General features: G+C 43.9%; 53 protein-coding genes (1 of these 53 only partly in view). 25 read left to right on the top strand and 28 right to left on the bottom strand.

The window, feature by feature from the left end; all coding sequences use genetic code 11:
* The 7 genes from murG to QQL36_RS01495 form a co-directional block, all read left to right on the top strand.
* Positions 1-192 carry the final stretch of an undecaprenyldiphospho-muramoylpentapeptide beta-N-acetylglucosaminyltransferase gene (gene murG, locus QQL36_RS01465; protein ID WP_321568663.1) on the top strand. The gene continues 903 nt to the left of window position 1, outside the view, so only the last 192 of its 1,095 coding nucleotides appear in the window; its start codon lies beyond the left edge, outside the window; its stop codon occupies positions 190-192.
* A 14-nt stretch (positions 193-206) separates the two neighbouring features.
* Positions 207-1,574: a UDP-N-acetylmuramate--L-alanine ligase gene (murC, locus tag QQL36_RS01470; protein ID WP_083725657.1), complete on the top strand. Its 1,368-nt coding sequence runs from the start codon at positions 207-209 to the stop codon at positions 1,572-1,574.
* Positions 1,575-1,595: 21 nt separating this feature from the next.
* Complete coding sequence (locus QQL36_RS01475) at positions 1,596-2,618, top strand: cell division protein FtsQ/DivIB (RefSeq protein ID WP_083725659.1); 1,023 nt, start codon at positions 1,596-1,598, stop codon at positions 2,616-2,618.
* A gap of 28 nt (positions 2,619-2,646) precedes the next feature.
* Positions 2,647-4,050 carry a cell division protein FtsA gene (gene ftsA, locus QQL36_RS01480; RefSeq protein ID WP_083725661.1) on the top strand — a complete coding sequence of 468 codons (1,404 nt, stop codon included), beginning with the start codon at positions 2,647-2,649 and terminating at the stop codon, positions 4,048-4,050.
* Between the two features lie 172 nt (positions 4,051-4,222).
* Entirely contained in the window at positions 4,223-5,917 is a 1,695-nt protein-coding gene (gene ftsZ, locus QQL36_RS01485) for a cell division protein FtsZ (RefSeq protein ID WP_083725663.1), read from the top strand.
* Between the two features lie 665 nt (positions 5,918-6,582).
* Complete coding sequence (locus tag QQL36_RS01490; protein ID WP_321568664.1) at positions 6,583-7,014, top strand: helix-turn-helix transcriptional regulator; 432 nt, start codon at positions 6,583-6,585, stop codon at positions 7,012-7,014.
* A 17-nt stretch (positions 7,015-7,031) separates the two neighbouring features.
* Positions 7,032-8,588: a hypothetical protein gene (locus QQL36_RS01495; protein ID WP_321568665.1), complete on the top strand. Its 1,557-nt coding sequence runs from the start codon at positions 7,032-7,034 to the stop codon at positions 8,586-8,588.
* Between the two features lie 14 nt (positions 8,589-8,602).
* Here the strand turns inward: QQL36_RS01495 and QQL36_RS01500 are convergent, their stop codons facing one another.
* Positions 8,603-9,538 carry an IS3 family transposase gene (locus QQL36_RS01500; protein WP_321567809.1) on the bottom strand — a complete coding sequence of 312 codons (936 nt, stop codon included), beginning with the start codon at positions 9,536-9,538 and terminating at the stop codon, positions 8,603-8,605.
* On the bottom strand, positions 9,522-9,848 hold the full coding sequence (locus tag QQL36_RS01505) for a transposase (RefSeq protein WP_083730076.1): 327 nt from the start codon (positions 9,846-9,848) through the stop codon (positions 9,522-9,524). Before QQL36_RS01505 ends, QQL36_RS01500 begins: the two co-directional genes overlap by 17 nt.
* 378 nt (positions 9,849-10,226) lie before the next feature.
* On the opposite strand from QQL36_RS01505, the gene QQL36_RS01510 reads away from it, so the two are divergent.
* From QQL36_RS01510 to QQL36_RS01525, 5 genes are all read left to right on the top strand, one after another.
* Positions 10,227-11,072 carry a transposase gene (locus tag QQL36_RS01510; protein ID WP_220388919.1) on the top strand — a complete coding sequence of 282 codons (846 nt, stop codon included), beginning with the start codon at positions 10,227-10,229 and terminating at the stop codon, positions 11,070-11,072.
* Between the two features lie 23 nt (positions 11,073-11,095).
* On the top strand, positions 11,096-11,494 hold the full coding sequence (locus QQL36_RS35535) for a MauE/DoxX family redox-associated membrane protein (RefSeq protein WP_415751062.1): 399 nt from the start codon (positions 11,096-11,098) through the stop codon (positions 11,492-11,494).
* A gap of 174 nt (positions 11,495-11,668) precedes the next feature.
* A complete protein-coding gene (locus QQL36_RS01515; RefSeq protein ID WP_321568666.1) occupies positions 11,669-11,878 on the top strand; it encodes a hypothetical protein in 210 nt (69 codons plus the stop codon).
* 50 nt (positions 11,879-11,928) lie between these two features.
* Complete coding sequence (locus QQL36_RS01520) at positions 11,929-12,993, top strand: hypothetical protein (RefSeq protein WP_321568667.1); 1,065 nt, start codon at positions 11,929-11,931, stop codon at positions 12,991-12,993.
* Between the two features lie 68 nt (positions 12,994-13,061).
* Positions 13,062-13,919 (top strand): pirin family protein, encoded by an 858-nt coding sequence (locus QQL36_RS01525; RefSeq protein WP_321568668.1) that lies wholly within the window; start codon positions 13,062-13,064, stop codon positions 13,917-13,919.
* Positions 13,920-13,978: 59 nt separating this feature from the next.
* Here the strand turns inward: QQL36_RS01525 and QQL36_RS01530 are convergent, their stop codons facing one another.
* Both QQL36_RS01530 and QQL36_RS01535 read right to left on the bottom strand, forming a co-directional pair.
* Positions 13,979-15,931 (bottom strand): KUP/HAK/KT family potassium transporter, encoded by a 1,953-nt coding sequence (locus QQL36_RS01530; protein ID WP_321568669.1) that lies wholly within the window; start codon positions 15,929-15,931, stop codon positions 13,979-13,981.
* A 347-nt stretch (positions 15,932-16,278) separates the two neighbouring features.
* Entirely contained in the window at positions 16,279-17,832 is a 1,554-nt protein-coding gene (locus tag QQL36_RS01535; RefSeq protein WP_321568670.1) for an OmpA family protein, read from the bottom strand.
* 314 nt (positions 17,833-18,146) lie between these two features.
* On the opposite strand from QQL36_RS01535, the gene QQL36_RS01540 reads away from it, so the two are divergent.
* Positions 18,147-19,112, top strand: a complete 966-nt coding sequence (locus tag QQL36_RS01540; RefSeq protein ID WP_083725669.1) for a polyprenyl synthetase family protein — start codon at positions 18,147-18,149, stop codon at positions 19,110-19,112.
* Positions 19,113-19,236: 124 nt separating this feature from the next.
* Positions 19,237-20,940 (top strand): single-stranded-DNA-specific exonuclease RecJ, encoded by a 1,704-nt coding sequence (gene recJ, locus QQL36_RS01545; RefSeq protein ID WP_321568671.1) that lies wholly within the window; start codon positions 19,237-19,239, stop codon positions 20,938-20,940.
* Between the two features lie 296 nt (positions 20,941-21,236).
* On the opposite strand, the gene htpG is transcribed toward recJ, so the two are convergent.
* Positions 21,237-23,066: a molecular chaperone HtpG gene (htpG, locus tag QQL36_RS01550; protein WP_083725693.1), complete on the bottom strand. Its 1,830-nt coding sequence runs from the start codon at positions 23,064-23,066 to the stop codon at positions 21,237-21,239.
* Between the two features lie 311 nt (positions 23,067-23,377).
* On the opposite strand from htpG, the gene QQL36_RS01555 reads away from it, so the two are divergent.
* The 5 genes from QQL36_RS01555 to QQL36_RS01575 all read left to right on the top strand — a co-directional run bounded on the left by QQL36_RS01555 (position 23,378) and on the right by QQL36_RS01575 (position 28,763).
* Entirely contained in the window at positions 23,378-26,644 is a 3,267-nt protein-coding gene (locus QQL36_RS01555) for an Ig-like domain-containing protein (RefSeq protein WP_321568672.1), read from the top strand.
* A gap of 161 nt (positions 26,645-26,805) precedes the next feature.
* Entirely contained in the window at positions 26,806-27,156 is a 351-nt protein-coding gene (gene rpsF / locus QQL36_RS01560; RefSeq protein ID WP_235643923.1) for a 30S ribosomal protein S6, read from the top strand.
* A gap of 4 nt (positions 27,157-27,160) precedes the next feature.
* On the top strand, positions 27,161-27,427 hold the full coding sequence (rpsR, locus tag QQL36_RS01565) for a 30S ribosomal protein S18 (RefSeq protein WP_083725677.1): 267 nt from the start codon (positions 27,161-27,163) through the stop codon (positions 27,425-27,427).
* Between the two features lie 48 nt (positions 27,428-27,475).
* Positions 27,476-27,922 (top strand): 50S ribosomal protein L9, encoded by a 447-nt coding sequence (gene rplI, locus QQL36_RS01570; protein ID WP_083725679.1) that lies wholly within the window; start codon positions 27,476-27,478, stop codon positions 27,920-27,922.
* Positions 27,923-28,028: 106 nt separating this feature from the next.
* Positions 28,029-28,763, top strand: a complete 735-nt coding sequence (locus QQL36_RS01575; protein WP_321568673.1) for a hypothetical protein — start codon at positions 28,029-28,031, stop codon at positions 28,761-28,763.
* Between the two features lie 172 nt (positions 28,764-28,935).
* Here QQL36_RS01575 and QQL36_RS01580 read toward each other — a convergent pair whose 3' ends face one another.
* Positions 28,936-29,844, bottom strand: coding sequence for an alpha/beta hydrolase (locus QQL36_RS01580; RefSeq protein WP_321568674.1), 909 nt, complete (start codon positions 29,842-29,844; stop codon positions 28,936-28,938).
* A 45-nt stretch (positions 29,845-29,889) separates the two neighbouring features.
* On the opposite strand from QQL36_RS01580, the gene QQL36_RS01585 reads away from it, so the two are divergent.
* Positions 29,890-30,261, top strand: a complete 372-nt coding sequence (locus tag QQL36_RS01585) for a hypothetical protein (protein ID WP_083725685.1) — start codon at positions 29,890-29,892, stop codon at positions 30,259-30,261.
* Positions 30,262-30,322: 61 nt separating this feature from the next.
* On the opposite strand, the gene QQL36_RS01590 is transcribed toward QQL36_RS01585, so the two are convergent.
* The 5 genes from QQL36_RS01590 to QQL36_RS01610 all read right to left on the bottom strand — a co-directional run bounded on the left by QQL36_RS01590 (position 30,323) and on the right by QQL36_RS01610 (position 35,693).
* Complete coding sequence (locus tag QQL36_RS01590; RefSeq protein WP_321568675.1) at positions 30,323-31,396, bottom strand: dipeptidase; 1,074 nt, start codon at positions 31,394-31,396, stop codon at positions 30,323-30,325.
* Between the two features lie 19 nt (positions 31,397-31,415).
* Positions 31,416-32,519, bottom strand: a complete 1,104-nt coding sequence (locus tag QQL36_RS01595) for a D-TA family PLP-dependent enzyme (RefSeq protein WP_321568676.1) — start codon at positions 32,517-32,519, stop codon at positions 31,416-31,418.
* 2 nt (positions 32,520-32,521) lie between these two features.
* Positions 32,522-32,983, bottom strand: coding sequence for a RidA family protein (locus QQL36_RS01600; protein ID WP_320577759.1), 462 nt, complete (start codon positions 32,981-32,983; stop codon positions 32,522-32,524).
* A gap of 87 nt (positions 32,984-33,070) precedes the next feature.
* Positions 33,071-34,381, bottom strand: coding sequence for a gluconate:H+ symporter (locus tag QQL36_RS01605; protein WP_083720333.1), 1,311 nt, complete (start codon positions 34,379-34,381; stop codon positions 33,071-33,073).
* Between the two features lie 37 nt (positions 34,382-34,418).
* Complete coding sequence (locus QQL36_RS01610) at positions 34,419-35,693, bottom strand: ABC transporter permease (RefSeq protein WP_083720332.1); 1,275 nt, start codon at positions 35,691-35,693, stop codon at positions 34,419-34,421.
* 47 nt (positions 35,694-35,740) lie between these two features.
* Here QQL36_RS01610 and QQL36_RS01615 point away from each other — a divergent pair, with 47 nt between their 5' ends.
* Positions 35,741-36,742 carry a LacI family DNA-binding transcriptional regulator gene (locus QQL36_RS01615; protein ID WP_321568677.1) on the top strand — a complete coding sequence of 334 codons (1,002 nt, stop codon included), beginning with the start codon at positions 35,741-35,743 and terminating at the stop codon, positions 36,740-36,742.
* A 47-nt stretch (positions 36,743-36,789) separates the two neighbouring features.
* Positions 36,790-37,971, top strand: coding sequence for an aminoglycoside phosphotransferase family protein (locus QQL36_RS01620; RefSeq protein ID WP_321568678.1), 1,182 nt, complete (start codon positions 36,790-36,792; stop codon positions 37,969-37,971).
* A 69-nt stretch (positions 37,972-38,040) separates the two neighbouring features.
* Here QQL36_RS01620 and QQL36_RS01625 read toward each other — a convergent pair whose 3' ends face one another.
* From QQL36_RS01625 to QQL36_RS01705, 17 genes are all read right to left on the bottom strand, one after another.
* Entirely contained in the window at positions 38,041-39,411 is a 1,371-nt protein-coding gene (locus QQL36_RS01625; protein ID WP_083720329.1) for an NADH-quinone oxidoreductase subunit N, read from the bottom strand.
* Positions 39,412-39,438: 27 nt separating this feature from the next.
* Complete coding sequence (locus QQL36_RS01630; RefSeq protein ID WP_083720328.1) at positions 39,439-40,875, bottom strand: complex I subunit 4 family protein; 1,437 nt, start codon at positions 40,873-40,875, stop codon at positions 39,439-39,441.
* 45 nt (positions 40,876-40,920) lie between these two features.
* Positions 40,921-42,822 carry an NADH-quinone oxidoreductase subunit L gene (nuoL, locus tag QQL36_RS01635; protein WP_321568679.1) on the bottom strand — a complete coding sequence of 634 codons (1,902 nt, stop codon included), beginning with the start codon at positions 42,820-42,822 and terminating at the stop codon, positions 40,921-40,923.
* A 46-nt stretch (positions 42,823-42,868) separates the two neighbouring features.
* A complete protein-coding gene (gene nuoK / locus QQL36_RS01640; RefSeq protein ID WP_083720326.1) occupies positions 42,869-43,186 on the bottom strand; it encodes an NADH-quinone oxidoreductase subunit NuoK in 318 nt (105 codons plus the stop codon).
* Between the two features lie 22 nt (positions 43,187-43,208).
* The gene (locus QQL36_RS01645; RefSeq protein WP_083720348.1) at positions 43,209-43,706 is read right to left on the bottom strand and encodes an NADH-quinone oxidoreductase subunit J; all 498 of its coding nucleotides are present in this window, start codon (positions 43,704-43,706) and stop codon (positions 43,209-43,211) included.
* A gap of 36 nt (positions 43,707-43,742) precedes the next feature.
* Positions 43,743-44,252, bottom strand: coding sequence for an NADH-quinone oxidoreductase subunit NuoI (gene nuoI / locus QQL36_RS01650; RefSeq protein ID WP_083720325.1), 510 nt, complete (start codon positions 44,250-44,252; stop codon positions 43,743-43,745).
* Positions 44,253-44,292: 40 nt separating this feature from the next.
* Positions 44,293-45,330, bottom strand: a complete 1,038-nt coding sequence (gene nuoH, locus QQL36_RS01655; RefSeq protein ID WP_179090958.1) for an NADH-quinone oxidoreductase subunit NuoH — start codon at positions 45,328-45,330, stop codon at positions 44,293-44,295.
* Between the two features lie 23 nt (positions 45,331-45,353).
* On the bottom strand, positions 45,354-46,442 hold the full coding sequence (locus tag QQL36_RS01660; RefSeq protein ID WP_321568680.1) for a 2Fe-2S iron-sulfur cluster-binding protein: 1,089 nt from the start codon (positions 46,440-46,442) through the stop codon (positions 45,354-45,356).
* Positions 46,443-46,503: 61 nt separating this feature from the next.
* Positions 46,504-47,868, bottom strand: coding sequence for an NADH-quinone oxidoreductase subunit NuoF (gene nuoF / locus QQL36_RS01665; RefSeq protein WP_083720323.1), 1,365 nt, complete (start codon positions 47,866-47,868; stop codon positions 46,504-46,506).
* Between the two features lie 28 nt (positions 47,869-47,896).
* Positions 47,897-48,382 (bottom strand): NADH-quinone oxidoreductase subunit NuoE, encoded by a 486-nt coding sequence (nuoE, locus tag QQL36_RS01670; RefSeq protein WP_083720322.1) that lies wholly within the window; start codon positions 48,380-48,382, stop codon positions 47,897-47,899.
* A gap of 39 nt (positions 48,383-48,421) precedes the next feature.
* Positions 48,422-49,639 carry an NADH-quinone oxidoreductase subunit D gene (locus QQL36_RS01675; RefSeq protein WP_083720321.1) on the bottom strand — a complete coding sequence of 406 codons (1,218 nt, stop codon included), beginning with the start codon at positions 49,637-49,639 and terminating at the stop codon, positions 48,422-48,424.
* Between the two features lie 17 nt (positions 49,640-49,656).
* Positions 49,657-50,178 (bottom strand): NADH-quinone oxidoreductase subunit C, encoded by a 522-nt coding sequence (locus QQL36_RS01680; RefSeq protein ID WP_083720320.1) that lies wholly within the window; start codon positions 50,176-50,178, stop codon positions 49,657-49,659.
* A 51-nt stretch (positions 50,179-50,229) separates the two neighbouring features.
* Positions 50,230-50,793, bottom strand: a complete 564-nt coding sequence (locus tag QQL36_RS01685; protein WP_083720319.1) for an NADH-quinone oxidoreductase subunit B — start codon at positions 50,791-50,793, stop codon at positions 50,230-50,232.
* Positions 50,794-50,876: 83 nt separating this feature from the next.
* Positions 50,877-51,269, bottom strand: coding sequence for an NADH-quinone oxidoreductase subunit A (locus QQL36_RS01690; RefSeq protein ID WP_320577781.1), 393 nt, complete (start codon positions 51,267-51,269; stop codon positions 50,877-50,879).
* Positions 51,270-51,426: 157 nt separating this feature from the next.
* A complete protein-coding gene (locus QQL36_RS01695) occupies positions 51,427-53,142 on the bottom strand; it encodes a tetratricopeptide repeat protein (protein ID WP_321568681.1) in 1,716 nt (571 codons plus the stop codon).
* Positions 53,143-53,179: 37 nt separating this feature from the next.
* Positions 53,180-54,103, bottom strand: a complete 924-nt coding sequence (locus tag QQL36_RS01700; protein WP_179090957.1) for a substrate-binding domain-containing protein — start codon at positions 54,101-54,103, stop codon at positions 53,180-53,182.
* 19 nt (positions 54,104-54,122) lie between these two features.
* Positions 54,123-54,362: a hypothetical protein gene (locus tag QQL36_RS01705; RefSeq protein ID WP_143708678.1), complete on the bottom strand. Its 240-nt coding sequence runs from the start codon at positions 54,360-54,362 to the stop codon at positions 54,123-54,125.
* Between the two features lie 437 nt (positions 54,363-54,799).
* Between QQL36_RS01705 and QQL36_RS01710 the strand changes: the two genes are divergently transcribed.
* From QQL36_RS01710 to QQL36_RS01720, 3 genes are all read left to right on the top strand, one after another.
* The gene (locus QQL36_RS01710; RefSeq protein WP_321568682.1) at positions 54,800-55,240 is read left to right on the top strand and encodes a low molecular weight protein-tyrosine-phosphatase; all 441 of its coding nucleotides are present in this window, start codon (positions 54,800-54,802) and stop codon (positions 55,238-55,240) included.
* 11 nt (positions 55,241-55,251) lie between these two features.
* Complete coding sequence (gene hisS, locus QQL36_RS01715) at positions 55,252-56,604, top strand: histidine--tRNA ligase (RefSeq protein WP_321568683.1); 1,353 nt, start codon at positions 55,252-55,254, stop codon at positions 56,602-56,604.
* A 92-nt stretch (positions 56,605-56,696) separates the two neighbouring features.
* Positions 56,697-57,587, top strand: a complete 891-nt coding sequence (locus QQL36_RS01720; RefSeq protein WP_321568684.1) for a cation diffusion facilitator family transporter — start codon at positions 56,697-56,699, stop codon at positions 57,585-57,587.
* Positions 57,588-57,671 lie beyond the last annotated feature (84 nt).

Genomic DNA, 57,671 nt, shown 5'->3' on the forward strand with positions numbered 1-57,671 from the left:
AAAAGTCTGGTAGATAAAAAGGCCGCCATCCTCATTAAAAATGATGATGCAGCCGCTCAATTAGGAAATACTTTATTCAGTCTGTTACAAAACAATGCGTTGTTGCAACAACTGGAAGAGAATATAGCAAAACTGGGAAATTCAAATGCTGATATGGTCATTGCTAAACAGGTTTTAGCACTGATTAAATAAAAGGATAAGTAAAAATGGATCTGAACAACATACAACGCGTTTACTTCATTGGAATCGGAGGCATCGGTATGAGCGCCATCGCCCGCTTTTTTAATGAAAAAGGTGTGCATGTGAGTGGTTACGACCGTACCGAAACACCGCTGACCCGTCAGCTGGCTGAAGAAGGTATGCAGATTCATTACTCGGATGATGTGAACCTGCTGGACAAAGATGTACAGCTGGTTGTATACACTCCCGCTATCCCAGGTACCCATTCAGAATTGATCTGGTACCGTAAGAACGAATACGAAGTAGTAAAACGAAGCGACGTATTGCAGGAGATCACGAAAGAGTTGTTCGCCATCACCGTAGGTGGTACACATGGCAAAACAACCATCTCTACCCTTACCGCTCACATACTGCGTCATAGTGGCTATGGTTGCAACGCCTTTCTCGGTGGTATCAGCGCCAACTACGACCGTAACTTCTGGAGCAGTGATAAACAGGTAGCCGTGATCGAAGCAGATGAGTATGACCGTTCATTCCTGAAACTTCACCCGGATATCGCGATCCTCACCGCTATGGATGCAGATCACCTGGATATCTACGGTACAGAAGCAGACATGCAGGATGCCTTCGTACAGTATACTGCGAACATCAAACCCAATGGTACGCTGATCGCAAAACTGGGATTACCCCGTGCAACAGAACTAAAGGGTGATAATAAACGTTGGTATCACCTGAAAGATACACAGGCAAATATTTATGCGACCAATATCAGAACAGTTGACGGTGGTTACCTGTTTGATGTAGTAGAGCAGGACTGGCACATTCACGATGTACAACTGCCTATCGGTGGCACGCACAATATTGAAAATACAGTGGCAGCCATCACAGTGGCGCACCTATTAGGCATAGATGCCGCAAAGATCAAAGCAGCGATTGCTGATTTCAAGGGCATCAAACGTCGCTTTGAATACCTGGTGAAGAACGATTACCAGGTATACATAGACGATTACGCACATCATCCGGAAGAATTGCGCGCCCTCATTAGCAGTGCCCGCAGCTTATTCCCCGACAAGCGCTGTACAGTCATCTTCCAGCCACACTTGTATACCCGTACACGTGACCTGGCCGAAGGATTTGCTGAGAGCCTGTCCCTGGCAGATGAAGTGCTGCTGTTACCCATCTATCCAGCCAGAGAGTTACCCATCGAAGGGGTGCACAGTGAGATCCTGGCGGAAAAGATGACAGTACCAGTACAGGTGATACAGAAAGAAGATGTATTGGCCTGGGTAAAATCGAATAGTGTACCATTGCTCATCACAGCTGGTGCCGGTGACATTGACCAATTCAGAGATCCGATAAGAGAAATATTGAACGGAGAGAAAGTGAAAGAGTAGACAAAAAAAATTTAAACCCAAATGCAAACCAAGACCCGCCGGGCATTAAAACGAATAGGTAGTGTACTGCTCTGGACAGCGGTATTGACTGGATTCGTGATCCTGCTTGTTGCGGCAGTGCAGGACAAAGAAGAGGGTAAATGCAGGGGGATCGTTGTAAAACTGGTGGGTGACGAGAACAACTTTTTTATAGAAGAGAAAGATATAAAAGTGTTGGTAGCTGGCGACAGGAATTTAAATCCAGTAGGCAAGCCCATAAAAGAGATAAACATCGCAGCATTGGAGAAGATAGTAGCCCGTGATCCCTGGGTAAAAACTGCGAACATCTTTGTGGACAACCAACGAAAGCTCAACGTCAAAGTCGCTCAGCGAGAGCCCGTAGCAAGGATATTTACCTTAGCAGGAAATACTTACTACCTCGACAAAGATGGAGAAAGAATACCGGTATCGGCCCGCTATACAGCAAGAGTACCGGTGTTCACAGATTATCCGTCAGACGCTGCAAAAGTGCAAAAGGCAGACAGCGCATTGACCGCAGGCATCATGGAGATAGGCAGCTTCATACAAAGCGACCCTTTCTGGACTGCACAGGTAGAACAGGTAGTGATCACTCCCCAGCGTGAGTTTGAAATCATACCAACACTGGGCGATCACGTGATACTGTTTGGAGACGGAACCGATGTAACAAAAAAATTTAACAAACTGCTGGCGTTCTATAAAGAGGGGTTAAGTAAAGTAGGATGGAACAATTACGCAAAAATCAATGTTGCATATGAAAACGAAGTAGTTTGCACACGGAGAAGCGGGGAGGAATTATCGAAAAAGCTGGCCGCTGAAGACAGCGCGAAATTAGCCAGCACCGGCGATACACTGGCGAGGATAATGGTGCACGGAAATGATTCAGTGCAACCAGAAGCGGCAAAGCTTGAAGCTTCAATCAGAGTGGTACCAGCCAGAACGACGGCGTCAAAACCAAGAAATTCAAAAGACAAGTCGTCTGGAAAAAAGGAACCAAAGGCAGTGTATAAGCCGGGTAGAAATTAGTAACACAACAAAAAACTATAGAAACGCCATGAATCAGGAAGCTCCTATCATTGTAGGTCTTGATATTGGAACTACAAAGATTGCTGCCATTGCAGGTCGAAAAAACGAATTCGGGAAACTGGAAATCCTGGGGTTCGGTAAAGCCCCGTCTTTTGGTGTTCAGCACGGAATGGTGCTGAATATTGATCAGACGATAAAGGCGATACGTCAGGCCCTGGAGAACTGCTATGCTTCTAATCCAAACCTGGAGATCAATGAAGTGTATGTTGGCATTGCAGGTCATCACATCAAGAGCCTGCAGACCCGTGGCGATATCGTGCGTAGCGATACCGAAGCGGAAATATCCCAGAAAGATATTGATCAACTGATAAATGACCAGTATAAAACGGTGATCCCCGCCAGTGACCAGATCATTGACGTGATCCCACAACAATATATTGTTGATAGCCTCCAGAACATTACTTACCCGATCGGGATGAGCGGTGTGAAGGTGGGTGCGAACTTCCATATCATCACTGGTGATAAGAATGCGATTCGCAATATCAACCGTAGTGTGGAGAAATCCGGACTGAAGATCCACGACCTCGTGCTTCAGCCCCTGGCTTCTGCTGCTGCCGTCATGTGTGATATGGACTTCGAAGCAGGCGTAGCCATCGTAGATATCGGTGGTGGTACTACAGACCTGGCAGTGTTCTACGAAGGTATCCTGAAGCACACAGCCGTAATTCCTTACGGTGGTGAGAATATCACCAACGATATCAAGAACGGTCTCGGTGTACTGAAAACGCAGGCAGAACAAATGAAAGTGCAATTCGGTTACGCACTGGCTGATGAAGCAAAAAGCAATGCTTACATCACCATCCCCGGACTGCGCGGACAAAGCCCTAAAGAGATTTCAGTGAAGAACCTGGCGCACATCATACAGGCACGTATGAGTGAAATCATGGACTTCGTCATTTATCATCTCAAGCAGATTGGTATGGACAACAAGATGCTCAATGGTGGTATCATCCTCACAGGTGGTGGCTCCCAGCTGAAACATCTGATCCAGCTCACAGAATATACTACCGGTGTAAGCGCACGAATCGGGTATCCGAACGAGCACCTGGCTTCCGGTCATACCGACGAGCTGACCAAACCAATGTATGCAACATGCATAGGTCTTATTCTCAAAGGTTATAACGATTACGAGAATGACCGCAGAGCGATGGAAGAAAATTACGTTAAGATCAATACCAGCTATGTCGCAAAGGAGCAGGCCTCAAAAGCCGCTACAGAAACGGATAGCAGCTGGGAAGATGATGCACCGTCAGTTGAAGAGATTCAGGCAAGAAAAGCGAGAGAAAGAAATGCCTCGCTGAAAACATTCCTCGACAGAATGAAAACGAAGATCATCGACATGTTCACCGAAGAAGAGGATGCAAAACTTTAACAGGGTATTTTTCCGAGAATGGCGTAATTGTTGCAGCCATAAACGATTTGAAATCAGATAATTAATATTCGGATAATGGTAGTGGGTTCTACCACTACCAATAATTACTAACTATAGAAGAATTTGTGGGCATTATTAATTATACTAACTAACCCATAAAAGAGATAGAGTCATGATACATTTTGATCTTCCCAAAGAAAAGTCTTCCATCATCAAAGTGATAGGCATTGGTGGTGGCGGAAGCAACGCGGTGAACCACATGTTCAACCAGCGCATTGAGGGTGTGAATTTTATCATCTGTAATACAGATGCGCAGGCTATCTCCAATAGTCCTGTACCTAATAAAATTCAGTTAGGTCCGCACCTGACACAGGGTCTGGGTGCTGGTGCCAACCCCCGCATCGGTGAACAGGCCACTGAAGAATCCTTTGAAGAAATCAAAAAGATCTTAGAGGTGAATACCAAAATGGCATTCATCACGGCGGGTATGGGTGGTGGTACCGGGACAGGTGGCGCTCCGATCATCGCAAAGATCTGTAAAGAACTGGGTATCCTCACTGTGGGCATCGTTACTACTCCCTTCTCTTACGAAGGAAAGAAAAGGATGCAACAGGCAGATGATGGTGTAAACCGTCTGAAAGAATACGTCGATACACTGCTGATAATTTCTAATGATAAACTGCGCCAGAAGTTCGGCGACCTGAAGTTCAAAGCTGCTTTCGAAAAAGCAGATAACGTACTGGCTACCGCTGCTAAATGTATCACTGATGTGATCAACAGCACAGGTCAGATCAACGTGGACTTTGCGGACGTTTGTACCGTAATGCGCAATGGTGGTGTGGCTATACTCGGTGCTGCAACTGCAGAAGGTGAAAACCGCGCGCAGAAAGCAATCGAAGAAGCACTGACTTCACCGCTGCTGAATGATAACGACATCCGTGGTGCAAAATGGATTCTGCTCAACATCTCTTCTGCAGAAGGTGAATTTGAACACACACTGGATGAAATGGATACTATCCAGGCTTATGTACAAAGCCAGGCAGGTGAGGATTGCGATGTGATCCTCGGTGTTGGTTACGACCAGGATCTGGATCGTAAACTGGGTGTAACTGTTATCGCTACAGGTTTTGAACAAAAACCGATTCAGCAGGTAAAACAGGCCCCACAGGATCCATCTCATAATCAACCTAGAATCGTAATGGAACTGGGTCGTGAAGGTGATGAAAAAAAGATGAACACTCCCGTTAGCTCCAGCAACAATTCTATGTTCATTGAACCAACCGACCATATGGCGCCACGGTTGGTAGAGCCTGTGGTGACGCAGCCGGCTACAACGTTTGTAACTCCAGAACCTCCGGCAGAAAGTAGAAGCAGTTTTGCACTCAACATTGAGCCAGTAGGAACAACTGCTCCTACACCAGGCTACAACAATGTAAACGTAATACAGCCCAATAATCAGGCGGCTGGCGGATATCCTGCCAGACACATTTTTATTGAGCCGACTCCAACTCCACCTCCGGCAGAAACGCCAGAGATGAAGATCGTATTCCGTGAAGAAGAGCCAGGCACAGAGATGACAAATGATATGCAACAGCTGCATGCATTTGAAGAGCAATTAGAAGAGCAAAAGCGTAAACAGGCAGAGCGCGTAGCAAAACTGCGTAGCCTCAGCTTTAACGTGAAAGGCATCGATAATAATTCAGAAATTGAAAACGTTCCTGCATACATTCGTCGAAATATCAATCTCGATAATGGTGCTGGTTCTGCCGAGAATTTCTATTCTAACTATACAATTTCTGATAGTCCGAATAATCAGGCAGAAATCAATACGATCAATACTTTTTTAGATGGGAAAAAACCCGATTGATTATATTCGAACGTTTGATTGTTTTTTTAGTTGTGTTAAAGAAAGTCCTCTGGTTCTCCGGGGGACTTTTTTATTGGCCATCCCTGCTAATCATATGTTAATCATACTAATCCGTAAAATAATAATTTGATATTATTAACATAGTGTTAACTAATTCCTTGAAAAGATTAACGAACTTACTTGAGTGAACACACAAAATTCTAAACCTCAAAATTCTCCCTCAAAATGGATACAACACAGTCTATATCAAATTCATCCTGAAAAAAATTCCGCTTTTTTTTGATGAGCAAACTAACAGGTCTTATTTTGATATTAACACGTTCATAACAGCATTCTCATTCTCTTACCTATGGTTGTGAAAGATTGTCCGTGAACAGATGAAACACGCTACCAACCAAATCCTAACTGAATTCAGCGCTTACTCTTTTCTTCATATAAGAATGCAAAAAATTTCCTGACTTGAGGGATCAAGTCAACCCCTTCTATATTATTTTGAACCTGTGGCGATCAATCAAAACCACGGGTTATCACAGTTAGTTTTCCCTGCATTGTTGCTACAAAAAAAAGGTTGATATTCATCTCGACAACGCGAAAAGACGCATTAGTACTCTGATTATCAGCAGTAAAGGGCAATTATTTTGCTTAAAAATCCACCTTTTGTAACTATGAAAAACTTGACCAGGAACAGCACTCCTATTTCGCTGAAAGTATCTGTACATGCATGGCGAAAGATTGAAGACGTTAAAAAGTCAATCGACACATTAAATCTGAACAATGACTTTCAGTTAACATTAGGACAGATCGCCCAGAAGCATTACATGAGTAAAAGCATGATCAGCAAAACGTTTCGTCTTCGTTTTAATATCTCTATACACCAATATATTATTCAATTAAGAATGGAGCGGGCTAAGTCTCTGCTCGCGGGAAACAGCTCTCTGTCGATCTGTAAGGTAGCAGAAACGCTAGGTTATTCTATCTGCTCTAACTTTTCGAGAGATTTCAAAAAATACACAGGTATGCTCCCGCTTGAGCTGTCTAAGAAGGCAAATATGGCAGAGAACGGAGTTGAGGAAATAAATAGTAACCCAATTGTTTAATCCTAACTCAAATAATCATGGGAACCCAAAGCGTAGTACGTCCCAAAATTCTGTTAACTATTCTCCTTGTTTCATTAACATTAACAATTAAAGCACAAACGGAACAGGCATTTTTCTTTGCAGATAAAAAAGTTTGCTTGCCAGGAGATACAATCTGGTTAAGGATTTTTCTTCGCGATACTCTCCATACAACAAGTACTAATTTTTATGTGGAGCTTTATGATAATAAAAATTCTGACACCATAAGTTCACCTATCAGAAAATATATTTTTCCAGTAAAAGATGGAATTAGTATGGGGCAGGTAGATACACCTGATTCTGCTGGAATATATTGGCTGCGAGGTTATACACTGAATTCTCAAAATGAGCTAATCTATCCTTTTACAATTATCAATAATCCCAAGTATGTCGAAATAAAAGAATTGCAAGATAGTTCCCAACAAAAAAGTATGAAAACCAATAAGGTGAGCTATAATAAAGATCAGGACGGTATTTATATTCACCTTGATGAATCTGAATTTTCCAATTACTCTATTGCGATAACAAATGCAGAAAACCCCGATGTTTCAGTTCCTTACAGCAGACCTGTAAATAGAGGGAATCTACCAGTTTCAATGGATTCAACATATTTGAGCTATTCAATATCCGCAAGTAATACCAAGTTCGCAAACCAGGATCTCGTTATCATGCTTCAGAAAGATACGATGATGTCCACCCCACAATTGGTATCTCTAGACAATAATGCTACAGTATTATTTGATAATCTTTACTTTTTTGACTCGGCTCTTATCTATTACAAGCTCAATAAAAATAAGCGAGGAAAAGAATCATTAACATTAAATGTAAATCCCTCAAAATACCCAGAATTTAAACTTCCGGTTACTTCATTATACAAGAGTGAAAATATCGGGCTGTTCAGTGGAAATGATTCAATATCCTATATCATTGGTAAAAGAAACTTAAAAACCTATGTGGTAAAAAGCAAATGGAGTAATAGGAACATCGCACTCAACAAAAGGTATGTAATGTCTTCGCAATTTGGACCGATTGAGCAATTTGCTTTCGACCTAAGAGACCCTGCTATAACAAAAAACTATAGTTCTCTATTTGATTTTATGTACAAAACGCTTCCAAAAGGTTGGGCACTTCACAGCCTTGGATTTATGACAGGATCGTGCAGAGAAGGCGTATTGTATTACGAAGATGAAAGACGTGTAAACGGAGAATATTTAAACACACAACCCCTAAGTCGATATGCTTATTTTAAAGCATACTCTGACTTACAACCTTGTCCTTGTATTTTACTATATACACGGAAAGGAAATGATTTAAATAGCCTGCCTTCCGAAATGAAAACACTAGCAATAAAAGGTTTTGATAAACCACTACAATGGACATCTCCAGATAAAATCACCTATCATTGGAATCCTTTTGTAACTGATGCTGAATACAAATTTAAAATTCCCGCAAAAAAATTCAAACTACAAATAATGGGGGTCAAGCAAGATGGCACCCCTTTCTATTATAATAAATTGTTCAATGAAAATGAAATCAATTCAACTACTGCGATTTAGATACTCCCCATTTATTAGACAGCAATAGGTGGGTTATTAATTAAAGAATCAAATCTATTACTACTACTATAAACTTTTTCTTTTTTTGGTTCTTTTTTTCTTTTTGTGGATAGCTGTGAATATGTGGATAACTTATCAGCTGCTCCATAAACCTCAGCAGGAGTCTTATATTCCAGGCCCTGATGCTTTCGTTCCCAGTTGTAGAATTCCACATATCTGTGAATTCCCTTGTATAAATCCAGTGTACTATCATAAGCATTGAGATAGATATTCTCATACTTGATACTACGCCAAAATCTCTCGATTGCGATATTGTCAGTGGCTCGTCCTATTCCATCCATGCTTAGGCGAATCTCAGCACCTAATACTGTTGTTGTAAATCCTTCGCTTGTAAACTGGCTGCCCTGATCCGTATTTAAGATCTCTGGTGCCCCATAAATAGAAATAGCTTTTTCAAGCGCTTCCAGACAAAATTCCACTGTCATGGTATTGCTGAGTGTCCAGGATAACAGATAGCGGCTATTCCAGTCTATAATCGCACACAGGTACATAAAACCCTTCGGCATTGGAATATAAGTGATATCCATACTCCAAACCATATTATTCCGATCAATTTTCAGGTTCCGAAGCAGGTAAGGATATGTTTTGTGCCACTTGCATGCCTCACTTGTATTAGGGACCGGATATATGGCCGAAATATCCATTTCCCGCATCAATCGCCTTATTCGCTTCACATTAACCTGTACTTCTGGTGTACTTAGATGTTTTGCCATGCGCTCTGCCCCAAAATAGGGATGTTCCAAATGCATACGGTCTATCTGCTCCATCAAGGCCAGGTTCTGTTTGCTTTCTCCTTTGGGCTCATGGTAATGGCTGCTTCGCGATACTTCCAGCAACTGACACTGACGAACAATACTGAGCTTATTGTCATCCTTACTTACTAAAGCCATCCTTCCAGTTCTTCCCAAATGCCTGTTCAGATTTTTTTTTCAACCAGTCGACCTCTACCTTGAGTTGACCGATTTGCTTATATAGTTCGTCTTTTTCTTCCTGGTGATCTGATGCATCTGCACCTGCCTTCTTACCCTGGTCAAACACATCCTCTGACCCTGATAGTAGTTGCTTCTTCCACTCCGTTATCTGAGTAGGATGTATATCATACTTTTCTGCCAGCTCGGCCAATGTCATCTGTTCTTTTAAGGCTTCGATAGCTACTTTCGCTTTAAAGGCTGCATTGAACTTTCTTCTTCCCTTGTTCATATTGTAAATTTAAGATGTTTTTCCACTTAAACTTACTGTCCGTTTTTAGGGGAGTATTATAGATCATTTCAAAATAACTTGATTCAGAAAGATTCAATTAGATCAAATTTTGCTCCGTTTTGATATATGCTTGTACTATAAAAATTTGTTACTTCACAAACCTGAAATGCATACTAGGCAGATTTACCCCATTTTTTAATTTGAAGCCTGAGATGTAAGAAATCTGGTCAATTAGAAATAAATCTCATTGGCCAGATTCAAATTCCCTAAAAAATAAGTTGTTATTAAATGCGAAAAGTTAGGAACCCATACATTGAAGTTGTTTAGTCTTTATTGAATTGTCTTTATACAAACACGAAACCCAGGAATAGTTGATCTTTGTTTTGCGAACCAAAAGATACTACCCTGGGAATCATAAGCGAAGGTATAATAAGAAAATGGATATTGCCGCATTTAAGTATAGGAAAGCGAGGATATAAGTCAAAAGTGGATTTGGTGAAAGTAGTAAGCTTGATATTAAAACGGTTAAAAACGGGCTGTCAGTGGCGAGAATTAAGTATTAAAGAATATTTCCCCAATGGTGAAATTACGTGGCAAGGCGTGTATTACTACTTTAATAAATGGAGCAGCGATGGATCGTGGAAACTTATCTGGATAAATCTTTTAAAGGAAAATCGCCAAATCCTTGATTTGTCTTCGATTCAATTAGATGGAAGTCATACACCATCGAAGCGAGGAGGCTATGCAGTAGGCTATCAGGGTCGAAAATCATGCAAAACGAGTAATAGTTTGTTTTTGAGTGACAATCAAGGCCAGATACTTAGTGTAAGCGAGCCACAATCCGGCAATCACAATGATCTTTATAATATTGTTTCAACTTTTGAAGAAATGCTAACCACCCTCGAAGAGGCTACAATAAATACGAAAGGATTGTTCTTAAATGCAGATGCAGGATTTGATGGAGGAGAATTCAGAGAATACTGTATGGAAAAGGAATTGGAAGCTAATATCGCTACCAATTCCCGTAATAGCAAGCAAACCAGTGAGTCATATCAATACTTTGATGATCAATTATATAAAAGACGCTACAAGATCGAACAAGCAAATGCCTGGATGGATAGCTTCAAAGCATTAATAATTAGATTTGAAACAAAAGCGGCTAACTGGAGAGCATTACAATGGATCGCAATCTTAGTCCTCTTTTGTAAAAAATTAAAAGACTAAACAACTTCATTAAAAGAGATTTAATTACTGACACAATTTCATGTTTGTTTATTCTTCTCTTTATCTATGCAGCAATAAGTAAACTATTAGCTGGCAATACCTTCAAAGAACAAGTAGGTCAATCTCCTCTATTGACATCGTATTCATCTATAATAGTTATTCTTATTCCATTTATAGAAATATTTCTTTCAATACTCTTAATAAAAACCAAAACCAGACTAGCTGCTTTGTATGGCAGCTTTGGTCTCATGGTACTATTCACACTATACATAATTGCTATTACAAAACTTAGTGATTACATACCATGTTCTTGTGGGGGAATATTAGAAAGTATGAATTGGAATCAACACTTAGTATTCAATTGCATTTTCGTAGTACTGGCCATAATAGCTATTTTATTATATAAGCCAGCCAAACTTTAATTAATAAATTCCTCCAAATAACCAATAATTAATTGTTTTAAATAACAATCAGGGGATGCTGAAAACCTGTACCAGAGTAAGCAAATTCTCAAACAAACACAAATGAAAAATTTCAAATTTGTAGCAATTGCTTTAATGCTCGTTGCAACGTTAGGTGCATTTGGAAACAAGCGTATGAAACGATTTTTTGTTTATGCCGGTTGGGCCCACATTTATAGCTATGTGGTTTGCAACAGTGGCAGCCTTGACCCTATCTATCTCACTACAGGTGGTTGTGATGTAAATGGGTTCGGCGACGTATGCACTATTCAATTACAACCAGCTTATCCGGATGTATATACTTGTGAGTCTTTCCCATTAGTTTATCTCAGAAGACCATATTAATCAATAGGGATGAGATGGAAATATCTCATCCCTACTTCAATATAAATTAAATGACAAAAAAAAGAATTCAGCATCTTCTTATAATAACACTAATAGCTGTTTCCATTATACTTGTATTATATATACAATCGCCTTCTTACAGAAAAAATTTAAACGGATTTAAGAGATCCTTTATAAACTCAAAAATTGAGAGATTAGATAAATGGAAACTAATTGATAATGCCTGGCGAATAGCTGGTATTTCTGGCAATAACATCTATTTAAATAACATTAAATATTTGAATGTCCTGGCAAAATTTAACTTTGCCAAAAAAGACGCCCAAATCATTAAGATCAGTATTGATAATGCAGACACATCACATTTTGGAGATACTCGTCTTTATATAAATGATAGTACTTTTTATTTAATTGATGGAAACGCAAGAAGGGTTTATCAGGGCAAAACTGGACAGTGGAAAGCCCAATTCCTCAGATCAGATCGTATACAATTCCTCTCCGCCATCCCTCTCTCCTCCGGCTCCTTCCTCTATTACATGCTCACCCGCGATAACGGATTCTACCTTGCAAAAAAATCCATTGGTACGGATTCTCTTCAAAACGCCTTTGATCTCTTACAAAAACAACAAGACAAAGTATTCAGCAAAGACGGTAAATTCCTATTCGATAATTATTCATCTAAAGCAGTCTACACCTATTCATACAGAAACGAATTCATAGTCGCAGATACAAACCTCCACCTCCTCTACAGGGGCCATACTATCGATACCAACTCCATCGCCAAAATAACACTCTCCACACCCGATGAAAACGGTACCATAAAAATGGCCTCTCCACCACTCGTCGTAAACCGCAAATGCAGCGTTAGTCATGGCTACCTCTTCATAAACGGCGCCCTCAAAGCCGACAATCAATCAAAAAAACAATTCACCGACTCCCTCACAATAGATATATACGACCTTAAAGATGGAAAATACTGCTCAAGCTTTCTCATCCCAAATGAGAAAAAAATCAAACTCATGGAATTCAAAATGGAAGGTGATAAGTTAATTGCGCTATTTGATCAAACCCTAAAAGCATTCAAAGTTAGCATTCCAGGAATCAATCTTAACCGCTAATAAAATCATCCAAATAATTCTGAATTCCGTCCATCCCCCACTCTCTCCCTCCTTCGTACCTTTGCCCCATGCAAAGATCAATTAACAAAATCAACACAAACCACCCCATCAGTGGTTCCCTCTCATCATATCATTTCTACAACCCCCTGCCTCTCCCCGACGGCAACACCATCGATCCATTCCTCCTCCTCCATCACCATGGTCCCATGACCCTGCCTCCTTTCAATTCAGGCATGCCATTCGGACCACACCCCCATCGCGGTTTTGAAACCGTGACCTGGATCGTAAAAGGCCACGTTGTCCACAAAGACTCCCACGGCTTCCACAGCCGTATCGACGAAGGTGGCGTACAATGGATGACCGCCGCCCGCGGCCTCATTCACAACGAATACGTAGAAGATACTTTCAAGGAAACAGGTGGGGATTTAGAGTTGTTACAATTATGGATCAACCTGCCTGCAAAAGACAAAATGATCCCAGCTAAATACAAAGGCTTACAAAAAGACGATATCCCGGTTATCACAAATGATAAAGTGAAGGTAGCAATCGCAGGTGGTCAGTGGAATGGCCATAAAGGGGCTTTACAGTCGATTACAGACATTAACGCATTCCTGATTGACATCAGTGAAGGTGGCAGTACTAAAATAAACGTAACGAAGGAAAGAAACATCCTTTTCTATGTCCTCCACGGAGAAGTCACCGTCAATGGCCGCACAACCGGCGACAGAAGTATGGTGCTCTTCAATAATGACGGAGATGAAATTGAAATCAGTGCCGGCAAAGACGCACTCATCCTGTATTGCGATGGCCTGCCACTGAATGAACCCATCGCCTGGCATGGTCCCTATGTGATGAACACACAAACGGAGATCATGGAAGCTATGCGCGATGAAAGAATGGGCAAATTCGGATTCTATATAGACTAAAAAAAATACCCGTATAGACTAAATATTAAGGGCCGCTCATGAGAGCGGCCCTCTTACTTTTAATGTATAATTCGCTTCAATTGCAAATTAGTAACTGGTGCTACCACCAGCGGATATTTCTCAATTGTTACATAACTTGAATCCAGTCCAAAACCTCGTTCCTCAGAAAGACTCACGCGTTTCAACCAGAAATACATACGCATGATCATACGCTCATACAATGGCAGGTCATTATCATGTGACAGGAACTTCTCCATTACTATAAACTGGAAGTCACCCACCACATTATTCTTACTCAGTGATTCATAACGGCTGGTGATATTCACCTCTTTATTCCTCACCATATCTTCCACCACCATTCTGAACATCAGGTTAATACGTTGCTCCACCTTAAAACCTAAGCGGAATTCCACACGAATCACCTCGTTCGGAATAATCGTCTGCACTGAATATTCACTCAGATATGGCTCATCTACTACATCCACATGCACAAACCAATAGATATCTGCACGCTTTGGTTTCTTATTCAGAATAGAATAGATGATCTTATGTTCGATCTCTTTCGGATTATCAGCACTACTCATATACACCAGATGGGTAGCATACTTGGGTATAGTCGTATCGTTACTCAGCTCCTGAATCACAGCCAGATGATCTTCCAGTCGTACAAATTCAACGTAACGATTTTTGATCTTGCGTGATTTAAACCACACCAGCATTATGAGGAACAGCACCCCTGCCACAATCACGGTTACATAACCACCGTGCATAAATTTTACCAGGTTGGCGAACAGGAAAGAGAACTCTATCGTAAAATATATAATCAGGTAAAGTAGAATCAAACTGACACGCACCCTTCGCGTGTACAAATAGAAGGCGAACAAACACGAAGTCATCAACATACAAATCGTAATGGAGAGACCATACGCCGCTTCCATCGCCCCCGATTCCTGGAAGATTAATACGATAGCCACACAACCTATCCACATCATGGTGTTGATACCTGGAATATACAACTGACCACGCATTTCAGTAGGATAATTGATCTTCAGCTTCGGCCACAGATTCAGTCGCATCGCTTCTGAAATCAATGTAAATGAACCGGAGATCAATGCCTGGCTCGCGATAATAGACGCCATTGTTGCGATCAGGATACCAGGTATTATAAACCACTCAGGCATAATTGTAAAGAACGGGTTCTGATCCTTAGGCAGCATCGTGCCTTTGTGTGTGAGCAACCATGCACCCTGTCCCAGATAGTTCAGGAGCAAACAGGTTTTCACAAATATCCAGGATACCCGGATATTGCCTTTACCACAGTGGCCCAGGTCAGAATACAGCGCTTCAGCACCTGTTGTACACAGGAAGACTGCACCCAGAATCAGGAAACCACGGGGATAGGTAGTTAATAACTGTATCGCATAGTGTGGGCTGAAAGCTTTCAGTACAGAGAAATCATCTGCCAGGTGTGAAAGTCCCAGAATACCCAGCATGGAGAACCAAATCACCATGATAGGGCCAAACAGCTTACCAATAGAGTTTGTACCAAACTGCTGAACTACGAAGAGTAAAGTAATAATCGTCAGTACAATTTTTACAATTGTCCACTGACTAAGATCTTTAAATACTTCCAGTGTGCGTAGACCTTCAATCGCGGTCGTTACAGTAATAGGTGGGGTAATGATACCGTCTGCCAGTAATGCGGCGCCGCCGATCATACCAAAGATAACGGCCCATTTTGCATGACGCCTTACGAGCGCGTATAATGAGAAGATACCGCCTTCTCCTTTGTTGTCTGCCCGAAGGGTCAGAATCACATACTTAATGGTTGTTTGTAAAGTCAGGGTCCAGAAAATACAGGAAATACCGCCAATGACCAGGAGATCGCTAATATAGTTCGTACCTATAATAGCCTTGAAAACGTATAACGGAGAGGTTCCAATGTCACCGTAAATAATACCTAATGCTACTACTAAACCGGCCAGGCTAACCCTGTTAATGTCTTTTCTCACGAAATAAGTAATTAAATGAATAAGAGTAGTATTTCTTTTGATGTCGTAACTACCTCCCTTTAGGAGTGTGCACTCAAACAGTTCTCTACTCAAAAAAGCCATCAAAGTTAGTGTGAATTCAGGAATATAGAAAATTTTTTGTAAGAGTTAACAATGGTGCTTCCGGGGTTAGCAAAGGCAACCGGTGGGGGTTTGGGGGAAGTATTAGAAACCTGGTAAAGACACACTAAATGTGCTGAGATATGCTATAGGCTATTCCAGCATGTCTATCCTGATCAATCCTTTACGGGCATAAAAAAACCCCGTCTCTGTTGAGACGGGGCCTTTATATTTTTTCTCAGTGAGAATTAGTTAGCTGGAGACAGATCTACAGTACCAGACTCACCAGGAGTGTTTTGTTTGATGAAGCGACCACGGTCGATACCTTGCTTGTCAGCCAGGTAGTCGATCACTGAATCAACACGACGGCTGCTCAGGTCTACACCACCTTTCTTACCCTTAGCACCTGCGTGACCTGTTACCAGGATGTTACAAGTTGGGTTAGATTTCAGTGTGCTAGCAACAGAAGCCAGGATAGCTTCGTTGTCAGAACCTACCTTAGTAGAAGCACCTTTGAATGCTACGCTAGGCAGAACCAGACTACCACAAGCTGCTGGAGGAGGAGTCTTGCAGCACTCAGGATCTGGGCACTTACCAACACCATCAGCATCAACTGGCTGGCAATAAGTTGGAGTGATCAGCTGCTTGTCTTTGTAATCAGGAACACCGTCACCATCAGTATCTTTAGCTACACCGTGAACATCAACTGGAGCGCCAGCTGGTGTGTTTGGTTCGCGGTCGAACTGATCAGTTACGCCATCACCATCTGCATCAGGCAGAACTGGAGTAGGCAGTTTCATGTGACGAGGTGCGCTCAGCTCATTGTAAGCATAGTTGAGCGGATTAACCCACCATAATGGTTCAACTCTCTTAGAGCTGTTACCCAGGTTGAAGTTCAGACGTACACTAGTGTAGCTGAATGCATCCTTATGGTTAGAGTATGGAGAAGAATAACCGTCCAGATAATCATCGAAATACATAGTGTATTTCTCTTCCAGACCGATATTGAAACGTTTAGACACTCTCCAGGCTATGCCAGTACCGAAATCGGCACCATGACGCCACAGCTGGTTGTTGTCTTTACGACCGATATTACCTCTGTTACCCTGAGATGGAGCGTTTGATTCATAATCACCATCATACAGGTTGTTCAGCTGATCCTTGATATCTTTACGTTTACCGCTAAAGTTAATACCAGAATAGTTGTAACCGTTACCACTAGCATCTACTGCATCAACGTCAACGTCGATCAGACCCAGTGAATAACCACCGAATACATACCAGTTCATTTTTGGCTGCGCTTTGTAGAACAGGATGTTGCTCAGAGAAGCGATCAGGTCAAAAGACAGCTGGTGAGTTGCAGTTTTATAGTTAGGAACGATCATACCGCCGTTTAAAGCAGCAGTTTTAGCCCAGATAGTAGCAGCGCCACCACCTGCACCAGCTACTGGACGCAGTCTGTAATCCTGACCTTTGTCGAAGGAACCAGTATACTCACCTCTGATGGAGAATGTATGACCCAGAGATTTTCTCAGGGAGATACCACCACCAAAACCTGGTTTAGCAGGAATGGTACCGTTGATAACGTGCAGACCACCGTGGAAACCTAATTCCCACATATCACGTGGTTTCGCAGGGAAATCATACTGGTGATTCGCGAAATTGTTTTGTTGTGCCTGTCTTGATGCTGGAACTTTGGTTGAATCCAGGGCGTCAAAAACAGGGGTAACTTGTGCATAACTGGAAGACGCCGCTAGGAGACTCATAGCGCCAGCCAGTAATAAGTACTTTTTGCTTGCCATAATTGTTTTCTATTTAAAAACTGTTAAAAATTTACTAATAACCCGTTTTTTTACCCAGCAAAGGTAAAATTCTCAAATGAATATTCAAATTTTTGTTGCAATATTATTTCTATTGATAACTGGTTAACTATTAACACTTAGGCAAAACTAATGTTGTGCCATACTTTGTTTGCAGTATATAACGAATAAGCATATTTGTTATAACTTAAACAAAGTAATGTTAAAGTTTTGTTACTCCCTTATATACAAATTAGGGGCCAAATTGTTAAAATTTGATATTTTAAGCATAGATTAGCAATCTTTTTCAATCAACCATGGACGAGATTAAAAACCTGATCAGTAAGGAATTAAGGGATTTCGAGAGCAAATTTTCTGACGCAGTAAAGAGTAATGTCGCACTGTTGGACAGGATCATGCATTATATCGTTAAACGAAAAGGGAAGCAAATGCGCCCTATGTTCGTTTTGCTCTCGGCACGCCTGTTCAGTAATGATATCCAGGAAAGTACATACCGCGCTGCCGCACTCGTGGAATTGCTGCACACCGCTACCCTCGTACATGATGATGTCGTGGATGATGCCAATGAACGCCGTGGATTCTTCTCCATCAACGCTTTGTGGAAAAATAAGATCGCTGTGCTCGTGGGAGACTACCTCCTTTCCAAAGGACTCCTCCTCTCTTTGAACAATAATGACTTCAGAGCACTCCAGATCCTCTCCCTGGCAGTAAAGGAAATGAGTGAAGGCGAACTGCTACAGATCGAGAAAACACGTAAACTCAATATTAAAGAAGATATCTACTTCGAAATCATCCGCCGTAAAACAGCCTCCCTCCTCGCCGCCGCCTGTTCCGCCGGCGCCTGGAGCACCTCTAATGATGAAGAAACTACGGAGAAGATGCGCCTCTTCGGCGAAAAAGTAGGTGTCGCCTTTCAGATCAAAGATGACCTCTTCGACTATGGCAGCGAAAAAATCGGTAAACCTACCGGCATAGATATAAGAGAGAAAAAAATGACCCTCCCCCTTATCTATACACTGGAACACGCTACACCAGACGTAAGAAGACAAATCATCAACATCGTAAAAAATCATAATACCGATAAAGCCCGCGTGGAAGAAGTCATTACATTGGTGAAAGCTTCCGGTGGTATCGAGTATACACAACAGAAGATGTTCGAATACCGCGACGAAGCCATGGCTATCCTCCATAGCTTCCCCGATAGCAATATCAGACAGGGACTCGAATCAATGGTCAGGTATACAACCGACCGTAACTTCTAATAATAATATAGGGACAATATAATTATCTGTTGGTCAGTTCTTATTGAGAACAGGCCATACTATTTGAAATTTATACCCTATCTTCCGTTCAAACAAGAATCGCTCATCCTTCTTTAGATTATAGATGCAAAAACGCTGGACAGTCCGATCGTATCAACCAAAACAGGAAGCTTTGCTGCAGGCCTCCCTGCGCATACATCCCCTGTTATGCAGGTTGTTGGTGCAGCGCGGCATGCATACCTATGATGAATCAAGGTTGTTCTTCCGCCCTACACTGGCAGATCTTCATGATCCATGGATCATGAAAGATATGGATAAAGCTGTATCCAGAATTGAACAGGCCATCTTCAGACATGAAAAAATTCTAGTGTTCGGAGACTACGACGTGGATGGTACCACCGCCGTAGCAACTGTATTCGATTTTCTACACACTTTATATAATAATATAGAGTTTTATATTCCGCATCGCTACCGCGAAGGCTATGGCATCTCTGCCCAGGGCATCGAATACGCCAGGGACAACGATTTTAGCCTCGTCATCACGCTTGACTGCGGTATCAAGGCCACCGAACAAATTACCTGGGCCGCTGAACATGGTATTGACTTTATTATATGTGATCACCACCTGCCAGATGCTATCCTGCCTCCGGCTGTGGCTATCCTCAACCCAAAACAATATGATTGCCCTTACCCTTACAAGGAACTAAGTGGCTGTGGTATTGGCTATAAACTCATCACCGCCTTCGCCCAAAAAATAGGTTTGCCGGAATCTGCCGCACACCACTATCTGGACCTCGTGGCTACCAGCATCGCCGCTGATATCGTACCCATGACCGGCGAAAACCGTGTACTGGCCTTTCATGGACTGAAAAAAGTCAATGAATCTCCCCTACCCGGTATCCAGGCCCTCATCCAACTCAGTGGTCTCAAAGAACAACTCACCATCTCTAACCTCGTCTTCGTTATCGCTCCCCGCGTTAACGCCGCCGGTAGAATGGACGATGCCCGCAAAGCCGTGAACCTGTTCATTGAGAATGATATGGAAAAGGCCATGGAAATTGCAAAAGTGCTGCACGCTGACAACTTTGACCGCAAGGAAATTGATGGCAACATTACCAAAGAAGCTGTAGAACTGATTCAGAACGATACTACTCTACATAATAAAAAGTCCACCGTACTCTATAAGCCTGACTGGCACAAAGGTGTGGTGGGTATCGTGGCATCCCGGCTGATCGATAAATATTATTACAGACCGACCATTATCCTTACCCTCAGTAATGATAAAGTAGCCGGCTCTGCCCGCTCTGTGATTGGGTTTAACGTATACGAAGCCATTCACAAGTGTAAAGATCTGCTGGAAAACTATGGTGGCCACTTCTACGCCGCCGGCATGACCCTCAAACCTGAAAACGTGCCCGCTTTCCAGGAAAGATTTGAAGAGGTTGTCGCCACTACCATCAATCCTGAACTGCTGATTCCGGAAATCACTATCGATACCGAAATCAGTCTGAAAGATATCACTCCCGCTTTTTTCAATATTCTCAAACAGTTCGAGCCCCTGGGGCCGGACAACCAACGCCCTATCTTCCTCGTACGAAACGTGGTAGACAGCGGCTACTCCCGCCTCATAAAAGATGAGCACATTAAATTTTCGGTTAAACAGGGCAGACACCCTATGGCTGTAACAGGTATTGGGTTCTATATGTCTGACAAATTCTCGATCGTCAGCAGCCGCCAGCCTTTTGATATGGTATTTACCATTGATGAGAACGAGTGGAATGGCAAGATGAACCTACAAATGAAAGTAATCGATATCCGCTCTCACTGACTTCTTTCTACTCAAACCGAGTAATGATCACCACAAATTGCAGGGAATCAAAACATTCGCTTTGATCCCCTGCTGACGGAGATTTGATAAGATCTCCTATGATAGGGCTTTCTATTTTCTCTTTACTAAGGGTAAGTATGGGGAAATGACGCCATAGTGCATGGCCTAATTCCATAATTACTTTTCTTTTTACATATTTCCCCTTTACTAAAAATCCCGTCCCACGGTAAAGCGGGACGGGATAAGGGCTTGTGCAATGCTATCAAAACGGCATTGCCAATGATTTATTATATCGCTTAATTTGTTTTTTCGCCCATCAGTTCTACACTTCTGGTCACAAAGGCTGTCAGGTCCGCACCTGTCAAAAGATTCTGTGACAGTAAAGCCAGATCAGCCAGGTTGCGGATTTGCTTTTCCTGCAACTGATCATTGCCTTCTTTCAGGATCTGCTGATAAATCGGATGGTTTGCATTCACCGTCATGTTGATTTCGTCAGGCATACCTGCATACCAGGACATACCGCTACCACCTACTGCTGCCATATCTTTCATACGACGCATGAACTCAGGGCGTGTTACAATCACTGGCTGTGCTTCTGCACTCAGACCTTTCAGTTCCACTTTTACATGTTGCTGCGGGATCTTTTCAAACAATGATTTCAAACGTGTTTCCTGATCCTGTGTCAGTACATGTGAATTATTTTCATCCTTGTCAATCAGGTTATCTGCAATGTCTGCATCCACACGGGTAAACTGTACCTTTTCCCAGCGGGTCTCCATCTGGTTCAGGAAAGCAGCATCTACCAGACTATCCAGTTTCACGATCTTATATCCCTTTGCTTTCGCCGCAGTGATATAACTATCCTGCTGTACCGGGTTGGTAGCGTACAGGATCACCTGCTTTTCTTCCTTGTTGGTTTGAATAGCAGCAGTATCCTGTTTGTATTCATCCAGCGTATAGAATTTACTACCATCTGCATCTTCGAGAATGAGGAACTTGTTACCTTTTTCCAGGAACTTATCGTCCGTCATCATACCATATTTAGCAAACAAACCGATGGATTCCCATTTCTCTTCAAATCCTTTACGATCGTTTTTAAACATTTCTTCCAGCTTATCCCCTACTTTCTTCGTGATGTAAGAGCTGATCTTTTTCACATTCGGATCACCCTGCAGGTAGCTACGGCTCACGTTCAGCGGAATATCCGGACTATCGATCACACCATGCAGCAGCATCAGGAACTCAGGTACAATATCCTTTACTTCGTCCGTTACAAACACCTGGTTAGAATACAGGCTGATCTTATCTTTCTGGATTTCGTAACTCTTATTGATCTTAGGGAAGTAGAGAATACCCGTCAGGTTGAATGGATAATCTACATTCAGGTGGATCCAGAACAATGGCGGCTCAGAGAAAGGATACAGTTCTTTGTAAAAGTTCTGATAATCTTCTGTGGTCAGCTCACTTGGTTTCTTCGTCCATGCAGGATGTGTATTGTTGATCTGGTTATCTTCATATTTAACCGGAACTGGCAGGAACTTACAGAACTTTTCGAGGATGGATTTGATACGATGCTCATCCAGGAATTCTTCACTTTCCTCATTGATGTGCATGATGATATCAGTACCTCTGCCAGCTTCGCGGGTGGTTTCTTCCAGGGTATATTCAGGACTGCCATCGCACTCCCAACGTACAGCTGGTTCATCTTTGTGAGATTGGGTGATGATCTCCACCACATTGCTCACCATGAAAGAGGAATAGAAGCCCAGACCAAAGTGACCGATGATGTTGGTTCCTTCATTCTGACCTTTATATTTATTCAGGAACTCTTCCGCACCGGAAAATGCTACCTGGTTGATGTATTTATCTACTTCTTCAGCCGTCATCCCGATCCCATTGTCAGAGATGGTCAATGTTTTTTTCTCTTTGTCAAGTTTCACGCTAATGGCCAACTCGCCCAGTTCTCCTTTGAACTCTCCTACACTTGCCAGCGTTTTCAATTTTTGGGTTGCATCAACCGCGTTACTTACGAGTTCGCGGATAAAGATCTCATGATCTGAATAGAGGAATTTTTTAATAATGGGGAAGATGTTCTCTGTCTGAACACGTATTGCTCCTTTCTGCATGGGTATCTGTGTTTTTGTGGAATCTTTCAAAGCGTATGCCAGTGGGAAAATGCTGCCAAAGTGACGGAACGGGGCAGTACAATAAACCATACCGTCAGGAAAAAGCAACCTTTTTTACTCCGAAGTCAATCGTCACCTGCCGTCAGGCAAATCAAAAAACGCTTCCTTGCTGCCACAGAACCATCCGGTTAACAATTAAATCATGTAAAATATAACACAAATGTTGTACATTCAATATGTAGCATATCACGACCCTGAAGAGTATTCCATTAACATATTTACCCATCCCCTAACAACCATCTATTTATTACATGAAAAAAACTCTACTCCTGATTTTTACAGTCTTTGGTGTCTTGCACACATTTGCGCAAACCCAACCCACCCCCCAGGCACTGCCTTACCAGCAAAACTTTGACGCATTGGCGACCACATCCACCACTTACCCGGATGGATGGCAGGGCTGGACACTCTCCGGCTCCCCTTCTTCCAGCTTTAACACCGCCACTCCTGCATCAGACAAAGCGCTGACTACCGGCACCGCCTCCAGCACTGCCAACAGTGTATATAATTATAATGGTAAACTGGGTTTCCTCAATAGTGGCAGCGTGGACAACTGCCTCTCCCTGGCCCTCAATACCACCGGCCAGGTGAACATCGCATTACAATACGACGTTATGACGCTACGCAATCCTTACGATGGCAGTAGCAATACCCGTATTAACGAAGTCATCTTACAATACAGAATTGGTAGCACCGGCAACTTTACCAACATTACTGGTACAGAATACCAAAATGGTACGACCCTTCAGACCACCAGCGGTGTCACCACGCCACAAGACCCTGCTACAAAAACACTGGTGCTTCCCACAGCCTGCGAAAACCAGCCACTGGTACAGCTTCGCTGGGTAAACCGCCAGATCAGCGGCAGTGGCTCCCGCCCCTCATTTGCCATCGACAATATTATAGCAGGTAGTGGTGGTGCCGATACCACTCCTCCTGTGATCGACTCTCTAACGCCACTGAACCACGAAACTAATGTGCCGCCTACCACTACTCCCAGCATTATTTTCTCTGAAAACGTCATTGCAGGTACCGGTCACCTCACCTTACACAATGCTACAAACGGTACCCAGCAGGTATTTGACATCACCAGCACAGCTATCGTAATCAGAAATCAGCTGCTCAGTGTGATCACGTCTCTTGCTGGCAACAAATCTTATTACATCACCATCGACAGCGGCGCCATAACCGACAATAGTGGCAATGCTTTCGCTGGTATTCCTGATAGCACAGTATGGGCTTTTTCCACAGGTGCACAACAACTGGATTTTGATTTCAACAACTGTACAACCGGTACAGGTGTAGTCGGTGGTTTCACTGCTTATAGCGTAACCGGTGCACAAGTATGGGATTGCACCACCTTTGGTCAATCCCTGAATAGTGCACAGATCAATGGCTACAGCGGAGGCCCAGTCGAAAATGAAGACTGGTTGATCTCTCCTGCTTTTGATCTTACAGGTTTTGATTATCCACTCCTTTCCTTCGCCAGCCGCACTGCTTTTGTAGGTCCATCTTTACAACTGCTCATTTCTACCAACTACGATGGCAGCAGCCATCCAAATACTGCCACATGGACGGCTGTCAATGGAAGATTCCCTGCAATCTCGTCAGATGCATGGAAAACTTCGGATAGCATCAATCTCGCCGGTTTTAAACAATCCAGTGTGTATATCGCATTTAAATATACCTCTTCTCCTACCCTGAATGCAGCCCGCTGGACATTGGATGATTTCCATCTCTACAATAGCCCTCAGGCACCATTACCATCAGTAGATAAGTCTACCTCCAGTATGGATTTCGACTATGTAAAATCAGGTCAACAATCATCCTCACAATACTTTACTTTTAATGCCAGCGACTTTACCGGTGCACTCACACTTGCTACCAGTGCAGGTTTCCAACTATCAAAAGATAGCGCTGGCACATACACCACTTCCCTGAATTACCCTGTTGACTCCCTGTCAGGAACCGTAACTGTATGGGTAAGATTCGTACCTACAGCGGCTGATCAGGCATACACAGGCACGCTCACTTTTACCAGTGCTAGTCTGAATACTACGCCTATCGCACTTTCCGGCACCTCTTTACGCTCCCTGAAAGTGGTGAACTGGAATATGGAATGGTTTGGTAGTCCGGCACAAAATCCGGCGAATGATAGTCTGCAACAGGCAAATGCCACTGTAGTACTGAAAAAACTGGATGCTGATATTTATGCGCTGGCAGAAGTAGTAGATACTGCCCGTTTCAGAGCTGTGGTGAGCCAGATGCCGGGTTATAACTACATCATTTCTGACTTTGGCTCTTATGCAGACAGCATCACCGATGTGGATTATACTTCTGCACAGAAGCTCACATTCCTCTATAAAACAAGCGTGATCCGCTCTATTCGCAGCTATGGTGTATTGAGGAAAGGTGGTAGCGCAAATGCTTATTACAACTGGTCTTCCGGTCGTTTCCCATTCCTGCTGCAGGCCACTGCAAACCTGAATGGAGATAGTGCACTCATCAACTTCGTCCTCATTCACAGCAAGGCGAATACAGGCACCACTGCGGACAAGATCCAGTCATGGCAGCGTCGTAAAGATGGTAACCTGGAACTGAAAGATACCCTGGATGCACAGTATCCAACCAGCAACTTCATCATCCTCGGTGACTTCAACGATGCATTGAATAAAACCATCACTACAGAACTGGCGCCGGATACCACGACATCTTACATCGATTTCATGAACGATACCGCGCATTACAAACCGCTCACATTGCCATTGAGCCTGGCAGGCGATCAGTCTACCACCGCTTATACAACTGTTATAGACAATGTGATCGCTTCCGATGAAATGGCGATTGCTTACCTCCCGGGTTCTGCTAAGGTGCACAAAGAAGTCGCTCAGCTCATCAGTAGCTACAGCAGCACAACCAGCGATCACTATCCGGTGCAGACCAATTACAACCTGCACACCCTGGGTAACCCTGTCACTGCTGAAAACTTCAATGCCGTAGTAGATTCAGGCAATGTAAAAGTGACCTGGTCTACCCCCTACGAAATCAACACAGACCATTATGTAGTAGAGAAAACCCTCAACCTGCGTAACTACGTAGCAGTAGATACCCTCGCTGCACAGGGCAACAAAGACTTCGCAACCAGTTATCGCACCTATGACTATCAGCCATGGCTGGGGGTTTCCTGGTACAGACTGAAGATTGTAAGCAAAGATGGCAGCGTTCGCTACAGCGAAAATGACAGGGTATACGTATCTTTGCTGGACCTGATCAAAAAGCTCATCTGGTGCATCATTGGTCATAACCTCCAGGTATGGGTGGATATGGAAAAACCAGGACCCGCTCAATTTGAACTCATTGATATGCAGGGACGCAGCCGTTTCAAATCACAACAGTTTGTAAACAAAGGCCGCAATACCAAGACGATTGATGTGAACGCTTTGCCTAACGGTATATATATATTAAGGATACAGAGTTTGGATGGCGTAAAAACCAGTAAAATATTGATTACCAAATAATTAATTCTACAAAAAGGGATAGCGGCAGGCCTTCCCGCCGCTACCACCACCGCAAAAAACCACTTCCGCCTACGGCAGAAGTGGTTTTTTGCATTATTTCATAAATATCTCCTATCTTTGCGATCCAATTTTTTTCTAATCAAATTAAAAACAGGGAAATTATGAATTACGAATTGATGGTGATTTTTACCCCTGTGCTGTCTGAGGAAGACTACAAAGCTGCTCAGAAAAAATTCGCTGACATTATCAAAGATAATGGTGGTGAATTAACGCACGAAAATCCCTGGGGATTAAAATCACTGGCGTACCCTATCCAGAAGAAGACCACGGGCATGTACCTGGTACTGGAATACAGTGCGCCATCCGACCTCAATGAGAAGCTGAAAATTCAGCTGAACCGCGATGAAAATGTGCTCCGTCACATGGTTACTGCACTGGACAAATACGCTGTTCAGTACAACAATCGCAAGAGACATGGCGTAAACGCTGATTCTAAAACCGCTGAAGCTTAAAATTATGGCAGTAAAACAAGAAATTAAGTACTTAACGGCCGTAAAAACCGAGAAACGTCAAAAGAAATATTGCCGTTTCAAGAAATTAGGCATCCGGTATGTGGATTACAAAGACGCTGAATTCCTGAAGAAATTCCTGAACGACCAGGGTAAAATGCTCCCTCGTCGTATCTCTGGTAACTCCCTGAAGTTCCAGCGCAAGGTAGCTCAGGCAATTAAAAAGGCTCGTCAGATGGCGTTGTTACCTTACGTTACTGACCTTTTAAAGTAAACCGACAAATTACTTATCGTAAGTAAAAGGTCCTTAAAACTAATTAACATGCAAGTAATCTTAATACAAGACGTAGATAATCTGGGTCAGAAGAATGAAGTCGCTGCCGTAAAAAACGGTTACGCTAGAAACTTCCTGATCCCACAGAAATTTGCGGTAGAAGCATCTCCATCTAACCTGAAGCAACTGCAGGAGCGCCTGAAAGTGCAGAAAGCGAAAGAAGAGAAAATGCTCGCCGAAATCGCTAAGGTGGTTGAAGTGCTGAAGGCTGGTCCAGTGAAAATTGGTGCTAAAACCGGTACATCCGGTAAGATCTTCGGTAGCGTTACCGGTGTTCAGATCGCTCGTGCGATTAAAGAACAGAAAGGTTACGAAATCGACCGTCGCCGCATCCACATCCTGGATGATGTAAAAGAATTAGGTACATACAAAGCGAAACTGGACTTCGGTAAAGGCAATGAAGCTGAACTGGAATTCGAAGTTGTAGCTGAGTAAGTCTTACATACTTTATATAAAAGATCCCGGGCCGCAAAGCCCGGGATTTTTTATGTATTACCACATCTATCTATGGCACAATTTTCGATTATATTTGTTTCATTATATGAAACAGTACCTATCTTTATTAACCGCCGTAGTCCTGTGGACTGCCTGCCACCCGAGCGCTGCATCAAACAGCACGCCTACTGCCGAAACCAACGCTGCTGTTCCGGCATCTACCAATGAACGACCTATCGATTCATTCCGCATTGGAAACAAACAATTCCTGGTGTACAGTTTAGCAAAATCGTCATTCAGTCCTACTACTGATCTGGATTATGATAGCGCCGAAGGTCCTCAGCTGACCCGTGAAGCCGCTAAAGTACATAGACAAGGCGATTCCCTCCTCTTTGCTTTGAAGAACGGGAAAACGTCTGTACTCGCTAATTCCAGGAACCCGGACATCGATGAGGATTATGCCGTATACTACTATGCCGGCTACAAAGAAGACCTGCAACAACACCTCGCATTTGGCAGCTATTACGAATCCAGCGATTACCTGCTCGTTAATCCTGCTAATGGTAAGCAAACACACCTGTGGGGCATTCCTTACCTTTCCCCTGATAAGCAATTTGTACTCTGCCCTTCTTTCGATCTGGAAGCAGGATTCAACAATAATGGATTTGAACTCTACAGTTATGAGAACGGTAATATGAAACTACTGGGAGAAACAGACCTTCAACACTGGGGCCCCGGCCAGATAAAATGGGTAGACCCCCATACACTGGAAGCCGAGTACCAGACTATGGATACTGCGATGAATATCCATACAAAACCGGTCAGGATAATCATGCAATAAAAGTAAGGGGCTGACTAAAAAGTAAAATGAAGGCGCTGAGAATTGCGTAAAAGCCATTTCATCTCCATATCTATCACCTACCCGAGAGGGTGTACCCTTTTTAGTCAGCCCCCTACATTCAGATTCCAGGTAAAGCCAGGTTCCCATTTATACGATTTATGGTATACTCTTTTTATTCCGTTGTATACTTTGCGATGAAATGAAACATCTTGTCCGCCGCATCATTCGCTACCTGGTCTGAAGAATAGCCATGATAGCCATCAAACGTATAAAACACATGCGGCACTTTATTCTTCGACAACACACTATCCAACTCATTCCCTTGACTAATCCTCACTAAAGAATCCTGCTTACCATGCGCCAGAAAAGTAGGCGGACTATCTGGAGATACATATGTAACAGGGCTACTCGCTGCATATATTTCCGGGTTCTCCGAAGGCGTGGCACCCAGTACAACCACCATCAAATCAGGTACTCCAGACGATCCCTCTTTATACATACGCGCTAAATTATAAGGCCCCCAGTTACTCACCACACACTTTATATTCTTCTTCTCATTGTGTTTATAAGCAATCAGTGTAGTCAGCTGTCCACCTGCACTAGCCCCGATCAGCGCCGACAAAGGTGATACCAGAAATGAATCGGCATGTGCATACATGTAATTCATGGCTGCTACCAGGTCCTCTTCCGCTGTCGGAAATTTATTCTTCCCATCCTTCACCAACCGGTAATTAACATTCACATAAGCAAACGCCGGCGAGAAAGTAGTATTCCTGACCAACCCCTCACAGGCAGCCGAGAAATCACTCTTATCCCCTCCCATCCATCCACCGCCATGCACAAACACCATCAGGTGCGTACGCTTGGGCGACCTGCCTGCAGGCAGGTAAATATCGGCAGTCTGTAATGAATCATCCCCGTAATGTTGATTGAGTAAAATTAACTCCTGTTTTGCGCCAGGACTCGCTGCCAGCGAGGTATCTGCAGACAATGCCTGTGAAGCAGATTCATTTTTACATCCAGGTAATAAGTATAAAAAGATAGCGCATGACAACGTCCTTCTCAAGTTGAGAAACATCATATATAAACTTATAATTGCTGTAACTTCCGGTTAAAACCTGCTAATATGAAATATACCCTCCTGCTCGCTCTTCTTTGTTGTATACTATCCATACCTTCCTTTGCACAAGGCCCGATCCCCAATGTAGATGGTCATGCCAATGCAATCATAGGTAAACTAACAAAATCCCTCTCCCTGAAAGAAGATCAACAGTTAAAACTGAAAGGTTATATCTCCGATTTTATTACGCAACGCAACACCGTTGTTGCTGAAACTGCTACTAACCCCAAAGCCTACGATGCTAAAATTAAAAGCATGCATAACGGCTTCTACAAAAAACTGAAAACAGCCCTGACTGCTGAACAATATGAAACTTTTCTACAGCAAAAACCTGCAGAAAACGACCCTACTAACGTATTGTCTCAATTGTATTACTAATAACAAAAAGCCCTGCAGGATGTTCCCACAGGGCTATGTTAAATTATGTTAACGATCGCTGTTATTTACTCCACGCCTTTCTCAGGAACCGTAACCAGTTCCCATGCATGATGTTTTCCACATCCTCATCTGAGTAACCTCTCTTCTTAAACAATGCAGGTAGTTTCTGCACATCTGCAATCGTTTCAAGATCATACGGAGATTGCTCCTTACCAAAGGCGCCATCCAGGTCAGAACCGATGCCTACATGCAATGCATTGCCCGCCAGCTGACAGATGTAATCCATATGGTCTACCAGTTTATCCAGGTTACAATCCATGCCTTTAGGATCAGATACGCCTCTTACCCATCCTGGTACTATCATCCACGCATCCATGGCACCACCTATTACAGCGCCCCGTTTAACCAGTTCAAGTATCATCTCGTCAGAGAACTGACGGTTGTGATCCACCAGTTTACGCACGTTATTATGGCTGGCCCATACATGTCCGGAAAAGTGCTCCATGGCTTCCCAAAAGCAATCATCACACAGGTGCGTAGCATCCAGAATAATGTTGAGACGCTCCATTTCTTTTAGCAGTGCTCTGCCTTTATCACCCATAAAGCCTGTTGCATCTGTACCCTGTGCATATCTGCCAGGGCCATAGTGTGCAGGACCTACAGCACGCAAACCATTATTATAAGCCCTTTCCAGGTAAGGTATGTCTACGATAGAATCAGCACCTTCCAGGCTTAAGATATAACCAATGGCTTTGTTGGCTGTCGGTTGCCCATCATTCCAGTAAGCAAGATGTTTTTCGAGAGAGGCCAGATCAGTAATGGGAGTCAGTTCTCCTGCCTCTTCCATCGCTTTGTACCACGCCAGCTGCCCCTGTGTCTGTGCCCATGCCTGTTCTGGTGAAAACCATCCCGGCAGTGGATTGTCAGCTGCCACAAAACGGGCAATCTGTGTACCTACCACCAATCCTATATTTCCTTTGCGCAACTCAGGGAAAGATACAACTCCTTTAGCGCGGTCTGGTTTATCGGTTTGTCCTTCCTCCCTTTTCCTGATGTCATTCACAGGCAAGCGGAGATTGCGGTTCCACTCCATCGCGTTCATGCTGAGATCCAGATGCGCGTCTATTGCAAACATGTTTATAATAGTTTTAGGTTCAGATCATGATCTTCCTGTCTCTCGCTACAACTTTCCATTGCGCAATACAGGTATTCTTTTCTACAACGCCCACGCGCTCATACAGGGCTACGGTAGGGCATATATGATATGGTACGCCGTACAACACAGTACCCACAGGGTATTGCACAGTATCAGCTACTTTCACAACCAGGTGCTCCTCACTCTGTGATACAGGCAAAGCCTCCGGTGCATTCAGAAAAACTACTCTTGGTTGTGGATTTTCTGCTGCAACTGATTTATGCCCCAGATCAAGACACAGGCGCTCTCCATCAATAATGGAGATCACTCTTGTCACCAATACGGCGGCATAGTCATACTGCTGATCCGGTAAGTGCTGCTGATATCCCCAATCCCAGAAGATAAAGGTACCCGGACTACAGTCCACGCCTTCTCTTTCGGCATGAATGGGGAATGTAGGAGAACCACCTGCCACAATACGTGGCGCAGGCAATCCACTGTCTGTAATAGCCTGTGCAAGGGCTTGTACTGGCACATACGCGGCATCACATTTCTCTTTACGAATAGCAATATCCACATCATGCAGGTGACCATCATAGGCATGTAGTCCTACAGGTGTAACACCTGGAAGGTGCGCCAGTTCCTGGTACAATGCCAGTGCAGCGGCACCTGGTACAATACCTGTTCTGTTCATGCCTACATTCAGATCAAGATACAGAGGCAATACCTTTTGCGCGGTGGCAAATTGTGCAGCGATCGCTACAGCCGAAGCCGCGTTATCCACCAGACAACTGTATTTCGTATCCGGATATTGATCGGTCAGTTCCTGCAACCGTTCGATCTTTGGCCCTACAGGCTGATAAGCAAGCAATACATCTTTTGCACCCGCCAATCCAAGCATTTCTGCTTCAGCAATGGTGGCGCACTTAAATTTATGAATGCCCTCTTCGATCAGCAGCTGTGCAGCCTCCGTGATCTTGCTGGTTTTTACATGTGGGCGCAGTCGCTGCACATCCTTCACAGAAGCTTTCACTGCAAGGATGTTGTCTCGCATACGCTCCGGATACACCAGCAGTGCAGGTGAATCCACCGTGTTAATGTTGTGCAGTTCGTACCAGTTCATAATTATGCTAATTCAAATAATGCTTCGATTTCAACAGGAATATTATCAGGCAGGGAACCCATACCTACAGCGCTACGCACACCGATGCCATTCTCTTCACCCCATATCTTTGCAAACAGTTCGCTGGCACCATTGATCACATATGGATGACGACCAAAATCAGGTGTGCAGTTCACCATCCCCAATACCTTGATCACACGCTTTACTTTGTCCAGGCTTCCCAGGTTGGTAACGATGGTAGAAAGCATGGTCAGGGCAACTTGTCTGGCAGCCAGTTTACCTTTCTCAATATCCATATCTTCGCCAATACGCCCTATGATAAGGCTTTTATCGTCCTGTACAGGGCCGTGGCCGGAGAGGTACAGGTATTTACCATCGATCAGGTAAGGTTTATAAACACCCAGTGGAGAGGGTGCTGGTGGCAATGTCAATCCTAATGCTTTGAAGTTTTCTGTTGCTGTCATAGTCACTGAAATATTACTAAATTTATTAAATCCGGTTTCCTGTTCAGCCCCCACAAGGTGCTCTGGTGCCTGCAAAGCAAGCCTTTATTAATGTACAAATACACTCAATATCAAACAACCTATTAACCCCACCACACTCACAATCGTCTCCATCACAGACCAGGTCTTAAAGGTATCCTTTACTGATAAATTAAAATACTCTTTAAACAACCAAAAGCCGCCATCGTTCACATGACTAAACATGAGACTGCCGGCTCCGGTAGCTAATACCATCAAACATGGATTCACACCCAATGTGCCTACTAAAGGTCCTAACATGGCTGCTGTGGTTAATCCTGCAATCGTAGCAGACCCTACTGCGACTCTTACCAACGCTGCCAGACTCCACGCCAGCAGCAAAGGATTCATATGTGTACTCATCATCCCCTGTGCAATAATATCGCTCACCTTGCTATCCAGCAGCATTTGCGTCAATGCGCCAGAACCACCAATGATGAGGATAATAGGAGACACATCCTTAATAGATTCATCCAGTGATTTCATCACCGCCTTCATGGTCAATCCTCTCTTCAATCCTAACAGATAAATACCATTCAATACAGCGATCAGCATCACAATAATCGGATCACCTAACCAATCAGCAATTTTCACCCATACACCGTGCCCAACTAACTTTATAATCGTTGTTCCTGCCAGCAAAATCACCGGCAGCAATGCTGCAAATAAACTCTCTGCCATACCCGGCAATTGCTCATCCGGAATAGGTGCTATATGAAACAGCGCAGCAGGCTCCTGTTTATACCCTTTTAAAAAGCGACTAAAGATGGGTCCTGCCGCAATAATAGCAGGAATAGCCACGATCAGTCCATACATGAGCGTCATGCCCATATTCGCGCCAAAAGCACCCACCAGTGCAGTAGGCGAGGGATGCGGAGGCAGGTAACCATGTGTTACTGACAACGATGCCAGCATAGGTATTCCCAAATATACCGCAGGCAGTTTTGTACGCGCCGCCACCGTAAAGATCAGCGGCACCATCAGCACAAAACCAATATTATAAAACAAGGGAATCCCTACAATGAACCCCGTCAGCATCAAAGACCATTGAATATACTTTTGTCCGAACAGGTGCATTAATCCATTCGCAATTCTTTGCGCAGCGCCACTTTCCGCCACCAGTTTACCCAGCATACTGCCAAATACAATGATGGTGACCAACCCGCCCAGGGTCTTGCCAATGCCGGTAGTAATAGATTGTGTGATTGTATTGATATCCATCCTCAGGGCTAAACCCATGAACAGACACACGACCAGGAAAGCAATGAATGTGTTGAGCCTTAACCCCGCTACCAGCAATACCAGTAGCAGGATTGACAATAGTACAATGATTAAAGCCATCGAAATTCTTTAGATGTTGGCGACTAAAATTATCTGGTTATTCATATCGGAGTGCAATAATAGGGTCGAGTTTAGAAGCCTTGATAGCAGGGAATATGCCTGCCATCAAACCAACGCCGGCACACAGGCTGATACCCATAAAGATCCAGAACCAGGGTATCACAAAACTTGTATGCAATAGCAATGATACCACGTTGCCTACCAGCATACCCAGCAACACCCCTAAGGCGCCTCCCAGTACACTGATGATGATTGACTCATATACAAATTGCCTGCGAATCACCTGTCGCGTAGCACCCAGTGCTTTGTTCACACCAATCTCACGTGTACGCTCTGCAACAGATACCAGCATAATATTCGTCAATCCAATCGCAGAACCGAACAGGGTAATGATCCCTATGATAGCAGCGGCAATGGCCACAAAGCCAAGGCTGTTAAACAACATTTCACCTATACTGTCACTCTTGCTGATATAAAAGTTCTCTTCTTCATTCAGATGCAGGTGCCTCACTATGCGGAATAAGCCGGTAGCCTCTCCCACAGCGGCATCCATTCGGTTGATATCTTTCACTGACACGCCTATATTATAGGTCATCGTGTTACCTCCATATACTCTTCTTGTGTTCGTCACAGTGGTAATCACTACTTTGTCAGCACTCATAAAACCACTGTTCCCTTTTGGTTCCAGCAATCCTATCACCCTGTAACGTACATCTCCCACACGGATATTGCTGTTAATCACGTTTTTCATTCCATCTCCATACAATTTCTTTGCAACATCGGTTCCCAATATAGCGACATTCCGCCCGGTTTCCATATCTAATTGATTAAAGTTTCTGCCCTCTTTCAATTTATAATTGGAAAACTCCAGGTAATTTTCATCTCCGCCTAATACCTGTACATTTGGATTGGTCTTGCTTTCTCCCTTGTAAATGGTGGCTGCACCACTGGCTGTAACAGATACGCTCACAGTGGAGGGGAATGAAAAACGCCGCTTGAAATCCTTCGCTTCCTCCCATGTAATAGGGATATTGCTATTCGATGTTTTTACCTTCTTTTTCTTCTTGTCACTCTTCTTTGCATCCGGACCTCCACCCATGAAAATACGCAATGCCCTGTTCTGAATAGAGAAGCTGTTTGCCCCCATACTGGCAAAGTTGGAGTAGATACTGTTCTTCATGCTTTCTGTAGCAGTCAGAATGCCCACCAGGGCCATAATTCCAAATGCGATGATGGAAATAGTAAGCCCTGCGCGTAATCTATTCGCGCTGACAGAACGGTAGGCGAGGGAAAAAATGTCACGGAATTGCATGATTTAAAGATAACGAAAAACATTTTTCCGCTATTTTTATTATATAAATGGCGAACCCTCCTACTATAAAAGAAATAGCAGAAAAACTGCACCTGGCAAAGTCCACCGTTTCAAGGGCTTTGCATGACCATCCCAGTATCGGGTTGCGTACCCGGATGAAGGTACAGGAGCTGGCGCGGGCACTCAATTACGAACCGAATCAGACTGCCATTCATTTTCAGCAGAAAAAGACCTTTACAATAGGGATTGTGTTACCCGAACTATCAGAGGCATTTTTCTCTGCAGCCATTAGTGGGATTGAAGATGCTGCGAATCAACATAACTACATGGTGCTGTTGGGGCAGTCGCATGATGATGCTGCCAGAGAGAAAAAGATTGTGGAAATTATGAAGAATCACCGGGTAGATGGACTGATAGTTTCGCTGGCGAAAAATACCGGGGATTATGCACATTTTGAAGCACTGGAAAAGTTCAATATACCGGTGGTTTTTTTCGATCGTATTCCAGACAAAAAAGACATTCATTATGTAGCCTGTAATATGGAATCAGGCACCCTCCAGGCAGTCTCTCTTTTACTGGAAAAAGGACATCGTGTGATTGGGATGATCAATGGCCCGGAACAACTGGTAGCTACCCCCCAACGTGAAGCAGGATTTAAACAGGCATTGCAGAAAAAAAGATTAAAATTCGATGCAAGCCTCACCGTACATTCCGATCTCACAAAAGAAGGAACACGTGCTGCCATGCAGCAGCTTTTATCAAATAAAAGGAAAGTAACAGCGATTGTTACCTTCAATGATTATGTGGCCCAGGATGCAGTGCAATATGCATTGGAGCAGGGAATAAAAGTGAATAAAGACCTCACGTTTGTGAGTTATGCAAATCTACCTTTGAGCAGTTATATGGCATTTCCACCGATTGCTTCTGTAGAGCAGTATCCTTATGAGCAGGGATTTAAGGCGACGGAAATATTGCTCTCTTTATTAAACAATAAGGAACAACAACAATATCATCACATCGTGATCGATTCCCGGCTCATAGTGAGATAAATTTCCATACCCAGCCGGCCACAGGCCCACCCAAAACCCCACGGCTTTTGCCGAAGGTAAAAGCCATAGGGTTATACGACCATTCAGGTAAAAATTCACGCAACCGTTTGCGCAATCTTTCTATCAATCTTTCCCTTAAGTTTGAAATTATCAATCAAAAAATCATGCAGGCTTCGATACTGGCAGCTTACGGAATAGTGGCAGATGAATGTACTATCCAGCCTTTTGGCAGCGGACTTATCAACACTACCTGGAAAGTCATCCACGGCGATAAGTCTTACATCTTACAACGCATCAACCACCAGGTCTTCAAACAACCAAAGGTGATCGCAAACAATATCCGCTACATCGGCCAATACCTGCACCAACATTCACCGGAATACTTCTTTGTACAACCCGTGAATACAACAGATGATCAGGGACTGGTAATAACCGAAAACGGTGAATACTTCCGCCTGCAACCCTTCGTAACCGACTCCCGCAGTTACGACGTTGTAGACGATGAACAACTGGCCTACGAAGCCGCAAAACAGTTTGGAAGATTCACCCGCTTATTATCTGATATAGACACAAAGAAGATCGGCTATAGTTTACCTGATTTCCACAACCTCACCCTCAGATATCAACAATTTGAGGATGCGTTGAAAAATGGCAACAAAGAACGGATAGCCGCATCAGAAGAATTAATATTCAGAATCAGGCAATACGCGTATCTCACCGATACCTTCGAAGCCATCAAGCAGAATCCTGCATTCAAAATCAGGGTCATGCACCATGATACGAAAATCAACAATGTACTCTTCGATAATAGTGGCAATGGCATCTGTGTAATCGACTTAGACACCGTAATGCCCGGATACTTCATCAGTGACTTCGGCGATATGATGAGAACGTATTTATCGCCGGCAAATGAGGAGGAAAAAGACTTCAGTAAGATAAAGGCCCGGGAATCCTTCTTTAAGGCAATTGTGAGTGGTTACCTGAGCGAATTGAAAGAAGAATTAAGTCCTGATGAAATCCATCACCTGGTATACGCAGGACAATTCATGGTCTACATGCAAGCCATTCGTTTCTTAGCAGATTATTTAAATAATGATATTTACTACGGCTCTAAATACGAACAACACAACTATGTAAGAGCAGGCAATCAGCTGGCTTTATTAGATCGTATCAGCGAGCAGGAAAGCACCTTTTTTAAAGCGATCACTACACCAGATCGCGTCGTTTGAAAAGCAGCACCATTTAAAAACAAAAATGCCGGCATGTAGCCGGCATTTTCTATTTAAGTTTGAATCTTATTATACGAATTGTAACAGTAACCCAGGGAACACTCCCAACAGTATCACTATCGCTGCTGTCACTACCAGCAAAAACTTAAATCTGCCACTCATCTCCTCGACACCTGGCTCACCAGATTTAAAATACATCGCCATGATCACCCTGAAGTAGTAATACACACTGATCGCAGCACATATTACCGCTATTATCACCAGCCAGAAAAGATTACCTTCCTGAACAGCCGCTGTCAACACATAATATTTCGCAAAGAAACCTGCCGTCAGCGGAATACCTGCCAATGATAACAAACAGATCGTAGTTACCGCAGCCACCAAAGGCTCCTTCTTTGCCAATCCGTTAAAACCATCGAAAGTATAATCCTTCATTTTAATCAACACTGCAAAGATGCCGATTGTAGCTACAGAGTAAGCTGCTGCATACAGGATAATACCTTTCACAGCAAAATCACTGAACGAAATAACTGACAGCAGCATAAAACCTGCCTGCGCAATACTTGAATACGCCAGCATACGTTTTACACTCTGCTGGAATACCGCTGTAAAGTTACCAATGATCAGCGTAGCAGCCGTCACCAGCGCCAGCAGCAACTGCCAGTCTTTACTGATCGTGCCTGTAAACGCACCATGGAACAAACGGATAAATGCAATAAAGCTACCCGCCTTCACCACAGTGGCCATGAAAGATGTAAATACTGAAGGCGCTCCATCATACACATCCGGTGTCCAGAAGTGGAAAGGCGCTGCAGAAACTTTGAATGACAATGCAAATGCAATCAGTATCACACCACACAATGCAAGCGGACTAGCCGCACCATCTCCCAACCCCAGCTCACTGATCAAAAATGAACCAGATGCACCATAAATCAGTGTAATACCCATCAGCAAAATACCTGTAGAGAAAGAACCCATCAGGAAGTATTTCAGCGAAGCTTCACTACTCTTAGGACTCTTTTTATCACTACCAGCCAGGATGTACTGAGGAATAGAAATGATTTCTATCGCCAGGAAAAGCATTAATAAACTGCTGAACGAAGACGCCAGCGTAATACCCGACAGTATGAAAAATACCAGCGCAAAGTAATCAGACACATGTTCCCCTACTTTCTCAAAAGCACTGCCTGACAGCATAAAGTACAATAACGTAGCTCCAAAAGCTACCGCATTGAACAATACACTGAAACTGCTCACAGTGATCATACCATACAGAGTGCGGCTCCCCCCCTGTAATGTGCACAATTCCGCCAGGTTCGCTGCAAAGCAAATCAGCAACGCCACGATGGCAACAAATTTAATGGACTGCTTATTTTTCACGAAAAGCCCCGCAAACATCATCAAAACGCCCGATAAAGCAGTAGATATTAATGCATTCATATTCCTGTGTTACGAAAGAACAACTTTTTAATAAACCTTATTAACCAATTCAGTAGTGCTCTGAACCAACTCCAGCATAGGCTTTGGATATACGCCCAGTACCAGGATGATCACCACTATCACACTCAACGCCAGCATTTCATTACCACGCAGATCTGTAGTAGTTTCCGTCAGCTGGTTAGGCTGGCCAAAGATCACTTTCTGTACCATGTTCAGTGTGTACACTGCACCCAGGATCACTCCCAGACCAGCTACTGCCATGAACCATGGATTATATTGATAGAGACCGCTGAACATCAGGAACTCCCCGATGAAACCATTGGTCAGTGGCAATGCAATATTTGCAAAACTGATAATCACCAGGAAGGTAGCCATGCGTGGTGCATAAGCAGCAATACCGCCCAGCTCATTCAGTGACTTCACTTTCAAACGATCCTGGATAATCTCAACGATGATCCACAAACCGATGATGTTAATACCATGGTTAAAGAACTGTACCAGCACACCCTGTAAACTCTGCTCGTTATTCGCGAAGATCGCAGCACTCATCAACCCGATGTGGGCGATAGATGAATAAGCGATCAGACGTTTGAAATCAGATTGAACAATGGCGATGCAGGAAGCATATACAATACCGATGATAGATAATACAATCGCAACATCAGACCATACATAAGCACCTTGTGGTAATACCGGCAGTAACCAGCGAATCACACCGAACAAACCCATTTTTACCATGATACCTGACAGTACCATTGTAACAGGAGTTGGCGATTGCTCGTAAGTATCCGGCTGCCATGTATGGAAAGGGAAGATCGGCATCTTGATAGCAAAAGCTACAAAGAACAACCAGAACAGCCAGGACTGTGTCTCTTTAGGCAAAGCCGCTGTTGTGAAACTTGCATAACTAAAGGAGTGATCCGGCGTTTGCAGATAGATATAGATAATACCGATCAGCATGAGCAGGGAACCTGCAAAAGTGTACACAAAGAACTTGAAGGTAACCGGGATCCTCTTTTCGCCTCCCCACAGTGAGCAGAGGAAGTATACAGGAATCAGCGCCAGTTCCCAGAAGAAGTAGAACAACATAGCATCATAGGCAGTAAATACGCCCATGAGACCTGCCTGCGATAACAGCATCAGTGCATAGAAGCTGTTAGCACGGTCATACTCCCTTTTATTGATAACAATAAAGATCAGTACAAATGAAATAGAAGTGAGCAGGCTAAGCATCATGCCCATACCATCCAATCCTACACTAAACGTAGCGCCCAGTTGTGGTATCCAGTTGCAGCTGTGGCTGAGGCTTTCAGGTGCAGACCTGAACTGAAACAGCGCAGCAATAGTGACTGCCAGCGATGCCAGAGATGATATCAAACCCACCGTCTTAGGGCCTGATCCCTTCAGGCCAAACGTAAGAAGGCCCGCCACCAAAGGAATCAAAATGAGTAATACTGTCAACATAATTTTATCTAAACTTGTCCTTTTTGAATGATGATGCAGGTAATATTATCGAACCAGGAACCCGATTACAAATAATAATACCATCCCTATAACCATGGCAAATATGTAAAAACCTACCTGCCCGCTCTGAAGCAACCTTACCTGTTGACTACTCCACTGAACACCACGGCCTACACCGTTCACCAACCTGTCAATACCTGAACGCTCAATCGCTTCTTCAAAGAAACGGCTCAGCATACCCAGGGGCTTTACTATGATAGCATCGTAAATCTCGTCTACATACCATTTGTTCTCCAGTACTTTCGCAATACCAGTGCGTGGCTCACCATTGTCGGTGAAGTTGCGGTACCAGTTGCGCGCCAGGAAAATAGTGATGATTACCAGCACAGAGCTCAGCGCCATCAGCAACCATTCAGTGCTGTGTGCCAACTCATGCAGTTCTACCTTTTCTACAGATACAGCGAAGATAGGATGCAGGTAATGTTCTAACAGGTTAGGTGCACCAAATACTGCTGGTAAACCTACATAACCACCAATCACAGACAGGATAGCCAATACAATCAGCGGGAACGTCATTGCCCCCGGACTTTCGTGCAGGTGATGCTCCTGTTCGTGTGTACCGCGGAACTTACCACAGAATGTGATGTAGTACAATCGGAACATATAGAACGCCGTCATCAATGCTGTCAGCAAGCCTACTACATACAGCAGTTTGTTGGCAGCAAAGGTGTGGGATAAAATTTCATCTTTTGAGAAGAAGCCGGACAAACCAGGGATACCTGAAATAGCCAGACAACCGATCAGGAAAGTGGCATTCGTAACAGGCATGTATTTTTTCAAACCTCCCATCTTACGAATGTCCTGCTCACCACCCATTGCGTGGATCACAGAACCTGAACCCAGGAACAACAGCGCCTTGAAGAATGCGTGTGTCATTACGTGGAATACCGCAGTAGTATAAGCGCCTACACCAAGAGCGAGGAACATATAACCTAACTGAGATACAGTAGAGTAAGCCAGTACTTTCTTGATATCATCCTGCTTCAGTGCAATAGAAGCCGCCAGCACCGCTGTAACCAGGCCGATGATAGCTACTACGTGCTGCACACATGGAGCAAGTGTATAAAGAATGTTGCTGCGTGCAATCATATAGATACCTGCTGTCACCATCGTTGCAGCATGGATCAGGGCAGATACCGGGGTTGGACCCGCCATCGCATCAGGCAACCAGGTGTACAAAGGTACCTGTGCTGATTTACCCATCGCACCTACAAAGAAGAGGATCGCAATTGCAGCGAGGGTACCATCACCCTTTGCTACACCCGCAATCTGTGGGAGTACTTCAGAATAATTTACACTACCAAAGTGAACGATCATCAGGAACATACCCAGCAGAAACCCGAGGTCACCGATGCGGTTCATGACAAAAGCCTTCTTGGCAGCGTTGTTGTAGTTAGTATTCTTATACCAGAAGCCGATCAGGAGGTAAGAACAAAGTCCTACACCTTCCCAGCCTATGAACATCATCACGTAGTTGGCACCTAATACAAGGATCAACATAGAGAACACGAACAGGTTCAGGTATGCGAAATAACGCGCAAACCCTTCGCTGGTCTCATCGTGCATGTAAGAAGTAGAGTAAATATGAATCAGAGAGCCTACGCCTGTGATGATCAGGAGAAACAGTGAACTTAACTGATCTACCTGAAAGGCAAATGGAATATGCAGGCTGCCTGCAGAAATGAAATCAAACAATTGTACGGTTACCGCCTGAAAACCCGGGGTACGTACTTCCAGGAACATCAGCAAACTAATCACAAAAGCCGCCAGTATAGACCCGCTCCCAACGATACCTGCCAGTGATTTGGAGAGGTATCTTCTTCCCAATCCATTCACCAGAAATCCTAATAGTGGTAATAATGGTACCAGCCAAACTAGATTAATCATCTATCAAATACGAATTACGATTTACAAATTACGGTTTGCCTTATGGTTAATTCTTCAGACGGTTCATGATATTCACATCTACTGACTGTGAACTCCTGTATACCATAACGATGATAGCGAGACCAACAGCAACTTCTGCCGCCGCCACGACCATGATGAAAAACACAAAGATCTGGGCTCCGGCCGCATCTACTCTACCCGCATCTGCCCACATTTTAGAAAACGCCACTAACAAAAGGTTCACAGCATTCAGCATCAACTCTACACACATGAAGATGATGATAGCATTTCTGCGCATCAATACCCCCATCACTCCAATACAAAAGAGCGCAATGCTTAAAAAGATATAATATTGAACCGGCATAAAAATGAATTACAGATTACGATTAATGTTCTTTCTTACCAATCACGACTGCACCGACCATGGCGCTCAAAAACAGGATGCTGCTCACTTCGAAAGGAACAACATATGTTTTGAATAAAGTCTGACCAAGATTAGCGATCAGGCCAATATTGTTAGATTCCGGTGTTAATGAAGGCAGGCTTGCTTCACGCAGCGCAGCCAGCAGTACCACCAGCAGTGCACCCCCACTGATCGCCCCTGCATACTTGAGCCAGTTCCGCTTTTGCGGCTCTCCTTCAGCATTCAGGTTCATCAGCATGATCACGAACAGGAACAATACCATGATCGCACCCGCATATACAATGATGTGCACCACCGCCAGAAACTGTGCATTCAACATCACGTAATGGCCGGCTATGGTAAAAAATGTAAGGATCAGGCAAAGGACACTTGTAACGGGACTCTTACTAAACACCACGCCCAGCGCAGTGATCAGTGAAATAATAGAGAGTATCCCGAAAACGACTTGTTGTAAATTCATTCCCATTGCTATATTGTCTGATTGTTGTGTTTGGAATTATGCATTTTTCTTCTCTCCTGGCAATGGAATCAACAGATCCTGCTTGCCATAGATGAAACCTTCACGTTTGTAATGTGCTGGTGCAAATGTTTCGGAGAGATAAATCGCATCCTTTGGACAGGCTTCTTCACAAAAACCACAGAAGATGCAACGAAGCATGTTAATCTCATAACGTGCTGCATATTTTTCTTCACGGTACAGATGCTCTTCCCCTGGTTTCCTTTCAGCAGCTTCCATCGTAATTGCCTCCGCAGGACAAGCTACCGCACACAGACCACAGGCTGTACAGTTTTCACGTCCTTCTGCATCCCTGTTCAGAATTTGAAGGCCACGGAATACCGGGCTGAATTCACGTTTTTCCTCAGGATAACTTACTGTAGGCTTTTTCTGGAATATATGTTTGAAAGTGATAACCATTCCCTTTGCAATAGCCGGCAGGTACATCCTCTCCAACATGTTCATCGGTCTGCGATCTACCGGTTTTGCCCTGTTCGTTAAAGTTTGCATGATTAATAATGCGATTAAATAAGTTTACAATTTCGTTCTCTTAATGTTGATGCCACAAAATCCAGCCACCTGTGATCACCATGTTTAACAATGCAATCGGGATCAGATAGTTCCAACCCAAACGCATTAACTGATCATAACGGAAGCGCGGGATAGTCCAGCGTACCCACATAAAGAAGAAAATGAAGCAAATAATTTTTATAAACAGAACCAGTGTACCCAGTATAGTCAGAATGTTTGGCGATACATGCAGACTATCCATGCCCCAGAAATGATATCCACCAAAGTACAATGTAGCCATCAGCGCAGAGCTGATGAACATATTGATATACTCAGCGAACAGGAAGAAACCCAGTTTCATGGAAGAATACTCCAGGTGATAACCACCGTTCAGTTCATTCTCCGCTTCTGCCAGGTCAAATGGAGAACGGTTGGTCTCAGCAAATGAACATATCAGGAAAATGATAAAGCCCAACGGTTGAACAAATACATTCCATACACCACCATGACGCTGCTGCTCTACGATTTCTTTCAGACTCAGTGTCCCACTCACCATCAGCAGTGCAATCAGTGCCATACCCATCGCCAGCTCATAGCTGATGATCTGGGAAGCGGCACGTACAGATGATAACAGGGAGAATTTATTGTTGGAAGCCCAGCCACCCAGCATAATACCGTATACACCTAAGCTCACCACACCAAAAATGTAAAGAATACCAATGTTCACGTCAGCTACCTGCAGTGATACTGTATGACCTGCAATGGTCAGTGTATCGCCCCATGGAATTACTGCACTGGTCATACAGGCTACAATCATAGCCAGTGATGGACCTAAAATAAAAAGGAAATGATTGGAGGATCCTGGAATGATCTCTTCCTTGAAGAAGAGCTTACCACCATCCGCCAGCGGCTGAAACAAGCCCAAAGGACCCGCTCTGTTTGGTCCAAGCCTATCCTGCATAATACCCGCTACCTTTCTTTCGCCCCATGTGGAATACATGGCCACGACCAGAGATATTACCAATACACCTGATATCAGTATTATCTTCTCAAGAATGAAAAACCAGTCTATTTGCATCAAATACGAGTTATAATAGTTACTTACTTGTTAAAATCATCAGAGTGTGCAGGCCCCTCGATCTGCGACAGATCGATACTTGGACGGTTTACCTCGCTGATACTGTGAATATCCATCAGCAGTTTTGGCTGACGGCCATCCAGTACTTCTACCAGGGTATCCTTTGGCTTGTTTACTCCTACATAGTGGTTAGCAGAAATTACGCTCTGGCGTTCGATCTTACGTGGACCTTCCACTACCCAGTCTTTCGCTTCTTTCTTATCAAAACGGCAGGTATCGCAGATGAAATCTTCTACTTCGCCATATTTATCCTTACGTGCAGTTACACGGAATACTTCGTCACCACGCATCCAGAGTACGGTTTTACCACAGCACTTAGGATTCTCACAGTCACGGTGTGCATTCACCGGTTTCAGGAACCATACACGGTTTTTGAAACGGAAAGTTTTATCTGTCAGTGCACCTACAGGGCATACGTCAATAACGTTACCAATGAAGGGACTGTTTAAATTCTTGCTAAGATAAGTGCTGATTTCAGCATGCTCACCACGGCCCAGTACACCATGCTCACGGTTGCCAGCTACCTGATCGGCAGTGAATACACAACGGTAGCAAAGGATACAGCGGGTCATATGTAACTGGATCTTATCACCCAGATCTACTTTTTCGAAAGTACGACGTTTGAATTCGTAACGGGTACCTTCAGCACCATGCTCATAACCCAGATCCTGCAGGTGACACTCACCAGCCTGATCACATACCGGGCAATCCAGCGGGTGATTCAGTAACAGGAATTCCACCACACCTTTACGTGCTTCCAGCACTTCAGGAGAGGTGATGTTTGCTACTTCCATACCATCCATTACAGTAGTACGGCAGGAGGCAACCAGTTTTGGCATAGGACGAGGATCAGCTTCCGAGCCCTTCGATACTTTTACCAGACATGTACGGCATTTACCACCACTACCCTGCAGTTTGGAATAGTAGCACATTGCAGGCGGCACTATATCTCCTCCTATCTGACGGGCAGCATTCAGGATAGTAGTACCAGGTGCCACTTCCACAGAGATCCCGTCGATCTTGACTTTAAAGAGTTTCTGTTCTTCAGCCATTTTGTTCGCTTAAAAAGGCGCTCGTTCTTTACACGAAACGTCGTGTTAGTATTGTTGATTCTTATACTGCGGCAGGTGCAGCGATTTCCAGCGGATCTGCATAGTGTGCAAGACCGAAGTTGCGTGTTTGCGCTTCTTCAGGATTCAACACATGCCACTCAAATTCATCGCGGAAGTGACGGATAGCAGCAGCTACCGGCCAGGCAGCAGCATCACCCAATGGGCAGATGGTGTTACCTTCTATCTTACGCTGAATATCCCACAGCAGATCTATATCGCTCATTTTACCTTTACCCTTCTCGATGTTTTTGAGCACACGCTCCATCCATCCGGTACCTTCACGACATGGGCTACATTGTCCACAGCTTTCGTGGTGGTAGAAACGGGCAAAAGTTAAGGTGTTTTTCACAATGCACTGGTCTTCGTCCAGCACGATGAAACCACCGGAACCCAGCATTGTACCGGTAGCAAAACCACCGTCAGCCAGGCTTTCGTAAGTCATCATGCGCGGCTCACCTTTCGCTGTTTTCAGCAGCAGGTTAGCAGGCAGGATAGGTACGGAGCTACCACCCGGAATGCACGCTTTCAGGCGTTTTCCATTGGGGATACCACCGCAATATTCATCAGAGTAAATAAATTCTTCTACTGAAATGTTCATTTCAATTTCATACACCCCTGGTTTGTTGATATTACCACAGGCAGAAATGAGTTTGGTACCGGTTGATTTACCAGTGCCGTATTTGGCATATTCTTCACCGCCGATACGCAGAATCGGTACTATGGTAGCCAGTGTTTCCACATTGTTTACCACAGTAGGACAATCGTATAAACCTTTCACCGCAGGGAATGGAGGTTTGATACGTGGATTACCACGCTTACCTTCCAGACTTTCGATCAGGGCAGTTTCCTCACCACAGATGTAAGCACCTGCACCACGTTGTACATATATTTCAAGATCGAAACCGGTGCCCTGGATATTTTTACCCAGCCAGCCGTTTTTCTTTGCATCTGCAATTGCTTCTTCCAGGATATCAGGGATCCATGCGTACTCACCACGGATGTAGATATAACAGGTATTACATCCCAGGGTATAGCTGGAGATGAGCAGACCTTCTATCAACAGGTGAGGGATGAATTCCATCAGGTAACGGTCTTTGAAAGTACCTGGCTCAGATTCATCGGCATTACATACCAGGTAGCGGGGCACGCCTTCCGGTTTTGCAATGAAACTCCATTTCATACCGGTAGGGAAACCAGCACCTCCACGGCCTCTCAGACCGCTTTTCTTCACCTCTTCCAGCACCAGCTCAGGCGTCATGCTTTTCAATGCTTTCTCCGCCGATCCGTAGCCGCCGTTAGCCCGGTATACATCATAATACCGGATATTTTCTATATGTGCTTTGTCAAAAAGTAATTTGCGTCCCATCTTACTATTATGATTTGTAGATTGGCTTTTAGTTTGCGTTTGCCCTGCATTCTGCAATGATGGCATCCACCTTTTCAGGTGTCAGGTGTTCTTTGTAGTGCTTACCCAGCTGCATCATTGGCGCGTAACCGCAGGCACCCAGGCATTCTACTGCTTTCAGAGTAAAGAGGCCGTCTTTCGTCGTCTCTCCCACTCCTATATCCAGTTTCTTTTTAATATAGTCGATGATATTGTCTGAACCGCGCAGCATGCAGGGGCCAGTCTGGCACACCTCGAATACATGCTTGCCTACCGGCTGCAGGTTAAACATTGAGTAAAAGGTAGCCACTTCATACACTTCAATTGGCGTTATCTGCAGCAGGGAAGCTACGTAATCCATAGTCTCTGTGCTGAGCCAACCGCCAAACGCGTCCTGTGCAAGGTGCAGCACCGGAATAAGCGCGCTCTTCTGTCTACCCTGAGGATAGCGGGAGATGATCTCTTTTACTTTATTCAGCTTCTCTTCTGAAAACATATTCTATAGTTAAAAAAACAAAAAGGCGTTTCGTTTGCTTTATGCATCCAGCTCTCCTGCAATCAGGTTCAGGCTACTCATACAGATCAGGGCATCACTCAGCATGGCGCCTTTGATCAGTTCAGCATAAGCCTGGTAATAAATGAAGCACGGACGGCGAAAATGCAACCTGTAGGGGCTACGGCCTCCATCACTGATGAGGTAAAAGCCCAGCTCCCCGTTGGCACCTTCTACAGCATTGTACAATTCGCCTGGTAAAATATCGGATTCACCCATGATGATCTTGAAGTGATAAATGAGTGCTTCCATTTTGGTGTATACATCGCTCTTGTCTGGCAGGTAATATGCCGGCACATCTGCATGGTATACATCGGAGGGCAGGCCTTTCACTTTATCCATCGCCTGACGGATAATGCTGAGACTTTCCCACATTTCACCGTTACGAACCAGGAAACGGTCATAACAGTCACCGGTGGTGCCTACTGGTATAGAAAATTCAAAATCTTCGTAAGAGGAATAAGGATGAGCCACACGTAAATCGTAATCCACACCGGCAGCACGCAGGTTAGGACCAGTAAAACCATAGTTCATCGCTCTTTCAGCACTGATTGGACCTACGCCCTGTGTACGCTCCATAAAAATACGGTTGCGGTTCATCAGGGTTTCGAACTCCTTCAGGGCTTTGGGAAACTCAACCAGGAATGTTTCGATCTTATCGAAAGCAGCTGGTGTAAAGTTTCTTTCAAAACCACCCACACGACCAATGTTGGTAGTAAGGCGGGATCCACAGATTTCTTCGTAGATCTCATAAGCCAGCTCACGCCAGCGCATGAGGTACAGGAACCCGGTGAAGGCACCGGTATCTACACCTACAACCCCATTACAGATCAGGTGATCACAGATACGTGCCAGCTCCATAATGATCACACGCAGGTAGTCCACACGCTTAGGGGTTTGAATACCCAGCAGTTTCTCTACGGTAATGTGCCATCCCATATTATTGATAGGAGAAGAACAGTAGTTCAGACGGTCTGTAAGAGGAGTAATCTGGTAGTAAGGACGACGTTCTGCAATCTTCTCAAATGCACGGTGGATATACCCCACAGTAGATTCGGAACTGACAACACGCTCACCGTCTATTTCCAATATATTTTGAAACACCCCGTGTGTAGCAGGGTGGGTAGGTCCGAGGTTGAGGGTTTGTGTAACCCTTTCAATAGATCCTTCCGGAAGTGTTATATTATGTTGCTCTGACATGATCAACGAATAATTAATTATATGCCAATATGCCCGCCGCGGCCGAACATTTCATCATCTTTATCTATACGAGACTGGTCTTCCAGTGGGAATTCCTTACGCATTGGGAAGTAATCCATCTCATCCACGTTCAGAATACGCTTCAGGTTTGGATGCCCTACGAAGTTGACACCAAAGAAGTCGTAAGTTTCACGCTCCATCCAGTTTGCAGATTCATACAGACGGGTAGCAGTAAATACTCTTGGATCTTCCACACTGGTATAAACCTTCATACGAAGTCTTACGCGCTGGGCAAAATTGTAGAGATGGTACACTACTGCCAGCTCTTCTCCTGTACGATCAGGATAGTGCACAGCAGTGAGGTCTGTTAAAAAACGAAATTGCAGCTCCTCATCATCGTAAAGGAACTGCATCACTTTCAGGTTCAGATCTTTAGGTACTGTAAAATTAAGCATCCCAAAGGTTTCTTCCACCTGTGAGACAGCCTCACCAAACTTGTCGGTTAGTCGTTGTTTAATATTGTCGTTAGTCAAGGACATTGCAGTGTATATTTAAGAACACAGATACAGGAGTAAAGTGTATCGTGATCTTTATTGTATGCCGTAGGAATTCAACAGTTCTTTGTACTTATCGGAATGGCGGCGACGTAGGCTTTCCTGACCAATCAGGTCCTGGATACGCATAAAGCCATCAATAATTGCTTCAGGACGTGGAGGGCATCCTGGTACATATACATCAACCGGGATAACCTGGTCAATGCCCTGTAAAACGGAATAGGTATCAAATACACCACCGCTGCTGGCGCAGGCGCCTACAGCGATTACCCAGCGTGGCTCTGCCATCTGCAGGTATACCTGACGTAATACAGGTCCCATTTTCTTGGAGATAGTACCCATTACCATCAGCAAATCACACTGACGAGGGGTAAATGCCATTCTTTCTGCACCAAAACGTGCCAGATCATAAGTAGACGCCATCGTTGCCATGAATTCGATTCCACAGCAGGAAGTGGCGAAAGGCAGCGGCCAGATGGAGTTTTTACGTGCCAAACCAATCGCTTTGTCAAACGAAGTCGCAAAAAAACCTTCCCCGGAATATCCCTCAGGGATTTCCACTGTCTTCACTTTCGTATTATACTGAACCGGACGTGCCATAACCTTTCAGATTTAAAATTTCAATATCAGATTTGTTCCCTTTAGCAGGCACAGCTTCACATGGGGCTGTGTGCCATTTTCTATTAATCTTCCCATTTCAGGGCTCCCTTCTTGAGTATATAGAGGAAACCTACCATAAAAAATGCCACAAACATCAACATAGCCATAAACCCTTCCCAACCCAACAGACGGAAATTAATCGCATAAGGATAAAAGAAAATAACCTCCACGTCGAAGAGTACGAACAGGATGGCCACCAGGAAGTATTTAATAGCTACTGGCTGACGGGCGTTACCATGTTGTTCAATACCACTTTCGAAGGTAGCCAGTTTGTCTTTGGTTTTCCTTTTAGGACCCAAAAAGTGAGTGGCGAACATGGTAAGACCTACAAAACCCAGCGCAGCTATTAACTGTAATACAATAGGAAAATAGCTAAAAGGAGTAGTTGCTGACAATAATACTGTGTCTATAAACATAAGCTTCCCTATAAATCGTTCATCAGAATGAGCAAAAATAGGCTAAGTCTAGCAATATTCAAATCTATTGAAGGATTAAAATATTATGTTTTTTCCCCAACCGGAAATAAAAAAACCCCGGCAGTCGCCGGGGTTTTCTATTTAAAGCTCAGTTTGCTTATTTCTTGTTTCCCTGAGGAGCAGGCTTGGAGCTGGATTTAGCCCTGTTTGCCAGGTTTTCTTTGATCGCAGCAACAGTAGCGTTGTTAGGATCGATAGAAGCTACCTTGTCCATCCAGATCTTCATATTAGCATCATCATCTTTGTTGTAATAGTAGATCATCAGGTACTGATAAGGGAACATCAGCTGGCTTGGCTTCAGTTTCTCATCACCTTTGATCTCAAACAGATGCTGGAAGTAAGGCAGTGCGGCACCATCTTTTGCTTCTGGATCTTTCGCCATATTTGCACGACCTCTCCAATAAGTACCCAGTACTTCCTGGGTAGGATATTTAGCTACGAACTGACCCCAGGTAGAATCTGCCTGATTGTATTCGTGTGCGTAGATTTCCATGGTACCTTTCCAGAACATATCCTGGATTTTACCGGTATTTTTCTCATCAGAGAAATCATTTACCAGTTTACCATACCATTCTGCTGATTTTTTGGTAGCACCCATTGCTTTGAAGGACTCAGCTACGTTTCTGTATTTTTCTGCATCTTTTGCAGTGTCAGCAAGTGCGTATTTTTCCAGGTACATAGCTGCCAGGGAGTCGTTCTGAGCTCTCTGCGCAGAATCACCTATGTTTGCCTGATATACAGCGCTTAACAGTTTGTAGTCGTTAGCCACCAGCTTGGAATCACCTGCCGCTTTTGCGTAAGCTTCCATTTCAGTTTTAGCGGTAGCTGTATCGCCTTTCTGCAGGTAAGCATCTGCCAGCAGGCGGGTAAATTTACCTCTGTTAGCTTCAGTTGTCTGTGGTAATACAGATTTAGCTTTGCTGATAGCTGCATCGTATTCTTTCTTGAAGAAAGAGATAGCCGCCAGGTTATACTCGTTTTCCAGTTTACCGGCACCTTCACCTACTACACTCATATATTTCTCCAGGTACTTTGCTGCATTTTCCAGTGACAGCTGAGCTTTGGTTGGAGTAATATAGAATTCGTACAGCTGATAGTACGCAGGACCATAGTTAGCATCCATGTTGGTTGCTTTAGTCCAGTCGTTTACAGCATCCTGCAGCAGCTTGGCATTGTAGTTTACCAGACCTTCTTTCATGGTAGCTTCAGCACTATTAGGATCCAGCTCTAAAGCCTTCTCATAAGTGTTGATCGCTTTACCACCATTTTCACCACCCAGCATACGGTAAGCATCACCCAGCTCGATATAGTCAGCAGCGGTAGCTGTATAAACTTCTTTTTTCTTACGGCCTTCGTTGTTCAGCAATTTCTCCATTACACTCGCAGCATAACCGCGGTCACCGCCTTTAATTTCAGAGTTAGCATCTGCGATCGCACGGGCTACATCGCCATTACGACCCTGTGTTGCAGTAGTAGCAGCTTCAAACTTCTGCTTTGCAGCAGCAGCATCACCTTTCAATAGATCCAGTCTGCCCATACCCACCTGCAATAAAGAGGATGTAGGAACTGCTGTCAGACCTTTCTGAAAAGTAGCAGCAGCACCATTGTTATCACCCAAACCTAACTGAGCGATACCGAGATAATAATATGCTCTTTCTTCATTAGGCTTGGCGGCTATTACTTTCTCCAGGTCTTGTTTGGCTGTTTCATACTTGCCATAATACAGGTCTTTCAATCCATCTTCTACAGATTGAGCCATTGCGCCGTTCGCGACGCATAGCATTGCAACAATTAAACTTTTCCGTCTGTTCATGAGCAATCCGGTTTTTAATTTTAGTTGTGTTAGTTTTTTACTTGATGTTCGCTTCCCTAAACACGATGTTCAATCTCGCAGGGAACAGTTTGAATTTACCTATCACCATTTGTCCTTCTTGTCCTCCGAGGAAGGTAGCGAACCCGGACCCCAATCCACTGTAAGGCTCTTTTAAGCAAAAGAATAAACCTCTTTTCAGCGGATATGAACCGAGAGCAATATATGCCTGAAATGGTTTTACAAATTCTGAACCATTATCAGCACGCACCTTCACTACGTTCACCTTGTTTGTAAATTCTATTGCCTGGGCATCGTTGGTATCTGATATCCAGCTTACCCCGATTACTCCCAGTGCATCTTTTGATTTAGCCACATAATCAACCACTTCAGGATTGGTTTTTGCCGCCATTACATTCTTTGGCAATGCCTTTCCCTTGTTGATTGAATCCTGGATATATCTTACTGTACTTGAATTCGAATTGTCAAAAATGATTTGCCATTTTTTTTCCGCATCTGTTCCGTCCATTATGTTGCGCACCTGGTCCAAAGTGAGGATAGAATCCGGATTACTATGATTAGTAATCAATGCTACGCCATCCCAGGCGAGCAACATACTTTGTGGCGATATCTTAACTTTTTTCAAATAATCCAGCTCCTGCTGATTGAAGTCCCTGGTTACGAGGATCAATCGTGCACTGTCAGCCATCAGGTCTCTGAAACAGTCTACTTCGGGTTTGTATTCCGCAATGATATGAGCTTTCGGATAAAGTGACTCAAAAACTTTTATTTCCGACTCAATCAACGGTCTGTATGTCTCATCTACACTTATTTTGATGGTGCCGGAAGTTGGCGTATCCTGCACCTGACCTGTTTTATTGTTCGATGTACAGGATGACAAGATAATCATTGTTGCCAACAATGCGATATAATTCCGGTTCCTTTTAATGATACTGGTAAACATATGCCTGACTATTAAATCGTTAATTCCTATTAAAAAATGCATTTTTCACTCCACGGTATACGCGGAAAATACCATAAGCGATTAAGACCCCTCCAAATATAGTGAGTACAGTCTGCGATACCTGGAACTGCCCGAAGCCGAGACGTTCAGCAAATATTGCAAATAATCCAAAGAGCATAAAAAATAACCCTCTAACTAACTCTCCAAGTGAGCGGTAATCGATGCTCATATTCCTTTTACCAGATCTTTCGTGTTCCATCAGCATTGTTGCGAATTACAAGTATACAAAAAAAAATTTCTAAACAAATACCTGTTCTATTAGAAGATTGTCAAGAAAAATGGGGTGCATGCTAAACGTACAACTAGAAAATCCGCCACTAGCGCAGGTTTCGTAAACGTCTGGCATTCATACATTTTTTCATATTCAATCTACAGTTAATTATAAACGAAGTTGTTAAAACCTTGTTAATACTAAGTAGAATCAAATTTCCCCCTATTTGCAATATATACGAGAATAATCTTCATCATAGTATCACGTAATTATTATATAGATGCAACATAATTCAAATTCCATAACTCATGCCAGGTAAACTGCACCGGCCCTGACAGTGCCCCAATTTCCGCCCTGCGGGCCTTTGGGCAAAATTGAGGTAGATTAATAAAATAATGTTAAAATCTTGTAGGTTTGCGGCAATTATGAAAATATTAATGGTTTGTCTGGGTAACATTTGCCGCTCTCCCCTGGCAGAAGGCATCCTCAGATATCTGGCAGACGAAAAAGGGCTGAACTGGGACATCGATTCAGCCGGCACTGGCAACTGGCACGTGGGTGACCCACCAGACAGACGGTCTGTTAAGGTGGCCAGGCAACATGGCATAGATATTTCAGGCCTCAGAGGCCGCCAGTTCCAGGTAAGCGACTTCGACGAATTTGACCGCATCTTCGTCATGGACCTGGACAATTACCGCGATGTGCTGCGCAAAGCCCGCACAGAAACAGACAAAGCAAAAGTACAGCTGCTCCTTGATAACCAGGAACCTGTACCCGATCCATGGTACGACGACGCCCTCTTCGAACCAGTTTATAATATGATCTATAAAGCCTGTCAACGCATAGTGTCAGGCACTGATATATAAAAATCAAAACGATGATAAAACCCAGTATACCCAAAGGTACCCGTGACTTCGGCCCTGTGGTAGTAAGGAAAAGGCAGTATATTTTTCAGACGATCCGCGAAACATTCGAACTGTTTGGCTTTCAGCCACTGGAAACCCCTGCCATGGAACAAATGGATACCCTGACCGGTAAATATGGTGAGGAAGGGGATAAACTGATTTTTAAAATTCTTGATAACGGCGAGATCCTGGGCCGCGCCCAGCAAGCAAAAGATAGCCGTGAACTGGGGATACTGCTGTGCGAAAAAGCATTGCGCTATGACCTCACCATTCCCTTCGCAAGGTTTGTGGTGATGAATCAGAATGATCTGGCGTTTCCATTTAAAAGGTATCAGATGCAGCCGGTATGGCGTGGCGATCGCCCTGCTAAAGGCCGCTACCGCGAATTCTACCAATGTGATGCCGATATCGTAGGTAGCAATTCCCTGATCAATGAGATCGAATTGCTCATGATTTACGATACAGTGTTCACAAAACTAGGGATGGAAGGCTATGAAATCCGAATCAATAACAGGAAAATCCTGGGTGCACTGGCGGAAGTCGCTGGTAAACCTGAGTTATTGACGGATATTACCATCGCTATCGATAAACTGGACAAAATTGGACTAGATGCCGTAAAACAAGAACTCTCTGAACGCGGCCTGAATGATAGCGAAATCTCAATTATTTCAAATTTCCTCAACATTGAGGGGAATAATGAGGAAAAATTGCAACAATTAGGCGAACTGTTCAAAAATAATGAAACCGGTAAAAAAGGTATTGAAGAGCTGACATATGTGCTTCATTCTCATCCAGGTTCATTTAAAACCACGCCTATTCTTGATGTTACCCTTGCCCGTGGCCTAAACTACTACACTGGAATGATCGTGGAAGTAAAAGCACCAGCAGCTGTGAAAATGGGTAGCATCGGCGGCGGCGGCCGTTATGATGACCTCACTGGTCTCTTTGGTCTGCCTAATCTCTCTGGTGTTGGTATCTCCTTCGGTGTAGACCGTATCTATGATGTACTCGAAGAATTACAACTCTTCCCGGCTACTGCCCAGCAAGGTACCCGCGTGCTCATCTTTAATATGGATGCGAACACGACTGGCGTAGCTTTCCCTATGCTCGCCAGCCTCCGTTCCCGTGGCATCTCTGCTGAACTCTACCACGAGCCGGCTAAGATGGATAAGCAAATGAAGTATGCAAATAAACGCGGTATCCCATATGTGATCATCATGGGTGAAAGTGAAGTGAAAGAAGGCGTGCTCAGTATCAAAAACATGGTGAGCGGCCAACAGGAAAAGATCGCTGTACCTGCATTGGATATGTACAGCTTCGAATAAACCATATTACTACTTCTTTCACCCTGAATTTGAGCATTCAGGGTGAAAGAAGTTCTCCCCTACCTTCGGCATACTTTTATCAGGATAATAATATGCACCCAAATAGAACTGTATATATCGCCCTGGCAGCTAACCTCCTGATTGCCATTATTAAATTCATTTCTGGCTTTTTTACCCACAGCACCGCCATGCTCTCCGAAGGGGTGCACTCCTTAGTCGATACCGCCAACCAGCTGCTACTCCTCCTTGGCATCCGCCTCAGCAAGAAATCTGCTGACGCCAAACGACCTTTTGGCTATGGCAAGGAACTCTATTTCTGGTCATTCATCGTCTCTTTACTGATCTTCGCCATCGGCGGCAGTATCTCTATCTTTCAGGGTATCAGTCACCTGCGTCATCCCGTCCCCCAACAGGATCCATTCTGGAACTACATTGTACTGGCCTGTTCTTTCCTCTTCGATGGCGGTTCCCTCGTAGTGGCGATTGTAGATTTCAAGAAAGTAAAAGGTAAAAAGTCGTGGTGGACAGCGGTGCATCAAAGTAAGGACCCCGCCAGTTTTCTCGTATTATTCGAAGACAGTGCTGCTGTATTAGGATTAGCCGTGGTAGCAATCATGATTTACCTGGGTCACAAACTCAATAATCCATATTTAGATGGTGTCGCATCTTTAATAGTAGGTGTACTCCTTACAGTCGTTTCAGTATTACTAGCCCGCGAAAGCCGTAGCTTGCTAATGGGTGAAGGCATTGCCACTGCTACACAATTCAAAATCCGTAGCATTGTGGAAAATGACGAAGCTGTTGAAAAAGTATTGCAGATCTTCTCTACCTATCAATCTCCTGAAGAGGTAATGCTATTATTAGTACGCTTCAAAGAAAACCTGGACACCCATGAAATAACAGATGCCATTGATCGAATCAAAGCCGCCATCAAAATAGAATTCCCTTTTGCCCATTACATCATTATCACCCCAGGGCAATAATAACCGACGACGATGCCAGTTTAAAAACCAACCGTCTTCCTTGCTGCCCCAGGCCACCCAGTAACAAAAAGGGCCGCTTTCTCA

The sequence above is a fragment of the Chitinophaga sp. LS1 genome (genome assembly GCF_034274695.1).
GTDB lineage: Bacteria > Bacteroidota > Bacteroidia > Chitinophagales > Chitinophagaceae > Chitinophaga.

What these genes read in the sequence shown, in the direction of transcription:
- murC (WP_083725657.1), top strand. Translation starts at nt 207, where the DNA reads ATGGATCTGAACAACATACAACGCGTTTACTTCATTGGAATCGGAGGC.
- QQL36_RS01475 (WP_083725659.1), top strand. Translation starts at nt 1,596, where the DNA reads ATGCAAACCAAGACCCGCCGGGCATTAAAACGAATAGGTAGTGTACTG.
- ftsA (WP_083725661.1), top strand. Translation starts at nt 2,647, where the DNA reads ATGAATCAGGAAGCTCCTATCATTGTAGGTCTTGATATTGGAACTACA.
- ftsZ (WP_083725663.1), top strand. Translation starts at nt 4,223, where the DNA reads ATGATACATTTTGATCTTCCCAAAGAAAAGTCTTCCATCATCAAAGTG.
- QQL36_RS01490 (WP_321568664.1), top strand. Translation starts at nt 6,583, where the DNA reads ATGAAAAACTTGACCAGGAACAGCACTCCTATTTCGCTGAAAGTATCT.
- QQL36_RS01495 (WP_321568665.1), top strand. Translation starts at nt 7,032, where the DNA reads ATGGGAACCCAAAGCGTAGTACGTCCCAAAATTCTGTTAACTATTCTC.
- QQL36_RS01500 (WP_321567809.1), bottom strand. Translation starts at nt 9,538, where the DNA reads ATGGCTTTAGTAAGTAAGGATGACAATAAGCTCAGTATTGTTCGTCAG.
- QQL36_RS01505 (WP_083730076.1), bottom strand. Translation starts at nt 9,848, where the DNA reads ATGAACAAGGGAAGAAGAAAGTTCAATGCAGCCTTTAAAGCGAAAGTA.
- QQL36_RS01515 (WP_321568666.1), top strand. Translation starts at nt 11,669, where the DNA reads ATGAAACGATTTTTTGTTTATGCCGGTTGGGCCCACATTTATAGCTAT.
- QQL36_RS01520 (WP_321568667.1), top strand. Translation starts at nt 11,929, where the DNA reads ATGACAAAAAAAAGAATTCAGCATCTTCTTATAATAACACTAATAGCT.
- QQL36_RS01525 (WP_321568668.1), top strand. Translation starts at nt 13,062, where the DNA reads ATGCAAAGATCAATTAACAAAATCAACACAAACCACCCCATCAGTGGT.
- QQL36_RS01535 (WP_321568670.1), bottom strand. Translation starts at nt 17,832, where the DNA reads ATGGCAAGCAAAAAGTACTTATTACTGGCTGGCGCTATGAGTCTCCTA.
- QQL36_RS01540 (WP_083725669.1), top strand. Translation starts at nt 18,147, where the DNA reads ATGGACGAGATTAAAAACCTGATCAGTAAGGAATTAAGGGATTTCGAG.
- recJ (WP_321568671.1), top strand. Translation starts at nt 19,237, where the DNA reads ATGCAAAAACGCTGGACAGTCCGATCGTATCAACCAAAACAGGAAGCT.
- htpG (WP_083725693.1), bottom strand. Translation starts at nt 23,066, where the DNA reads ATGCAGAAAGGAGCAATACGTGTTCAGACAGAGAACATCTTCCCCATT.
- QQL36_RS01555 (WP_321568672.1), top strand. Translation starts at nt 23,378, where the DNA reads ATGAAAAAAACTCTACTCCTGATTTTTACAGTCTTTGGTGTCTTGCAC.
- rpsF (WP_235643923.1), top strand. Translation starts at nt 26,806, where the DNA reads ATGAATTACGAATTGATGGTGATTTTTACCCCTGTGCTGTCTGAGGAA.
- rpsR (WP_083725677.1), top strand. Translation starts at nt 27,161, where the DNA reads ATGGCAGTAAAACAAGAAATTAAGTACTTAACGGCCGTAAAAACCGAG.
- rplI (WP_083725679.1), top strand. Translation starts at nt 27,476, where the DNA reads ATGCAAGTAATCTTAATACAAGACGTAGATAATCTGGGTCAGAAGAAT.
- QQL36_RS01575 (WP_321568673.1), top strand. Translation starts at nt 28,029, where the DNA reads ATGAAACAGTACCTATCTTTATTAACCGCCGTAGTCCTGTGGACTGCC.
- QQL36_RS01580 (WP_321568674.1), bottom strand. Translation starts at nt 29,844, where the DNA reads ATGATGTTTCTCAACTTGAGAAGGACGTTGTCATGCGCTATCTTTTTA.
- QQL36_RS01585 (WP_083725685.1), top strand. Translation starts at nt 29,890, where the DNA reads ATGAAATATACCCTCCTGCTCGCTCTTCTTTGTTGTATACTATCCATA.
- QQL36_RS01590 (WP_321568675.1), bottom strand. Translation starts at nt 31,396, where the DNA reads ATGTTTGCAATAGACGCGCATCTGGATCTCAGCATGAACGCGATGGAG.
- QQL36_RS01595 (WP_321568676.1), bottom strand. Translation starts at nt 32,519, where the DNA reads ATGAACTGGTACGAACTGCACAACATTAACACGGTGGATTCACCTGCA.
- QQL36_RS01600 (WP_320577759.1), bottom strand. Translation starts at nt 32,983, where the DNA reads ATGACAGCAACAGAAAACTTCAAAGCATTAGGATTGACATTGCCACCA.
- QQL36_RS01605 (WP_083720333.1), bottom strand. Translation starts at nt 34,381, where the DNA reads ATGGCTTTAATCATTGTACTATTGTCAATCCTGCTACTGGTATTGCTG.
- QQL36_RS01610 (WP_083720332.1), bottom strand. Translation starts at nt 35,693, where the DNA reads ATGCAATTCCGTGACATTTTTTCCCTCGCCTACCGTTCTGTCAGCGCG.
- QQL36_RS01615 (WP_321568677.1), top strand. Translation starts at nt 35,741, where the DNA reads ATGGCGAACCCTCCTACTATAAAAGAAATAGCAGAAAAACTGCACCTG.
- QQL36_RS01625 (WP_083720329.1), bottom strand. Translation starts at nt 39,411, where the DNA reads ATGAATGCATTAATATCTACTGCTTTATCGGGCGTTTTGATGATGTTT.
- QQL36_RS01630 (WP_083720328.1), bottom strand. Translation starts at nt 40,875, where the DNA reads ATGTTGACAGTATTACTCATTTTGATTCCTTTGGTGGCGGGCCTTCTT.
- nuoL (WP_321568679.1), bottom strand. Translation starts at nt 42,822, where the DNA reads ATGATTAATCTAGTTTGGCTGGTACCATTATTACCACTATTAGGATTT.
- nuoK (WP_083720326.1), bottom strand. Translation starts at nt 43,186, where the DNA reads ATGCCGGTTCAATATTATATCTTTTTAAGCATTGCGCTCTTTTGTATT.
- QQL36_RS01645 (WP_083720348.1), bottom strand. Translation starts at nt 43,706, where the DNA reads ATGAATTTACAACAAGTCGTTTTCGGGATACTCTCTATTATTTCACTG.
- nuoI (WP_083720325.1), bottom strand. Translation starts at nt 44,252, where the DNA reads ATGCAAACTTTAACGAACAGGGCAAAACCGGTAGATCGCAGACCGATG.
- nuoH (WP_179090958.1), bottom strand. Translation starts at nt 45,330, where the DNA reads ATGCAAATAGACTGGTTTTTCATTCTTGAGAAGATAATACTGATATCA.
- QQL36_RS01660 (WP_321568680.1), bottom strand. Translation starts at nt 46,442, where the DNA reads ATGGCTGAAGAACAGAAACTCTTTAAAGTCAAGATCGACGGGATCTCT.
- nuoF (WP_083720323.1), bottom strand. Translation starts at nt 47,868, where the DNA reads ATGGGACGCAAATTACTTTTTGACAAAGCACATATAGAAAATATCCGG.
- nuoE (WP_083720322.1), bottom strand. Translation starts at nt 48,382, where the DNA reads ATGTTTTCAGAAGAGAAGCTGAATAAAGTAAAAGAGATCATCTCCCGC.
- QQL36_RS01675 (WP_083720321.1), bottom strand. Translation starts at nt 49,639, where the DNA reads ATGTCAGAGCAACATAATATAACACTTCCGGAAGGATCTATTGAAAGG.
- QQL36_RS01680 (WP_083720320.1), bottom strand. Translation starts at nt 50,178, where the DNA reads ATGTCCTTGACTAACGACAATATTAAACAACGACTAACCGACAAGTTT.
- QQL36_RS01685 (WP_083720319.1), bottom strand. Translation starts at nt 50,793, where the DNA reads ATGGCACGTCCGGTTCAGTATAATACGAAAGTGAAGACAGTGGAAATC.
- QQL36_RS01690 (WP_320577781.1), bottom strand. Translation starts at nt 51,269, where the DNA reads ATGTTTATAGACACAGTATTATTGTCAGCAACTACTCCTTTTAGCTAT.
- QQL36_RS01695 (WP_321568681.1), bottom strand. Translation starts at nt 53,142, where the DNA reads ATGAACAGACGGAAAAGTTTAATTGTTGCAATGCTATGCGTCGCGAAC.
- QQL36_RS01700 (WP_179090957.1), bottom strand. Translation starts at nt 54,103, where the DNA reads ATGTTTACCAGTATCATTAAAAGGAACCGGAATTATATCGCATTGTTG.
- QQL36_RS01705 (WP_143708678.1), bottom strand. Translation starts at nt 54,362, where the DNA reads ATGGAACACGAAAGATCTGGTAAAAGGAATATGAGCATCGATTACCGC.
- QQL36_RS01710 (WP_321568682.1), top strand. Translation starts at nt 54,800, where the DNA reads ATGAAAATATTAATGGTTTGTCTGGGTAACATTTGCCGCTCTCCCCTG.
- hisS (WP_321568683.1), top strand. Translation starts at nt 55,252, where the DNA reads ATGATAAAACCCAGTATACCCAAAGGTACCCGTGACTTCGGCCCTGTG.
- QQL36_RS01720 (WP_321568684.1), top strand. Translation starts at nt 56,697, where the DNA reads ATGCACCCAAATAGAACTGTATATATCGCCCTGGCAGCTAACCTCCTG.